Here is a 48,180-nt window from a genome sequence, read left to right as displayed (position 1 = left end):
GGTACTAGGTACTAGGTACTAGGTACTAGGTACTAGGTACTAGGTACTAGGTACTAGGTACTAGGTACTAGGTACTAAAATATTAAATGGCGTACATTAAATGTACGCCATTTTTTTGTTTAAAATAAAGTATTACGCAACCGCTTTATGAATAAGCCCAACTAACGGTTCGGGTAATGTTACATTACCAGCGAGCACAAAGTCGCGTGCCTCTACTGACATTTTTTGCCACGTGCGACGAATAATGCCAAGCCATTTTTGTTCATCATAATCTGGTTTGGTACTGGTAAAGGCCAACATATAATGTTCAATAAACACCAAACTTGCAATATCCTCCACTAACTGACTGTCTGGGTTGCGTTTAATATCTTGCTTAGCTACCGCGGCATAAACCCGTTGTTGCTGTGCTTCGTTAAAGCCAACTTGTTGCATCAACTCAATTACCCTTGAGGCATGAAATATATAAAGTGCACTACGCCACTGATGATACCCCTGCTTATTCATAGCAAAGTTACTGCGCGGCGACTGCCAGCGTTCAATATGCTGGCCGCGTACTGCTATTTGCATAAGCTCATCGGCATTAGGGTTAAAACGCGCTAACATTTCGCTCATACGAGTTGCGTATAAACTTTCTTTTGGCAGGCTCTGAGCATTATATATTTCAGTATTAGGGTCTTGGCTATTTGCTTGATCAATTAAAGTTATTACTTGGTTAAGCATTGTTTTATTAGGTGCGCTATTTAGCATGGTACTTATATTTAACTTGAGTTTACTTTACACCATTCTAAGCCGCTCAAAACGAATAAGCGAGTACTGAACGTTAACCGCACTAACGAAGTGTTATCTATAAACAGCACGTGTTAACCTTGAACGATAAAAATTAACTCGCTAAAACGAGATAAACATGTTCAAAAAAAGTATTTTAGCTATTTGCTTAACCCTAGTTTCGCTGCCAAGTATGGCTGATAACAATGCCGATTTAAAAAATATAATTGATAAACATTGGCAACACGCCCAAGCTGAAAAAATATTTTTTCGTACCGATCCCGACGGCTGGAAACCCAATGGCAAGTTAGCTAATTGGACCGAGCACGCTATTGCTCAGCGTCAACAGTACAATGATGCCGTGCTCGACAATTTAAAAAACATTGATCCTAGCAAGCTCAACGACGCGCAGTTAATGAATTACCGATTATTTAAATATGAACGAGAAACCGAGCAACAAAGCTATCTATTTCAGGATAAGTATTTTCCAGTAAACTTTTTAAGCGGCTGGCATACCTACTTTGCTGAAGCACCGGCCAATATGGCATTTTTAACTGCTAATGATTATGATCACTTTTTAGTCAGCCTTGCCGACTACCCTCGTTTTAATCAAGAAAACATTAACTTGATGAAAGCAGGGATTAAAAATGGTTATACGCACTACTGTAAAACCTTTGAAAATTACAGCAGTAGCATTAGCGCTCATATCGTTAAAAAACCTGAGAACAGCGCCTTATACGAGCCCTTTACCCGTATTCCGAGTACGTTTAGTGCAGAGCAAAAAGCCACATATCAAAACAAAGCAAAAGCTTTAATTAGCTCAAAAGTAGTACCCGCTTATCAGCATTTTTACGACTTTTTTGAAAACGATTACATGCCTAATTGCAGAGCCGAGCCTGGTATTTCAAGTGTTAAAGATGGCCTTGATTACTACAAATATACGGTAAATTATTACACCACCACCAATGCCACGCCAAAACAAATACACGAACTTGGCTTAAAGGAAGTCGCACGTATAAAAACGCAAATGCAAAACATCATTGATAAAGTGGGCTTTGATGGCACTTACGCTGAGTTTTTAGAGTTTTTAGCGAACGACAAGCAATTTTACGCAACAGACGCGCAAGACTTGCTCGAAAAAACCGCTTTTATTACCCAAAAAATGTATGGCAAGTTACCCACCTATTTTGGCCATTTACCGCGCAACACCTTTACCATTAAAGGCTCAGCAAGTCGCGGCGCGTTTTATATGCCACCGCCTGATAACCGCTCACCAGGTACTTATTTTTTAGCTTCAACACCTAAAATACAGCCTTTATATAACCTAGAGGCACTGAGTTTACACGAAGCAATTCCTGGGCATCATTTACAAAATGCCGTTGCCATGGAGTTAAATGTCCCCCAGTTTAGACGCACCTTAAGCCACTCTGCATTTGGCGAAGGCTGGGGCTTGTACAGCGAACGTTTAGGCAAAGAAGCCGGATTTTATCAAGACCCTTACAGCGACTTTGGCCGTTTGGGCTACGAAATGTGGCGCGCAGTGCGTTTAGTGGTTGATACCGGTATTCATGCCTTTGGCTGGAGCCGCCAAAAGGCTATTGACTACTTGGCAGATCACACAGCCTTGCCGCAAAGTGCGGTTGAGGATCAAATAGATCGTTATATTTCTTGGCCAGGCCAAGCACTGTCTTATAAAATGGGCGAGCTAAAAATACGTGAACTGCGCGCAAAAGCCGAAAAAGAGCTAGGTGCTAAGTTTGATATACGCCAGTTTCACGACACTGTAATCGGCCAAGGTTCACTGCCAATGGCGGTGTTAGAAGCGGTAATAAATGAATGGATTGCACAACAAAAGTCCGTTATTTGATGTCTGTGGCGCTGAACATTACTCAGCGCCTTTAACCTGCAAGCCCACTCGATTATTAAGGTAGGTTTTTTGTAAGATCTTGCGCAAGTGTGCCCGCTGGTTTTTCAACCATACGTGTTAGTTCTTTGCCATTTTGGCTAACTATAATAGTAGGTGTGTATTGTAAATTATGAGCCTGTGCTACGCCGCTAGCATCTTGCTTGTTGTATCCTACGGCTACAAATTTAATACTCTCTAATTGTACTTTCGACTGTTCAAGCAGTTTAATTAAACGCGGAACTTCGCGCGCGCTATCATGGCACCAAGTACCAAATAATACGGTTAACTCCTTCCCCTTTAATTTTTGTATTAGCGTAATATCTTGTTTGCTAGGGGTAAAGTTTTTATATTGCTGAGCAAAGTTATCATATTCTGCAAGTAAATCTGCCGCGCTAATCCCCCCAGTATAAGGCGCTGTAGCCCCAAAAGTGGACAGTGGCAAACACAGAAAAAAGAATAAAACTAATTTTTTAAACATTAAGGCGCCTTTTTGTATTAATACTGTGAGTGTTTTATTTACTCGATTTAAGAGTATAAGTTAAGTTGATATATGGCTATTTTACAACCAAAGAAAGTCAATAGCATTACTATAATCAAGCCATTATTTATTGTTATCCATAAAAAAGTTTACTTGCGATAACTGCGTTAAATACTCTCGTCTTGCATCTTTATCTTGCGCTAATTTGTCTAAATCACCAATTAATGTAACTAACTTATTATGTGAATAATGGTTGGTATTTTTAAAATCATCTGGCTCACCAATCTCGTTTATACGTTCTTTTTTATCCATTTTGTGGCTGTTTTCGTTGTTTTCAAGCCAAATATCGTTAATAAGGCGAATGTTACTTTCGTGAGTGGTTTTTTCAGTAAGTGCCATTTTTAGCTCATACTGTGATTTATCTTGGTTGTATTGATAGGTTTTTTTATCAATATCTATTTGCTGATATTGATCAAGTCCAACTAACTCGTTATTTTTAACGGCGGTATTAATATTGTAACTTTCTTCGCTGTCGTAATAATCGGGCCGGGTATTTTGATAGTCAAAATGGCTACTTACGTTTTTACTTTGCGTAACCCCTTTTAGCTCACCTGACTTTTGTTGCTCGGTGGTTTGGCTTAGCGCAACATTACTTTTAGGCTGATAGTCGCCTCTGTCCATAGCAAACTCAAATTTTGCATCAAAATCAGCTAACTTAGAAATTCCCGCCCCTAAAGAATTTTGCGTACTGTTGCCAAGCCCTTGATAGCGAGGATCGTTCGTGATCATGTTATCGACTAAATCGGCAACCATAGCGCGCCCGTCATTAAATTGCTTATCTGCAAGTGACTCTATACTACTATAACGTTCAGCCGCCGACGACATACTTGCAAAAGCCCCTTTAAACAATTCAAAGCCTTGTTGCATTGTCTTGTCGCCCTTACGACCAAATGCCGAGTCTTTACTATCCTCGGTACTGTTTACTCGGCTATCTTCTAAGCTTTGATCGAGCGACGCTAAATACTGCTGCATTTGCTGTGTGTCTTTAGCACCAATGGTCGACATATCGAGTGCAAAGTCTATTTCGTTTTGCCCACTTTCTGATTTAAACACAAGTGCTTGCTGATTCGATGCTTCATCAATTGAGTAACTTAAATCAAGCGTGTTTTCGCCTGTATCAAGCACATCATTTTGCGTTGTTGAAAAAGACACATCAAAACCAGATAACTGCTGATGATTAAAATCAGCTAAAAAGTCTAAGTTCATATCGCCTTGGTTTACCGGCACATAACGGCTGTTAGCATATTGACTGACTTTAAAAAACTCATCAGCCATTTCACCAACACCCGCCATAACCTGCGTTAAAGCCGCATGTTCAGCCTCAGATAAATCGCCATTTACTTCGTAACTTATGCCAAAGCTATCAACGGCTTCACCCGTTTTTTCATCGTAACCTTGCGATGAATTAAAAGTGATATTTATTACATCACCCTCTTTGGTTTTTACCGAAAGTTCAAATAAATAGTTATCGTCATCTTCATACTTAGTGCGGTTAAGGCTTTCCATATAAGGATTAAGCGCACGCTCAACACGCTGCTGACTAGAGGCTAAAAATGATGTTTGTTGATGCCCTAATTGCCCCAGATTAAATAAAATATCACTGGTGTTGGCGTAAGCACCCTGAATATCTGTTACCGATTTATTTAAGCGTTGTATGAGCTTATCGCTATGCTCATTTTTAAGTAGCCCCTCTTGCTGACTCGTTATTACAGTACGTATAGCTAACTCTTCAGCGCTGTAGTGGTAGCTCGATATATTTGCTTTTTTTGCAGGAGTGATCAGCACCGAAAGTTGTTGTTGCAGTAATTGGGCAACTTTTTCGTCGCTAAACTGACTGAGAAAATCGGACGTTATTTTGGGTGATAGCTCTGGTGTTAACTTTGTTGCTAACTCTGGTATTAATTTTGGCGCTATTTCGAGTGGGCTATGTTGCAGTTTGCTGCTAAGGGTATGGTTTGCATTATCAACTGGCAGTACTTGCTTTGTCGCTAAACTAGAGTGGTTATTTAACCCATTGTTAATCATGATCATCCTTAATCGCAAACTGCTATTAAGTATATATCGGTCGGCCAACTAAAAACTTGAGCGATTTATAACCTTGTTACTTAAATTACAAATAAAGTAACAAGGTTATCTAGGGCGTGTTGATCTTTGCGGATTAAAACTCGCTCTATTTAGGGGAGTTTAATCACTAATTTTAGCGATTAATTGTGCCTTAACTTGGCTTATCGGTCACGGCTCCGGTAGAAGCTGAGCTTACTGTTCTGGCATATTTTGCTAGTAATCCGCGGGTGTATTTTGGCGCAGGTTGTTGCCAACGTTGTTTCCTACTGGCCATTTCTTCATCAGTAATATTAAGAGTCATTTCACGGCTTTGCGCGTCAATGGTAATGCTGTCACCATTTTCTACTAGTGCAATGGCGCCGCCTTCGTAAGCTTCTGGTGTAACGTGCCCTACAACAAAACCCCTACTACCACCTGAAAAACGACCATCGGTAATAAGCGCCACATCGTTACCTAAACCTTTACCCATAATAGCTGAAGTGGGGCTTAGCATTTCACGCATACCTGGGCCACCTTTAGGGCCTTCATAGCGAATTACTACAACGTCTCCGGCTACTACTTGCCCATCTATAATAGCGGCAAAACCTTGCTCTTCTGAGTCATATACTTTTGCGTTGCCGGTAAAGCGTAAACCCTCTTTACCCGTAATTTTTGACACTGCTCCTTCTGGCGCTAAGTTGCCAGCTAATATAACTAAATGACTGTCTTTTTTAATTGGCTGATCAAAAGGTAAAATAATATTTTGCCCTGCTGGGTAATCTGCTACATCGGCTAAATTTTCGGCCATGGTTTTGCCTGTCACTGTCATACAGTCACCGTGCAGCATACCGGCATCTAATAAACGCTTCATCAGTGGCTGAATGCCACCAATTTCAATCAACTCCGACATTAAATATTGACCGCTTGGGCGCAAGTCGGCAATTACTGGTGTTTTATCGCCAATACGCACAAAGTCATCCAATGTTACTTCAACGCCTACCGCATCAGCCATAGCAATTAAATGCAGCACCGCATTGGTTGAGCCGCCTAAGGTAATGATCAGCGTAATTGCATTTTCAAACGCTTTTTTGGTCATAATATCGGAAGGTTTAATGTCATGCTCTAGCAAATAAACAATCGCTTTACCCGCATCAATACAGCCTTGTTTTTTGTTTTGTGAAATAGCATTTTGCGCAGAACTATTTGGCATACTCATGCCTAAAGCTTCAATTGCTGAGGCTAACGTATTTGCCGTGTACATACCACCACACGAACCAGCCCCTGGTATGGCTGTTTTTTCAATATGTTCTAATTGCGTAATTGGAATATCGCCTGCCGCGTAGCTGCCCACCGCTTCAAATACCGAGACTATATCGGTATGATTTTCACCGGGTAAAATTGTACCGCCGTACACAAATATAGAGGGGCGGTTTAAACGTGCTAAACCCATTAAACAACCCGGCATATTTTTATCACAACCGCCAATAGCAATAATACCGTCGTGGCCCATACCCGCCGATACCGCTTCTATTGAGTCGCAAATTACTTCGCGTGATACTAAAGAATATTTCATCCCTTCGGTGCCCATAGAAATACCATCGGATACGGTAATGGTATTATATATAACGCTTTTCGCACCGGCGCTATCTACGCCTTTACCTACTTCTTCGGCAAGTGTATTAATGTGCATATTGCACGGCGTTACCATAGACCATGTAGAGGCAATACCAACTTGAGACTTTTTAAAATCGTCATCATTAAAACCTACCGCTCGTAACATAGAACGACTAGGAGCCTGAGCGCTACCATCTACAATTTTTTGTGAATATTTACGTGGTTTTTCAGAAGTCATTTCTTACCTTACCTACTTTTTACAAGGTTTATTAATAGAACAAATTATAAAAACAAGCCCCACCTTGCATAATTAATGCGGTAGGGCTTGCTATAATAGATGGTTTTAACTTTTAAAGCAGTTAAAGTTTACAGACTTGTAATCGCTTTAAGGCAAATAGCTTTTACCCATTAAATAGCTGTCAACCTCACGCGCGCAGCGTCGACCTTCATCTATTGCCCACACAATTAAGCTTTGTCCGCGACGACTATCGCCTGCGGCAAATACGCCAGGCTTGCTTGTAGCAAACTTATCGTACTGTGCTGCAATATTAGAGCGAGCATCCTGCTCTAAACCAAATTGTGCAACAAGGCCACCTTCTGGCCCCATAAAGCCCATAGCAATCAGTACTATATCGGCAGGAATTATCTTTTCACTGCCCGCTACTTCTTGTGGCACCATTTGCCCTTTATCGTTAAGTTGCCAAGTAATATCTACAGTGTGCACAGCTTTAACATTACCTTGCCCGTCACTTTCAATTTTTTTAGTCATCACTAAATATTGACGTGGATCTTGGCCTTGTACTGCAATAGCTTCTTTTTGGCCGTAATCAACCAACAAACGTTTCGGCCATTGTGGCCAAGGATTGCTGCTCTCGTCGCGTTGCTCGGGTGGACGAGGCATAATTTCTAGCTGAATAGCACTTTTACACTGATGGCGAAGCGCAGTACCAATACAATCGGTGCCGGTATCACCGCCACCTATAACCACTACATTTTTGCCTTTCGCATTAATGAACGCTCCGTCTTGATGTTCGCTATCGAGCAAGCTTTTGGTATTGGCTGTTAAAAAGTCCATCGCAAAATGCACACCGTTAAGTTCGCGCCCTGCAACGGGTAAGTCGCGCGGTACTGTGGCACCAATACATAACACGACTGAGTCAAAGTCAGTTTCTAACTGTGCCACACTAATGTCTTTGCCTACTTCAGTATTAGTAACAAAAACAATGCCTTCTTGGGCTAAAATATCAACCCGACGTTGCACTAATTCTTTTTGTAGCTTCATGTTTGGAATACCATACATTAGCAAGCCACCAATGCGGTCGGCGCGCTCATATACAGTAACCATATGGCCAGCTTTATTTAACTGTGCTGCAGCGGCAAGGCCCGCTGGGCCCGAACCAATTACGGCTACATTTTTACCAGTGCGAGATGCAGGTGGCTCAGCAACCACCCAACCTTGCTTAAAGGCATGATCAATAATTTCTTTTTCATGTAACTTAATAGCCACCGGATCGGCGTTAATACCCAGTACACATGCACCCTCACAAGGGGCTGGGCATACACGCCCAGTAAACTCAGGAAAGTTATTGGTTTTATGCAATAGCTCTACTGCATCTTGCCAGCGGCCGCGATAAATTAAGTCATTCCACTCCGGTATTACATTATTTACCGGACACCCAGCTACTGCCGGTGCAAATTCTGATTTTGCCGACTGACAAAACGGCACGCCACAATCCATACAACGCGAAGCTTGCTGCTCTACATCTGCTTGTGGTATTTCTTCATATACTTCCAGCCAGTCAATTAAACGTTCACCTGCGTTACGCTCAGTTGGCAAGGCACGACCTACGTTGATAAACCCTGTTGGATTTCCCATAATATATTCTCCTTGGCAGCTTAAGCTTTAGCGCTAGCTATGTTGTTTAAATGAATGTCGAATGCTTCTACGGCAATGTCATACTCTGAGGTGAATTTTCCGCTACTGCGTACATCATTCATATAACCTTGCATGCGTTTGTAATCAACCGGCATTACTTTAACAAAGCGCTTAACATTGCTGTTCCAATCTTTTAATAAATCACTGGCAACATCTGAACCTGTAGCATCAAAATGTTGGCTAATTAAGACTTTTAATTCGTGGCTTTCAGCGTCGGTATCTACACTTTCAAGTGCGACCATTTCCATGTTGCATTTAGCCGAAAAGTCATTATTTACATCAAGTACGTAAGCAACACCGCCCGACATACCTGCAGCAAAGTTTCGACCAGTTGCGCCCAAAATAACCACTTTACCGCCGGTCATGTATTCACAACCGTGATCCCCCACACCTTCAACAACGGCTGTTGCGCCCGAGTTACGTACACAAAAACGCTCCCCCGCTATACCGCGTATAAAGGCGCTACCAGAAGTTGCTCCAAAAAAGGCCACATTACCAATGAGGATATTTTCACTAGCAGCAAACTTAGCTTGTTTACTAGGGTACACCACTAAATTTGCGCCAGAGAGTCCTTTACCAAAGTAGTCGTTGGCATCGCCTTCAAGTTCAAAACGTAAACCCCTGGTTGAAAAACAACCAAAGCTTTGCCCCGCTGAGCCGTTAAACTTAACCTTAATAGTATCTTGCGGTAAGCCATCTGCATGGTACTTTTTAGAGATTTCGTTAGAGATCATCGCCCCTATGGTTCTGTCGGTGTTAATCACATCGTATTCAAGCGCCACACTTTGCCCAGAATCTAGTGCCGCTTGAGCATCTTTGATCATTTTGCGATCGATAATGTCGTCGATTAAATGCTTTTGCTTTATTGATTGATACAGAGTTTCGTTTTCAGCGCATTCTGCTTTGTGTAATAGTGGAGTTAAGTCAACGCCTTGGTATTTCCAATGGTCAACATCTTTGCGCTGCGTAAGGCACTGAGTTTGGCCTACCATTTCTTCAATACTTCTAAAGCCAAGCTCAGCCATAATTTCGCGTAAACCTTCTGCCATCATGGTAAAAAAGTTAACTAAAATATCGGCACGACCAGTAAACTTGTCGCGCAGGCCTTTATCTTGTGTGGCAATACCAACTGGGCAGGTATTTAAATGACACTTACGCATCATAATACATCCCTCAACCACCAATGCTGTGGTAGCCATGCCGTACTCTTCTGCACCAAGCAGCGTTGCAATAGCTAAGTCGCGTGGCGTTTTAAGTTGCCCATCGGTTTGTACCGTAATACGGCTACGCAGTTTATTACGCACCAAAGTTTGATGCGTTTCAGCCAAACCCAGTTCCCACGGTAAGCCCGTATGTTTAATTGAGCTCAGTGGTGACGCACCGGTGCCGCCATCGTGGCCCGCAATCAGTACCACATCGGCATAGGCTTTTGCCACACCCGATGCAACCGTACCTACACCCGCTTCTGATACTAATTTAACGTTAATGCGCGCGTCGCGGTTGGCGTTTTTAAGATCGAAAATAAGTTGCGATAAATCTTCAATAGAATAAATATCATGGTGTGGCGGCGGCGAAATTAAGCCCACCCCTGGCGTAGAGCCACGAGTTTTACCTATCCATGCATCTACTTTATCGCCGGGTAATTGCCCACCTTCGCCCGGTTTAGCGCCCTGCGCCATTTTTATTTGTAGCTCATCGGCATTCGCTAAATAATGGCTAGTAACACCAAAACGACCCGAAGCCACTTGTTTAATTCGCGAATTCATTGAATCGCCATTTTCAAGCGCAGTATAACGAATTGGGTCTTCGCCGCCCTCACCGCTGTTACTTTTACCGCCAATGCGGTTCATAGCTATAGCTAAAGTAGTGTGTGCTTCCCACGAAATTGAGCCAAACGACATAGCACCCGAGGCAAAGCGTTTAAAAATGTTGGCAACCGGTTCCACTTCGCTCAAGGCAATAGCAGGACGATCGCTATTCAATTGTAATAAACCCCGTAAGGTAAAGGCTTCTTTACTTTGATCGTCCACCGTTTTTGCATACTGCTTAAACTGCTCAACATTATTACTGGCTGTTGAATGCTGCAGTAAGCGAATTACCGTGGGATTAAATAAGTGCCGTTCACCATCATGACGCCACGAGTATTCTCCGCCCGTAGGCAGTAGTTTATCTATAGCAATGCGGTTGGCCTCAGGGAAACCCTCACGGTGGCGTAATAGCGCCTCTTGGGCAATTTGATCTAGGCTTAAGCCTTCAATACGGCTAACCGTACCGGTAAAGTACTGATCAATAACCTCAGAGTTAATGCCCAAGGCTTCAAAAACTTGCGCACCTAAATACGACTGTAGCGTTGAAATACCCATTTTAGAGAAGGTTTTCAACAAGCCGCTGCCGACCGCTTTGGTGTATTTTTGGGTAATTTGTTCATTTGTTAAGTTAGTATCAAGTACGCCTTCATCACGTAAACCATACATGCTCTCTAGGGCTAAATACGGGTTAACTGCCGCAGCGCCATAACCAATAACAGTAGCAAAATGATGCGTTTCGCGTATATCACCCGACTCCAAAATTATATCGGCAGATGAGCGTAGTTTTTCACGAATTAAATAGTGATGCACCGCTGCTGTTGCCAATACCGAAGGTATAGCAACATGGTCGCTGTCTACGCCACGGTCACTTAAAATGAGTATTTCATAATCATCTTCAACGGCATTTTTGGCATATAAACAAATACGATCCAGTGCTCTTTTTAGTGCACCTGGCCCACCGCTGGCTTTAAAAGTAATGTCGATCGTTTTAGCTTGAAGATGATTGTTATCTATATACTGTAGTTTGCGTAATTGCTCATTGGTCAATACAGGCTGTTCTATTTCAACCTTATGGCAATGCCCAGGTGTTTCATCGAGCAAGTTAAGTGAGCGGCCAATATAACCGCGCAACGACATAACCAACTCTTCACGAATAGGGTCGATGGGTGGGTTGGTTACTTGCGCAAATAACTGCTTAAAATAATGTGATAATTGTTGCGGGCGATGCGACAGCACTGCAAGCGGCGTGTCGGTACCCATAGCGCCTAGTGGCTCTTTAGCCGTACCAACCATACCCGCCAGTACTAGGTTAAGATCTTCGCTGGTGTAACCAAATGCTTTTTGTATTTTTCGCAGCTCTGCCAATGGCGGCTGGGCAAAAGACGCGCTAGGAACGGGTAAATTGTCTAATTCAATTTTGTTTTCAGCTAACCAACGAGCATACGGCTGAGCCGAGCTAACGTGTTGTTTTACTTCGTCATCACTAATAATGCGACCTTGCTCTAAGTCAGCAATAAATATTTTACCCGGTTGCAAACGCCCTTTTTCAACAACCGTTGATTGATCAACGCACAATGCACCGGTTTCAGAGCCCATCACTAGCGTGCCATCTTCGGTTAACAAGTAACGCGAAGGGCGCAAACCATTACGGTCAAGTGTTGCACCAATAACGTTGCCATCGGTAAACGATAACGATGCTGGGCCATCCCAAGGCTCCATAATACACGCATAGTATTCATAAAATGCGCGCTTGGTGGCATCCATATTGGTTTGTGTTTGCCATGCTTCTGGCACCATCATCATCATTACTTGCGCCAAAGACCGCCCGCTGAGCACTAATAGCTCAATAGCCATATCAAGATTAGCCGAATCTGAGTTATCGTTATTACACACCGGATTTAACATATTCAATTCAGCATCGCTAAAATTAACCGAGCTAAACAATGCCTCACGAGCATTCATCCAGTTAATATTACCGCGTACCGTATTAATTTCACCATTGTGGGCTATATAACGAAACGGCTGCGCGCGGCGCCAAGCAGGAAAAGTGTTGGTTGAAAAACGAGAATGAAACATCGCCATTCCCGAAATAGTACGCTCGTCTTGCAGATCAAGGTAATACTGGCGCACTTGCTCGGTAGTAAACTGGCCTTTATAAACAATTTTGGTAGATGACATTGAGGTTACATAAAATTCGTCACGTTCGGTGAAATCTAAACCATTAATTTTATGCGATGTGTATTTACGCAGCACAAACAGCTTACGTTCAAATTCTTGTGCGCTTAGCGCTTGCGGCTTAGCAATAAACACTTGCTCAATATTTGGCTCGCTTTCAAATGAAGCCGCGCCTAACATAGAGTTATCGCCCGGAACATCCCGATACCCTATTAAGGTTAAACCCAGTTCGGCAATATTTTGATTTAGTATTTTTTTACACGCGTCGCTAAGTGCTTTATCGCGCGGGAAAAAAATCATCCCCACACCATAGTTTAAGGCGCTTGGCAGCGTCCACCCTAGCTTTGCGGTTTCTTGACGGAAAAACTCATGAGGAATTTGAATAAGAATACCAGCACCATCACCACTTTTAACGTCAAACCCTGTTCCACCACGATGTTCCATGCAGCTGAGCATGGTGAGTGCATTTTCGATAATATCGTGTGACTTTTTACCCTTAAGGTTAGCGACAAAGCCAATGCCGCAACTGTCATGTTCAAATTCAGCGCGATAAAGACCTTGGGATTTTTTGCTCATATCATTCATTACTTATTCCTATTTCATCAGCCTATTGCTATCAGCTAAATTGTGCTTACTAATTAAGTCATATATTTTTATATACTCGAGGTATGCGCTTATCTCATTCAAAAAATCGTTAAAATGCCTAAAACAGCCACTGTAAAATCTTTTTGAATTTGTATAGTGCAGTATTTATTAGTGAAAACTTTAATCAAAGGGGGATAAAAACTAGCCGTAAAATAACGCTGAGTCAACCAAGAAATGAATATACATTCAGATTATATGAATATATATAGTCAAAAATAGTTATTAACAGCCCATTTACACTGCATTTAATAACTATGCCTTATGTTTTAAAAAAGCGCATAGTTGATTTGGATGGGTTTGGTCTTTTTAGTTATAAAAGTGCACCACTAAGGCCTGAGGGGCGAAACTAAGGGAGGATTGGTGCATCTTTAAAAAGTAAATAAGCAATAACATTTTTATAATAATTAAAGCGCAGCTGCAATTAATTACTACAAAACAATATTCACGCTAATGGCAGCGCAAAAAAATAAGCTTACCCTAAAACAGTAAGTCGCAGTTATGCAAAGGCCAAACAGTGAGTTTGGCTAGGTCTCACCTAAAAACTTAAGCTTAGAATATGTGGTTTCAATCTGCAAAACTCACTTTACCCATAGTAACGCCTGCAATTCCTTGAGCTTTATTATCAAGGTGTAGCTGCTCACCGGCTAAGCATTCGTTAGCTAAAATAGCAAAAAGTACCGCTTCTTTCGCGTCGGGATCAACCCCTAATGCGTGAGTATTTTTAAAACCTTTTATGGCCGGACAAAGCGTTACTAAATGTTGCATTAAGAGTAAATTGTGAATGCCGCCGCCACTGGCATACACCACACTATTGGGCGCCATTTTTACACACGTATTTAGCGCATTGGCAATAACCTCTGCGGTAAAGCGGTTTAAGGTGGCCATTACGTCTTGATGACTTAACTTTTGGGTATTTGAAGCCTGTTGCGCAGCCTCTAAATAAGCCAGATTAAACACTTCAGGGCCAGTAGTTTTTGGCATTTTTAGGGTTAAAAAATGATTGTCGCAAAGCGCTGTTAGTAACGCAGTATTAATAACGCCCGCTTTCGCTATCGCAGCGTTTTCATCGTAATGCATGTTATTAAAATAACGCTGCACATAGGCATCCATAATGGTATTACATGGGCCAATGTCAGAGCTAAATACTGCGTTGCTATCGCCATTTTGGGGTAAAAAAGTGAGGTTAGCTATACCGCCCATATTGAGCAAAATACGGTTTTCGTCAGAGCTTGAAAAAAACAAATAATCACCATACACGGCAAGTGGTGCGCCCTCGCCGCCTGCTGCTATATGCTTTTGCCTAAAATCGCCAATGGTAGTAATACCTGTAGTAACGGCTATTTGGTCGCTGTCGCCAATTTGTAAAGTGCCATTGTTAAAATCGTTATACTGATGCTGGCTTTTAGGACAGTGGTAAATAGTTTGTCCGTGGCTGGCTATTACATCTATATTGGCTGGGTTTACCTGCCAGCTGTTTAAACACTGATTAACCATGTCGCCATGTAATTTACCAACCCAAGGGTGCAGTAACGTAAGGTATTCTAAGTTGCATTCACGCTTGGCAAATACCTGCTTTATTTTTGTTTTGTAATCATCGCTATAATCAACCGTAGTAAACTTTAAAACCTCAATTTGGGTATGCACACCCGCGGCAGTTATTTTACATAAGGCAACATCAAGTCCATCTAACGAGGTACCACTCATTAGGCCTATAATTAATCGGCTTGGCTTTAACGCACTGTTATAAAGCTTACTAATGTGTGGGTGCATAATAATTTCGCATCTATTGTTGTTAAGTTAATAGCATTCATTTTAGAGTAGTTTAAATAAAAGTTATAGCGCTATAGAAATCAGTTAATCCACTTATAAACTCACCTTAGAGTAAATACTCACACCTTGGGGTTGATTTTTTAACCGTGTGCCCAAAACTCCTGTATTAAGATATACATACTTAACCTGAGCTCTGGTTAAGAGATTTACTAACGTATTGAATCATCGTTATATTTGATTTTATTTTCTCTAGCCAGAGGTTTTCAGTGAAAACAAGGCGAATTTACGCGTCAATAGCTGGCCTATTGCAAGTAAATTCAACGCAGTTAGCGCTGAAAATAGCTGCTTGAGATAAGTTTATTATCCGGAGCTCAGGTTTCTTACTACTTATCTGCGCATTATTGTTTAGTTTCAACTTTGCTTTAAACACAAACTAAAACATTCAGATCAAAGTAGTTCACTCATCTATTGGAGATTTTATATGTCAGTAACCAGTCGACAACTCACGTTAGCATCACGCCCACACGGTGCTCCTACCGATGAAAACTTTGCATTAAAAACACTAGAGCTGCCGCCATTAAAAAATGGTGAAGTATTACTGCGTACCATTTACTTATCCCTTGACCCTTACATGCGTGGCCGCATGAGCGACGCTAAATCGTATGCCGACCCAGTAAATGTTGGCGACGTGATGGTTGGGGCAACTGTATGCCAAGTTCAAGAGTCTAAAAACGACTCCTTTAGCGAAGGCGAATGGGTATTGGCTTACACTGGTTGGCAAGACTACGCTATTAGCAACGGCGAAGGGTTAATGCAATTAGGCAAAGAGCCTGCTAATCCTTCGTATGCACTAGGTATTATGGGAATGCCGGGCTTTACCGCTTATATGGGATTACTTGATATTGGTGCACCTAAAGCAGGTGAAACCGTGGTCGTTGCTGCAGCAACAGGCCCTGTGGGCGCTACCGTTGGCCAAATTGCAAAAATTAAAGGCTGTAGAGTCGTCGGCGTTGCCGGTGGCAGTGAAAAATGTAAGCACGCAGTAGAAGTATTAGGTTTTGATGCCTGTATTGATCACAAAGCAGATAATTTTGCACAGCAACTTGAACAAGCCTGTGATAACGGTATTGATGTTTATTATGAAAATGTGGGCGGAAAGGTATTCGACGCCGTATTGCCACTTCTCAATACATCAGCACGCGTACCTGTGTGTGGTTTAGTGTCGCAGTATAACACAACTAGCTTACCAGAAGGCCCTGATCGTTTGGGTATGCTAATGGGGCAAATACTCTCTAAGCGTATTAAAATGCAAGGCTTTATTATTTTTGACGATTATGGCCATCGTTATGATGAGTTTGCAACCGCTATGCAGCAATGGCTACAAGATGGAAAAATTCAATACCGCGAACATATGGTAGAAGGCATCGAAAATACCATTACTGCCTTTAACGATATGATCAGCGGAAAAAACTTCGGTAAAACCGTAGTTAAAATTAACAGCCCACTTTAAATTTAATGCGTTGCTGTCTATATAAAGTAGCAACGCAACAAGGATTACTATGATCAAGCTACATCATTTAAATAAATCACGCTCAAAACGTATTATCTGGTTACTAGAAGAATTAGCCGTAGATTATGAAATAGTTGCTTACCAACGTAATAAAGACTCTTTTTTAGCCCCAGATGAACTTAAACATATTCATCAGCTTGGTAAGTCGCCGGTGATAGAAGATGATGGGATTATTGTTGCCGAGTCGGGCGCAATTACCGATTACCTCATTACTAAATACGGTAACGGAAAGTTTGCACCTAAAGCAGGCACTAGCGATTATGTTGATTATCAGCAATGGCTACACTTTGCCGAAAGCTCAGCTATTTTACCGCTGCTGCTTAAAATGTTTGTATTAAAAGATGGCGCTAAAACCCAGTTTTTAGAAGGTTACGCCGACGCCGAAACAGCTAAAGTAATAAGCTACTTTAACGATCGCCTAGCAGGCAAACGTTACTTAGTAGGCGACACCCTAACCGGCGCCGATTTTATGATGTCGTTTATTGTCGAAATTGTTAAAAACTCAGGTCAACTAGCGCACTTTAAAAACCTAGTTAAGTACGATGAGCAATTACAAAGCCATGAAAAATTTCATACCGCACAAGAGCTTGAAGCTAAATACGATTAATAATCGGCTGGTATTAGTTTTATAGTTATACCAATTACATTAAATTAGTACACATTTAAAAAGGGCCTTGGGCCCTTTTTACGTTTGCTGTAATAATTTAAATTCCGCCTAGCTCGCGCTCGGTAATACACTCATCCGACGCCATTTCAAATTCGCGACACACTAACGGGCGGTTTTCGTAAATAGAACACATGAGTGTGTTGCGATCGAGGGCTTGGCACCAGCCATCATCGGCACGTTTCATTACTTCGCTGCCCCATTTATCGTATTCAATATAATGAAATGGCACACCGGTATCTGTCACTATGCGTACTTCTAATTGGCAGCAACAGGCTTGGCAATTAGCACACGTAACAGGCTCTGGGGTGGTGGTGAGGTTTTTAACCGGAATAACAATTTGAGGCATAGTGGCTTAATAAAATAAAGTAAGCCACTAGGATACACCAACTAAGCTCAAATCGGCAGAGTAAATCTATCTCTAGGGGCTATTTTAAAGGCTAACTAGGTTAAATTTAGCTAATATTATGCTAGCTGACGCGCCAGTAATTTCGCTTTAATATCACTGTAGCGCATCGCTTCACACAGCGCAAAACCACTCAATTGGCGCACTTTATTGCGTGCAAATAAAGGCACGCTCATGCCCGCTAAAAAGCGACATTGGGTTTCTATACCTACGTTATTAAAGCCTTTACTGGCTAGGTGCTGTAAAAACTCATCTACTTTTTGATAAATTACACTCTCATCAACAACATCTGCTTGCACTGAATATTCAAGCTTAACACTGTGGCCTCTGCATACTGAGCAATGGCCGCATTGCTGGGGCGCATTTTGATCGTCAAAATAACGGGCAAGGTTGTAGCTTAAACAGCTTTGCAACTCAAAAAAGCGTACCAATGCAGCTATACGTTTTATTTCGGCTTGTTCTTTATCGGTAAAATAATCATGCAGTTGCTGCGCAAGTTCAGGGTTGTTTATCACCTCACTATGCACTTTATACACTTGGGTAATACGTTTGGTTTCTAGGGTAATAAGCTGTTTTTCGGCTAAGTAGTCAAGCGCCGCAACCACTCGTTTTCGATCGACTTGCGCGGCTTGTGTCAGGCTATCAAAATTAAGCGTGCCCCATACTTTTTTAAAATCGGTATGGCTAAATATTTGCGTTAAAAATGCTTGGCGCTGCTCATCAAACTGGCCTAGCAACTCGTTTTTATCAACCAAAAACTTATATTTAAAATCGGCGTAGTAAGCGTATTGCGGCGTAATTGCACCTTGCATTTCTAGCTGTACTAACAAAGTTTTAAGCGCAAGTTGCCTAATATTACTGTCGCTTGAAAGGCTATATTCTTGCATTTCCCATTGCTGCTGCGAGCTGTGGTGCTGGCGAATATCGTTAATTACATGCTCAATACCGCTTAGCTCTGGGGTGTCGCCATACACAAAGTTCTCTACTGTATTTAACCCATCAAGGTTGGCTAAGGTAAAACACTGTGACGGGTTACCATCGCGCCCTGCTCGGCCTATTTCTTGGCTGTAGTTTTCAATCGATTTAGGTAAGTCGTAATGAATAACAAAGCGAATATCGGCTTTATCTACGCCCATTCCAAAAGCAATCGTAGCCACTACTACATTAATTTTACCACCCATAAAGTCATCTTGAATTTGCCATCTAAGTGTATCTTCAAGCCCAGCATGATACGCCACCGCTTGCAGCCCTTGATTGCTTAGCATATTAGCCACTTGTTCGGCACTTTGCTGCAAGGTAACATACACAATACCTGGGCCATTTTGTGCGCTAATAATGTTAGCAAGCTCGGTATTTTTATCCGCCGTTTTTACACTCAGCACACTTAAGTCTAAATTAGCGCGGTAAAAACCGGTTTGTACAATGCACTCTGGGGCAATGGCAAAGCGCTCGGCCATATCGCGCTTTACTTTTTTAGTCGCGGTGGCGGTTAATAATAATACCAGCGGAATATTAAGCTCTTCACGGTAGCGTGGTAGTTTTAAGTAGTCGGGTCTAAAGTTGTGTCCCCACTCAGAAATACAGTGCGCTTCGTCAACAACCAACATAGACACTGCTATTTGGTTAATAAACTCTCTAAAACGCTCGTTCTTAAAGCGTTCAACCGACACCATTAACACTTTAACTTTACCGCTGCGAACATCGTTCATTACTGTGCTGCTTTGCATTTGGTCTTGGCTCGAATCAAGGCTGGCAGCATAAATACCTTTGCTGTTTAAAAAGCTAATTTGATCTTTCATCAATGCCAATAATGGCGACACCACTAAGGTTAAATGTGGTAAATGCAACGCGGTTAATTGATAACACAAAGACTTACCCGAGCCGGTGGGAAATATAGCCAACGACGATTGCCCATTTAACAGCTGCTCTATGGTTTGCTGCTGCCCGCCTCTAAACTGATTAAAGCCAAAGTGTTGCTCAAGTGATTGAATTAATGAAGGGGTCATAAAATATCCTGTTTAAATATTTCCCTCAAAAGGAAAAATATTCCTACACGGTAAAACCTAAGTAAGTATAAAAATACACACTATTTAGCTTTAAAAGTGTGAGTATAACTTATTCATTATTTTTTGCTGACACATCCTTTATTTAGGCGCAGAATATAGCCATATAAATAACGAGTTTAGCCTTTGCCAAAATAACTTGATTCATACCCAAGTAACCTCAAAAAAATAATTCTACATAGATTATTTGGGTATATTATTTTTAAAGGCAGCGTTATGAATATTACCACACCTAAAGTCGTCGTTATTGGCGGTGGGGCTGGCGGATTAGAGCTTGCAACCCAACTAGGACATAAACTAGGAAAGAAAAAACACGCAGACATACTACTCATAGATAAAAACCGCACCCACATATGGAAGCCGTTACTGCACGAAGTAGCGACCGGTTCTATTGACCCAGATTTAGATGGCGTAGTGTACAGCGCTCATGCTGCTAAACATCATTATCGCTTTCAGCTTGGTACATTTTGTAATATTGACCAAAGCAATAAAACCATTACCCTCGCACCACTTTATGACGAATTAGGCCACACTATTTTACCCGAGCGCAACGTGCGCTACGACCATCTTGTTATTGCCATAGGCAGCGTAAGTAACGACTTTAATACCCCTGGTATAAAAGAGCATTGCTATTTTTTAGATTCTAATCAGCAAGCAGAGCGCTTTCAGCACTCGTTACTCGACAGCTTTACCCGCCTGCACCAAGACGACAATCAACAACAATCTTTAAACATTGCCATTGTGGGCGGCGGCGCAACCGGTGTAGAACTCTCGGCTGAGTTGTATCATGTTTCTGAGTTATTAAAGCTATACGGCTTAACTAATATGTCGTCCAAACGTTTACATATTCATTTAATTGAAGCCGGGCCACGCATTTTACCCGCACTTCCCGAGCGCATTGCCGTTAGTGCCAAGCGCGAGCTGCTAAAATTAGGGGTTAATGTACGCGAACAAACGCAAGTAAAAGAGGCCACCGAGCACGGCTTCATTACCAAAGACGATGAGCACATTAATGCCGATATTATGCTTTGGGCTGCAGGAGTAAAAGCTCCTGATTTTATTAAAGACCTAGGTATTTTTGAGCTCACTCGCAGCAATCAAATTCAAGTAAACCAATTTTTACAAAGCACGGTTGATGACAGCATTTTTGTATTGGGCGATTGCTGCGCCTTTACCCAAGCCGACGGCAAACAAGTGCCACCGCGGGCGCAATCGGCGCATCAAATGGCGCAATGTGTTGAAAAAAATCTTATAGCCACATTAAAACAGCAACCATTGAGTGGCTTTAAGTACAGCGATCACGGCTCTTTAGTTAATCTGTCTCGCTACAGTACAGTTGGTAATTTAATGGGTAATCTCACCAGTAATAGCTTTTTTATTGAAGGTAAAATTGCCCGCTTTATGTATATTTCGCTCTATCGCATGCATCAACGCGCCATTCACGGCAGTGCAAAAACCTTTGCCTTGTGGATCAGCGAAAAAATACTGCGCGTGGTACGCCCTAAAATGAAGTTACATTAAAGTTTTGCAGAGTTTAAACACCACAGCGGTGAATTTATTACCGCTGTCATTAATATTTAACACTTTTACGTTATATATCCAAACCATCTCAAAATGCAAAGTTCAGCATTTCAAAGGCTTGCTTTGGGTATAAAGTAAAAAAGCTTAGGAGGTAATATGCAATGACGGCTAAAACACTCATTTTTAACTTTGATGGCACCGGTGCTGAGCCTAGAGACGCCGAGCAGTTTAGTGCTGATCATTTTAAAGAAGACAGCAGTATTTCTAATATTCTTAAACTACACTTACTCGCTGGCGGACAACTTAATAACTCTCCTAATACTAAATTAACCAATCAACTTAGTTTTTATTATCAAGGTATTGGTACTAAAGGCAGCCGCTTAAAACGTTTTTTAAATCAAACACTCGCACCACGTAACGACGATGTAGCTAGCATTTTAAAACAAGCCCTAAGTGATTTTAAAAGCCATTATAAGCTAGGCGACATTGTCTTATTAACTGGTTTTAGCCGAGGCGCTGCACTCGCTAGGCGCTTAGCAAAATTATTAGAACCATTAATAAGTGAGCAAGTATACCTGTGTGTATTTGACACTATTGCCTCTATTGGTTTATCAAAAATAACCAAAGCGACCCGTGGCGCAGAGCATGTAATTTTTGAAAACCACACCATAGCAAGTAATGTTACTCAAGCCTTACATTTTGTAGCCCTGGATGAAAAGCGTCGCGCGTTTGAACCCACACTAATGAACCAACAAAGCAACATTACCGAATTGTGGTTTGCTGGTGCGCATTCTGATATTGGTGGCGGTTACTATCGCGATGGTTTAGCCGATATTTGCTTGCGCTATGCAATAGAGTGGTTAATCTCGCAGCCGTTAAATATCACCTTTTTGACCAGTCACGATATTGACTATGCAGCCTTACTTCCTAACAATAAAGTAATCGCGCAAGACGATATAACAATTACACCCGACCCGTTGGCATTAAGCCATCAGCAAAATTATTTTTGGTTTAACCCATTTTTTAAACTAGTAGATAGAGAATGCTATGTACTGATAGATAACGAACCAAGTCCTCTTGAGCCATTAGTGCACCACAGCGTGGCCGAACGCATTAACAAACTCACCAGTTACCGCCCAGAGTCACTTAAAAACCTGCCTTATAAAATAATCTATAACGATAATACCCAACTTAGTTTTACCGGGTTAAGTGCACATATTATGCTTGCTAACCAAAATATGAGCGTACTGGCAGTAAAGCAAAGCCAAGATGTGGTGGTATTTGCCAGTGAAGCCTACAACGCCACTGGTTTAATGCTAGAGCAAGGCGCAACGTATCGCTTTACCCCTTACCCTGATCAGTATTGGTTTGACGACGGTATAAAATGTACTGCGCTTGGCTGGCATCGCGATGACGTGCAACTTGGCGTAAAAGAAATCTCTATGGCATTGCTCGAGCCATTTAGACGACTGCCAAATGCACAGTGGTTTTCGTTAATTGGCGCTATTAATAAAAGTGACAAGAACTTATTTGCAATAGCCGACGGCGCAGATGTTAAAATGGTGCAATCAGGTGAATTTACTCCATTTGCCAACGACTTAAGCCGATTTTATGGCGCTAACGCCGGTAAAATTAAAGTAAAAGTAACGAGGTTAAAATAAAACAGCGCTCAGGTAAAAATTAAGCAAACCTTGTATTTAGGCTTGCTTAACTGCAATTTTATATCGCGCTATATAAGCTAAAACTGTATGCGTATTAGCATAATACTTGTTTCTTAATAGATGGCTAAATTAACTATGCCACTACACTCCCGAACTTTTAGTACGAGATTCAACAACAAAAATTTAAGGGAAAGTACTGGCTTTAGGTCTCAAGTTTTAGGTAAAGATTAGCCAAGCTCGGTGTTTGGGTTTACTTGTAAGTGCGATTTTTACATCGTGCTTTTTGTTATTAAGCTTTAATTTCATGCTAGCTCTGCCGCGCACCGCCTGCCCGCTCCGCAGTTTGGTGTGCTGGTAACCACAAACACACACCAATAAATTCCTACCTACCATTACCAATATCTTACTTGGCGAGCCTTTGCTGATATTTAATTTATTAGCGTTAACCTATTTATTCCCCCACCTTTAATTTTTCTACATTGTTACTGCTAGGTAAAAGTCATTTGATTTTTATGCCGGTTATCATTTGTGATAAACAATGTAAAGTACGGCTCATGGGTCAAACAGCAGCAATGCACTGACGCTAAGCATTAAAACAAAACACACAATTTATAGATACTGATGTTTCAGTACAGCATATTAGGATCACATTAATGACTCAATCTGTTACCACTAAACTTGCTCAAGAGCCAAGCATTCAATTATTTAAAGCGGGCACTTATAAACTTAACGATCTTGCGGGCTTGCTTGAAGTTAAAGATTTAAAAAGTCAGATGGCTGAGCTGACAGTCACCGATAACTCAAACGGCTTAACGGTTGGTTTTTTTGCTATGCAGCCTGGCGTTGAATTTGAATTTGTTTATGAATTTGTAGAATACAAAGTAATCACTAAAGGCAAAATTGTGATGCGCGATTTACAAGGCAATAAATATGTAGCAGAAGTAGGCGACGTTGTGCTTTTCACGCCTAATGTTACCGTTATATTTGATGCTCAAAGTGATGGTGAAGCCGTATATACCGCACACCGCACTGCAGATAGCATGTTTACACCTAAATAAATTTTATTAAATTTTCGGAGAATCCACTATGAGCATATATACACATACAACAGTAGGCACAAACGATTTAAACAAGGCTCGCGCCTTTTACGACAACGTATTAAGTATTATTGGTCTTAAGCGTATTGCAGATTTAGATGACAATGGTTCAATTTGGGGCGTAGACGCACCGTCTTTCTTTGTACTAAAACCTGCCAACGGCCAGCCTGCAACTGTGGGTAACGGCACTATGGTTAGCTTTGAAGCACCTGATCGTGCATCAATAGATGCTTTCCATGCAGCGGCTTTAGCAGCAGGTTGCCCTGATGAAGGCGCACCGGGTACTCGCGGTTGGGCTCCTAATGCCTACGCTGCTTATACTCGTGATTTAGACGGTAACAAACTTGCAGTATACTGTTTTAAAGCAGCATAACTAGGGTCTTATATTTGATAACAGCGGACTGTCGGCCATTTTGGCTGTCAGTCCGCTTTTTCATTTTGGGGGGCGAGCAGGCTTTAGGTAGTAATTAGCTTTGAAAACTAAAGTATTTGTTTAACCTACCTAACACCTAATTTTTAACTAAAAGCCCTATTTGATCACAGCTATTTAAGCGGCGATTAAATAGGACTCTTGTCCTGCATGTTTGTTGCTGCGCTTGAAAGAGCCTTTACCTTTTTTAGCTTTAACCACTTGTGGTTTAAACACCTTAGAAGTAACCAGTGCAGCCAACGCATTGTGCCTTATAACACCGCGGCCAGTATCTACGGCGCTGTTAGTAGCCGTTTTTGCTTTCGATTTTTTAGTCATCATTTTTCCTATAAACCAACTAATTATAAAATAGATTGTATATTACTCAGATATGGCGATTGTATGCTTAATTTACAAGCTTACAAGTGATTTAAAGCGCCATTTAAAAAATATATCACTCCCCCTTTTCCCCCTATTTCACAGCCCTCATTTGTATAAAATTAAGGCAAAAAAAAGCGCAGTAAATAACTGCGCTTGTTACTGTTTAGCTGCTATTAAATATTAAAAGCTAAAGCTTAATTTTGCATAGTAGCTACGGCCATCAAAACCATAAGGTACGGCACGTAATGGGTATTTAAATCCGCCATTAGAGATAAAGTTAAGTACTTCATCATCACCTAATTCATCTGGCGTTTCGTCAAATACGTTATCAGCACCAACCGATACAGCAAACGTATCGTTAATTTGGTAAGTCACGTTTAAATCAACCAATACTGCTGACTCAACCGTGCTGGTAGGCTTAAACGAACCCGTAGGTGATAAAAACCCAGGTAACGAAATATGGTCGTTAGCAAAGTATTTAACATCGGTTTCGCCAAAGTAGTTAAAGCGTATCATTGAACTATAAGCATCGCGCTCATAATCAAAGGTTAACGTACCACGCTCACCTGGTTGGCCGTCTGTTAAAAAGCTGCTTTGTATATCATCAAGCGCGACATTTTTTGGAATACCAGGTGCTGCATTTACATTATCAATTTTAGTTTCGTTTAGGTTACCCGCAAAAGTAATACCTAAGTTACCACCGTCCAATTCAGTACGGTAAGATGCAATAATATCAACACCTTGCGTAGTTGAATCTAAAGAATTTGAGAAATAGTTTGCTTGCACTGCACCGGTTGCTTGTAATGCAGCAACTGCCTCTGCACTAAATGCCACATCATCTGCTGATAATAAACTACCTAGCGTTATACGGTCTTTAATTTCTACGTGGTAAAAATCAACCGTTAACGAAAGCTCGCTGGTTACATCATAAACAAAGCCTGCGCTTAAGTTTTTAGATGTTTCTAGCTCTAAACTATTAACCCCTAAAGCAGAAGGAAATGCCGAACCTGTGGTTGCTGTAAACGATTGGCTTAACGTGCCGTCTGAGCCTAAGTTAGTGGTAAACGCTGTATAGCCACTTTGTTGTAACGACGGTGCTCTAAAGCCTGTAGATGCAGCAGCGCGCACGGCAAAGTCATCATTAAACTCATAACGCGTTGCTAATTTACCAATTAAATCATCGCCTGCATCCGAGAAATCTTCGTAGCGCAGTGCACCACTTACGTTCCATGCATCGGTGATCATGGTTTCAGCATCTACATAAAATGCATAACTGTCGCGGCTTTGTGAATTTGACGCTTCAGGGCGCAAACCGTTATAAGCTTGAAAACCACACTCTGCAAATTGATTAGGATCGTTAACTGACGGATACGAGGTATCCATATTAGCTAAACCACACGCATAAGAAGCTTCTTCCCCTGGGACTATTTCGTAATTTTCTTTACGGTACTCTGCGCCAAACGACAAATAAAGAGGCTCACTACGACCAATATCTATAATGCCATTAATGTCGGCATTAACTGTAGTTTGATCAAAACGGAAACCACCTGAATACCCACCACTTGGGCCCGCATTAGCCGCTATATCAGCGTCACTCGCATTTGGGTTATTAGCAACATACTCTGCCGCATACGAGGCATTAATGCTGTTACGTGAAGTAAAGTCGTATTGGTTTTCACCATACACCGCCGATACATCGTACCCCCAGTCGGTATTAATTTCGCCTTTAAGTCCAAGTGCAAGTGAAATATCTTGTGCTTCGTTAAAAATCTGCGGTAAAAAACCATCTGCGTATACTTGAGTTACGTTTTTGCCAGCTTCATTAAAGTTTCGGTAAAAACCATTACCTAAAGCGGTACGTTCAGAATAGCCACCAAATGAGTAAAGTTCATTATCGCCACCAACTGGCAGTGCCATATTATAAAATAGTGAGGTAAATTCGCTCTCTGCATTACCTTGGCTCCAGCGTACATCTTTAGAAAGCGTACCAGGTGCTACATCGAGTGAACCGCCAATATCGCGCTCTGCACGGTTCGTACCCTCGGCATCACGGTGCTCAAGTGATAGGTTAATGAACCCACCTTCGCTGCCTAAATCAAAACCGCGGTTTAAGCCAACCGATACTGTTTCGCCATCGCCTTCGCCGGTTTCGCTATATTGTACATAACCTGTAGTAACGCCAGTTGAATTGTTAAGCGATAAGTTAATAACCCCTGCAATAGCATCAGAGCCATACTGTGCTGCAGCACCATCACGCAGTACTTCAACACCTTTTAAAGCAACTAACGGAATCGCATTCATATCGGTGCCTGCTGAACCACCACCAACCGTACTTGTTAAACCAAAAATGGCTTGATTATGACGGCGCTTACCATTTATTAATACTAGTGTTTGATCTGGCTGTAAACCACGTAAAGTGGCAGGTCTAAATAAATCAGAGCCGTCAGATACTTGCGTACGCGAAAAGTTAAATGAAGGTGCGGTTGCTTGTAAGCTTTGCCCAAGTTCGGTAAAGCCACCTTTATTTAGATCGTCCGCGTCAATTAAATCAATAGGAGATGAGGATTCAGTAGAAGTACGATTTGATACGCGTGATCCTAATACTGATATTTGCTCAATATTTTTTACAGCTTTAACCGGTGCTTCTTGTGCGTTAACAATGCTTGGTGCACTAAAAGCAAAAGCAACGGCAACAGCGAGTGTGTTTAAACGATATGTTGACATAGTGACGACCCTGTTTTGTGTGTTCTTATAATTTATGAAAGGTTGTTACATACAAACCTTGCTGCCAACATCCTAGCAACATATATAAATAAAAAGATACTAAAACGCATAAATAATTAGTCTATGTATGCAAATAACTTCTAAAATAGAAAATTAACACCTTTAATAGATTAAAATACCAGCAATTCGGCATTTTATTTTAAATATTAAAAAGTTAACGTATTATTTACACTGGCCTTCAACTCACTGACTGCTCATTTTACAGCCAAACCATGGTTACTTAGCTTTACAGCACTGTAACCTGGTGTTTACAGTGCACTAAAATGGCAGGTTTTTTAGTTTTTATATAAAAAGTAATAACCTCAAAGTATCTAATCGTGCTGATTTTTTAAAATTATAATTAAAACAACTAAATGATTGATCTAAACAGTGCTTTTTTTCGTTACACTATGCCTTAATAGTTATTTCTGAATATTTTGCTTGAAGGAGCATAACGTGTCGCGATTTTCTGCCGTTACCGATAATCCCCATGATGGGCGTTTCAATCAAAAAACAGGCATATTACTCACCAATTTAGGCAGCCCTGATGCGCCAACAGCAAGTGCTTTGCGTACTTATTTACGTGAGTTTTTATCAGATCCACGTATTGTAGAAATACCACGTTTTGTATGGATGATTATTCTCCATGGTATTATTTTACGTATTCGCCCAAAACGCTCTGCCAAGCTTTATGAAAGTATATGGACCGAAAACGGCTCACCACTTACCCATATTACTCGCCAGCAAAGCCTAAAATTAAATGCGCTATTAAAAGAGCATGGCTATACCAATACCGAAGTGGTTATGGCTATGCGTTACGGCAATCCTTCAATTGAAGCTGGGTTGGAACAACTTCGCGATAAAGGCCTTACGCGCATAATTGTATTACCGTTATACCCACAATATTCAAGCCCAACTACAGGCTCAACCTTTGACGCGGTATCAAACGTGCTGCGTAAATGGCGCTGGGTTCCTGAGCTGCATTTTATAAACGGCTATCACAAAAACACGCGTTATATAGAGTCGTTAGCCAACAGTATTAGCGAAGATTTAGCAGCCAATGGTATGCCACAAAAACTCGTTTTTTCGTACCATGGTATGCCTAAACTATTTTTAGAACGAGGCGATCCGTATCACTGTTTATGCCTACAAACCACACGTTTAGTAATCGAAAAGCTTGGCCTTGATAAAGACCAAGTAATAAGTACCTTTCAAAGCCGCTTTGGTAAAGCAGAATGGTTAAAGCCTTACACCGACGCTACCCTTGAAAGCTTTCCTGCACAAGGCATTAAAGATATTGCCATAATTAGCCCCGCGTTTAGTGCTGACTGCTTAGAAACCCTCGAGGAGTTAGAGGGCGAAAACCGTGAAATTTTTGAACATGCCGGCGGTGAAAAATACCGTTACATTGCTGCACTAAACGAGCGAGACGATCACATAGACGCCATGTTTGATATATTAAAACCAATGCTTTAAAGGCAGTAAAAGAGCAGGTTTAGGTATCAGGCTTTAGGTATCAGGCTTTAGGTATTAACTGACTAAGATCGGTTTGCTGTAGCTGTAGCTTAATCGCACCTTTAGTAAAAAACCTTTTGTCTGCTTAGTGCCTTGTGCACGGGTGAAAGTGAAAACTCACCACAAAGGAGTAGCACCCAGTGGTGAGTTTTTTAATTTTTATACGCCTAAAACCTAGCGCCTAATCGCTTCCCTACAACCTACTTTTAACCCTTACGGATAATAAATAACGTTAATACGCCGGCTATAATTCCCCAGCAAGCTGAGCCTACCGACCACAGAGTTAAATCTGACGCGGTGACTAAAAATGTAATTATGGCGGCTTCGCTATATTGTGAGCTATGCAGTGCTTGCTGCAGGCTTGAAGCAATAGTGCCAAATAATGCAATACCCGCTAAGGCTAAAATTAATGCTTGCGGTAAGCTGGCCACTACGGCCACTAATGTTGCTGCGCACAGCGCCATAATAATATAAAAAACGCCACCGGCTATGCTCGCCCAATAACGTTTATCGGGGTTTTTATCTGCATCTTCACTCATACAAATGGCGGCTGTTATGGCAGCTAAATTAATTGAATAGGTGCCAAATGGCGCTGTTACTAAATTAATAAAACCCGTTACATTAAGTGACGCCGAAATTGGCGCTTTATAATTATGGGCTTTTAGTACTGCAATACCGGGTAAGTTTTGTGAGGTCATGGTTACTATATATAAAGGAATACTAATACTAATAAATGCCTGAAAGTTAAAACTTGGGGCTATATAAGCAAAACTACTAGCTTGCCATTGCAAGTTGCTGGTATCAATATGGCCCATATTCCACGCCAGTAATACGCCGGTTATTAGTACGCTTAACATAGTAAAACGTGCAAAGTAACGTTTACCTATGCAGTAAACTAATACCATTAAGCCAATCATTAACGGTAATTCGTTCATAAAGTTAAATACGTCAATGCCAAAAGTAACTAATACGCCCGCAAGCATGGCACAGGCAAGCTCACTGGGAATACGGTTCATAACTTTTTCAAACCAGCCCGTCACTCCCGATAAAAATACCAATAGTGCACAGAGCATAAATGCCCCTACGGCCTCATTTAGGTTATAGCCATCGGCGGTAGAAATTAGCAGTGCAGCCCCTGTAGTCGACCACGCAATTAATATAGGCACTTTATAATAATACGATAAAATAATAGAGGTGCTGCCCATTACTAAGCCCAGCATTAAAATCCAGCTGGCTACTAACTCAGGCGTGCCACCAAGCACAATAACCACCTGGTAAATCAGTGCTACTGAGCTGGTAAAGCCAATAATAACGGCCACCAACCCTGCCATTACACGGCTAACTAACTGATCAATCCCTGCCATAAGTTTCTCTATTTATTATTGTTATATTTTTAACATACGTGGCAGTTAAATACTTTGCAATTAGCAAGAGGTCTAATTTGAGTGAAAAATAGTCATGTCAGTTTACAGGCATAAAAAAGCGGCTAATTAGCCGCTTAGGTATTATGTAGTTTACAGCCTAAGCTGTTATTTTTTAGACTACAGATTAATGCACTATCATTTTTCGCTGCACAGCGGGCATTAAGCTTTTACCGTCGCCGTCGGTTTTACTAAGTAACTTTAGCCCCATTATTTTTGCCAATACCGGATAAATATCTAAGTTATTAACTTGCTCAATACTCATACCCTTTTTAAACGCAGGGCCAACAGCTAAAAAGGTTGCTGCCATATCATCGGTATAAGCATAACCGTGGGTGCCTATAGGGCCTGCTTTTTCTGAACTAGCAAATATTGCTGGTGCCGTTGTTTGCACTACAATATCGCCTACACGGGTGCCTTTATTATAATGATAGCCCGCTAACTGCTCAGCCGTTAATACCGTATAACGCCCTTTAGCTGCTTGTTGTAAACGCGCTTTATAGCCCTCAATATCGGCATTAACTGCCTCAGGTTTTGTATAAATAAGTAACCGCGGGCCGGTATTTTTTACTAAAAAGTTGTCATCTTTAGGTAAACTACTAACTAATATACTTTTAGCTGGATCAAGCTGCGCCATACCATGATCCGACACTATCACTAAGTTTACTTCTTGATCTAATTTGCTTAAACGCGCTTGTAATTGCCCCATTAACTCATCGAGTTGTTTAACTGCATCGCGCGTTTGCATCGCATCGGGCCCATATTTATGCCCCATGCTATCTACCAATGAAAAATAACCTGCAACAAAACGTGGGCGCTGCGCTTTAGGTAAACTTAACCACTGCACTATTTGATCAACCCGGTCTTGATAGTCACTATGCTGCGAGTAATGAAAATAGTAGTCAGGGGCCATGCCGTTAAAACGCGCATCCGACTCAGGCCAAAAATAAACTGCCGATTTAAGTCCCTGCATTTTAGCCAAGTTCCACAACGGCGTACCGCTAACCCAAGTACTATCGGTAAAGCCTTTGCCCATGCTATAGCATTCATTATTACGGGCTTTATCACAAAATCTATTGTCAACAATGCCATGATTAACAGGGAGTAAGCCGGTAATAATTGAAAGATGGTTAGGAAACGTTTTGGTAGGATAAACCGGAATCAACTTTTGCGCTCTTACACCGCGCTCACCCATTGCTTTTAAATTAGGCGCACCATGTTTTTCTATATAATCCCAGCGCATACCATCAATTGATATAAGTACTACCGTTTGCTCTTTTGCGGCAAACGCATTACTCATCCCTAATAAAAGGCAAACCGATATTGCCTTTACAATCCACTGTTTCATTTTAATACCCTGTTTAACATAATGTTTATTTATAAAATATGTGTGCAAATGAGCGCGTTTGGCTCATCTCTACCAAAGCGCTAAAAATTAAAAGCTACGCTTTTCGCGCCAGCAAGCTATGCGCCTACAAAGTAACAGCGCGAGGTAAAATCCCGCCTACCTACAATCACCGCACTTGGCTAACCTTTACCTGACATCTAAAAACCTGCTTTGTAATTCGATCTTAAAGCAATATATTAATTTAAGATACAAACTGATAGATTAAAGCAAATTAATGAAAAACATATGACGATGCGCTAAAACTATGCCTGTCATCAGCTTAAAAAAGGACAAGATGATGATCGATTTTAGTAAAAAAATAACCCCCGCACGTATGTATCGCACTACCGCTAACTTACAAATGGCACTAGAGAGCGATCGGGGCCGAATTATAAACAGCGCCGCTATTCGTCGCCTACAACAAAAAACCCAAGTGTTTCCATTAGAGCGCAACGCCGCGGTACGTTCTCGCCTTACTCACTCGTTAGAAGTACAACAAGTAGGGCGCTTTATAGTACAACGTATTTTTGCATCACTAAGTTATCAGCAACTGCAAGACTACGGACTCACCGAGCTAGAGCGGCCGTTAGAAAGCCTAGTTGAAATGGCCTGCCTAATGCACGATATAGGCAATCCGCCGTTTGGTCACTTTGGTGAAGCCGCCATAAACCATTGGTTTAATAATAATTTAGCAAGTGTAACCCCCGAGCGCTGTAAACAGCCTAACTCTGGTATTGGGGTTGTTTTTAAAAGCCTAGCACACGACATTTGCAGCTTTGAAGGCAATGCCCAAGGCATACGTATTATTCACTCATTACAATTACTTAATTTAACCTACAGCCAAAGTGCCGGTATTTTAAAATATACCCGCCCTGCCGGGCTCGATAAAAAAGAGATACCACAAAACAAAAACTATTTAATGAAAAAGGTCGGTTACTACTACAGCGAAAAAAACTTTGTAGAAGCACTGCAAACTGCGCTTGAAATTCAGCCGTATTGCCGCCACCCTGCAAGTTATATTATGGAAGCCGCCGATGATATTTCCTATTGCCTAGCCGATATAGAAGACGCCGTAGAAAAAGACATAATAAGCACCGAACTATTATGCCAAAAGCTTAAAAGTCATTATACAAAAGTACTTATAAACCTCACTATCGACGACAGCCAACATCAAGACTTTGTAAATAAAGCCGTAGACTACGCACTTGAGCGTGCCAACGCACAACCTTATAATTTTAATAGTGAATTTTTTATATACTTACGCGTAGCGCTGCTGCATCCGTTAGTTAATCATGCGGCTAAACGCTTTATTAAACACATAGAACCCATTTATCATGGCGATTTTAACCAAGCACTACTTGAGGATCGCAGCTATTTACACGCACTCACCATAACCCTTAAACAAGTGGCGCTTGAATATGTACTTTCAAACAAAGAAGTAGAAAAACTCGAACTACAAGGCTACCGCATTATTAACGGCCTGCTCGATTGCTACAAACCACTGCTATTATTAAGCAGTGACGATTTTAAACGAGCGCTCAATGGCGATTCACGCTTATTAATAGAATCGCGACTGGTTAAAAAGCTTTCTAAAAAGCACTTAAACAGCTATCAGCACGCCATAGATGCAATGCAAGAAGAGCCTGATCACTTTACCGCCTATGAGTTTTATTACCGCTGCCGGTTAATTCAAGATTATATAAGCGGCATGACCGATCAATTTGCCTACGACGAATATCGCAGCCTAATGGTAATTGAGTAGCCCACAGTAGATATATTTTAAATTAGCGCTTAAAATCAAACTATTGATGCTTAAGCGCTACTGAACTTTATGATAAAAATACTCACACGCCTGACCCTTTGTGTTGCCCTATTTTATAGCTTTAATAGCGCAGCCTATAACCAAGCTATGTGCATACTTATAAAACAAGAAATGCAGCAGCACAGTAATAACAAAACGGGCCGCAGCTACCGCAATGCCGCGCGCGACTATAATAAAAATTGCAATAAGCCGGTAGTAACACCAACTCAGTCAAAACCTAAGCCACATGCTATTGTTAATGATCCAGAGCCGCAGAAGGCACTGCCCGAGCCTATTACTGAGCCGGTTAAAGCGCCTATTGTTGAGCCTTTAAAAACACACTCTGAGACAGACAATACCGCGAGTATTAATACCGAGTTACAAGCAAGCCCTAGCCAAAAAAGCCAAGTAACAACTGATGAACCCGTTGCTAATGTAAAAAGCTCAGATATAAAAAGTACTGATATAAAAAATCCGGCAGCTAAAAGTACACAGACAAACACGACAGAAATAAGCGCAGAGCCCATCGCAGCAGCACAAAAGCCGGCAAATATAAAACCTACGCCAGTATCAAAACCAAACACCGAAAGCGCCGCCTCACTACTGCTACCTAGCTTATTATTATTGCTAATAGTACTTATTGGCGTAATGGTTTTAGTACGTATGCGCCGCTCTAAACAAAGTAATTCTGAGGTGGCAACAGTACTGCCAACGAGCCCAGCTGTTACCACACCCGCTCCTAAATCAGTAGTTAAATCGGCAGCTAAGCCAAGCCCTAGCGCCGTAAATACGCAAAATACGACAACAGCACAAATTGCGGCAGAATCTGTTTCAATGCAACAAATTGATGCCGCGCTGGCAAAACCACAAGCAAGTACTAGCGAGCCAGAAACCGTAGCTAAAACAACAAATACAACATTTAGTAATGAAAAACCCAAAACAAAAACAAAAGCAGAGCCCAATACCGCAGAGTTTGAAGCCGCGGCTAAAAACACCTTAGAGCGAATAAAAAATGCCAGCGACTTTGCCGAGCCAGAAGTACGCATGTTCGATCCCGATGCACCACTGCCTACTAAAAAGCAGCGCCAGCAACAGGTTACTCAACAAGCGCCAGCTGCAATTAATGATCAAACGCCAGCTCAAAATGCAATTGAGCCCGCCAATATCAGCCCAGAGCCAATTATTGCGCAGCAACCAACAACGAATATACACCCCCCTGTAAACAGCACCACAGAGCAAGCAACTTCATTTAATACCGAGCACGAATTTAAAGAGCCCGAAGTACGTACTTTCGATCCCGATGCACCGCTACCAGGCAGTAAAGCAAAGCCTGTAATAAAAGCAGATACAAACCAACAGCCAGAACCAGTAGCTGAGCCTAAAGAGCAAAATGTGCAAATAGACAACAGCAACCCATTTGCTAACCTATCGCTGGATGATAGCTGGGATCCAAATTCATCGGTAAAACCTAAAATAGCAGAGAAAAAACGTGAACCTAAATCTCAAGCCCTGATCGAAGCCGAGCAGCGTGCTAAAAATATGCAAACTAAAGAATAGAGTTAAAGGTTTTATACATTGGTAAGTTAAGTGTCAATATAAATTTCAAAAAGTGTATTGGCTCATTTGGGGTTTACTTTTATTGTTGTGGTTTATTAATTTCGGCCAGGGGTTGAGGCTTAATCGCACCTACAAGTAAATCCAAGTACCAAGCTTGATAGGGCGTATTGACCTTGATACGACCCTAGTGCGGTTTACTTTATCGGGGTCGTATCATCTATCTAAAAGCTAAAGCCCGACACCTAAAAGCTGCTCTTTTGCTAAACCTTACCTTCTAACTTTTGCTGCTCTGCGTGTGATGAACTTACAAGCTGTTTAAAGTAATCGCTTTGTGCTGCGCTCAGTGGCATTTTTTTCCATTGTGCAGTGAGCTCAGTGGCGCGCTGCCCTACCCAATCACTGTGATCCTGATTATTAGCGACAAGCTGCGTCAACATAAGCCCCGACGGAGTTAGCTCTGGCTGTTGTAATAATGGCTTGTAGTGTTGTATCGCCTCACTATAGCCGCTACCAGCTTGATCAAGTAACTCTGCTATAGCGTCTAGCTCTGCAAATAGCTGTTCGCTCCAAGCACTGCGACTAAGCTCACCATTAGCAGTTTCTAGCAGTAAATCAGGGCATCGCCCCTGCTCGGTCACACGGGTATGATTGCGTGCCAAGCGCTGTTGTTCTTGCTCGCCAATTTCTGGGCTATCTTGTAATAAGCAAAACAGTAAAAATGTATCTAAAAAGCGAATTTGAGTGTCATCAATACCTAGCGCCAACATGGGGTTAATATCGAGATTACGTACTTCTATGTATTCAACCCCGCGATCGTTCATAGCCTGCAGTGGTGTTTCACCCGCGTGAGTAACACGTTTTGGGCGAATATCGCTGTAGTATTCGTTTTCAATTTGTAAAATATTATCGTTTAGCTGACGTTTTTCACCATTTACCTCAACCCCTATACGAGTATAAGGTGCATGTGGCGTGTGAAGCGCTTGTGTTAAATCGCGGCTATATTCAGCTAAGTTATTGGTACTTACATTTAAACTCGCTTGGGCATCGTTTTGATAGCCAAAACCACTCATTCGCAACGAAGTTGCATAAGGCATATAAAGCGTATCGCTGCCCAAACTGGCTAACTGATGCGCGCGGCCATCAACAAACGAGCGGCTTAACGCAGGAGATGCACCAAATAAATAAAGCAATAACCAACCATAGCGACGAAAGTTACGGATCAGCGCAAAATACTGGGCAGAACGAAAATCAGCAAGCGAGTCTTGGTTACCCTGTAGAGTTTGATACCCCTGCCAAAAGCTATCCGGTAATGAAAAATTAAAATGAATACCCGCAATACTTTGCATAATACGCCCGTAGCGCATATCTAGCCCACGACGATAAGTGTGCTTCATTTGTCCTTGCACCGAGCTACCATATTGAGCAATAGGCACACTATCATTACCTTGAAGCGCACACGGCATACTTGCTGGCCATATATTTTGCGCGGTTAGTTCAGTGGCAGTATAACGGTGCAATTGTTGTAAAAAGTCGAGTGTGTCATCAATACTTTCAACTGCTGGGGTAATAAACTCCAATAACGACTCTGAGTAATCTGTAGTGATATGAGGATGAGTTAGCGCCGAGCCTAAATTATAAGGATGAGGGTTTTGTGCCAACAAACCATCTGTAGTTACTCGTAAAGCTTCCTTTTCGATACCCCTTTTAATATGCGCCAATGGTTGGATCAAATCAGCATTGGCTAACTGTGTTAGGCGTGGAGTTAGGGATAACGTCATAAAAACCTCTGTAATAATTCAGTTAATCAGGAAGTTTCCCTGATCCTTTTTACTTGTGCTGCTTTCGCGCCTTAACCTAGGCATACGATTACTGTGCTAGTAAAAATAAGTAGAGCATTATATTTCTTATGCATTAATAAATAATCCCCTCATTGTGTAAATGACTTTTACTAAGTGGTAATAGTGCCAAAGGCAAAGTGCAAATTTAAAAAGCAATCTAAAAGGTTAAAAACTAAAGCGACTAAGTTGAACCAAAACTCTCACTGTAAATATTAAACCTAAAGCGCGAGCTAAAATGACATCTAAAAATGGCCCTTTAACACCGAGCTTGGCAAGTTTTTAGCAGATTACTAATACCTGCTATTTATAACGCTGGCCCTCCCTATTTAATGAGAATAATGCTACAATATCAAAAGCTAAAAACATTTTTGTGTAAACAAACCCATGTTTATTATCGCTTATTATTTTACCTATTAAAAAATGAAAACCAGTTCATACTTAGCAGCAGAGTAACTACTATCCCATGCTCTAGTGCATAATTTACAATAACGACCTAACCCAGCCCTTAGCTATAAATGAGAATAATATATGTTTTTGATTGATCAAATAATATTGTTAGCCGCGGTATTAATTTTACTGGGTATTGTATCCAGTAAATTATCAGCTCGTCTCGGTTTGCCCGTACTGGTAATGTTTTTAATGGTCGGTATGCTCGCTGGTGAAGATGGCCCCGGAGGCATATTTTTTGACAATGCAGCAGCGGCGCACTCTTTAGGTACGCTCGCATTAGCAATGATATTATTTGATGGCGGTTTACAAACGCCCTTAAAAGCGATAAAAAAAGTCTGGAAACCCGCCTCCGTATTGGCCACCCTTGGGGTACTAATTACCAGCGCAGTAACTGGGGTTGCTGCCGCTTACATGCTTGATATTCCTTTACTACAAGGCTTATTGTTTGGCGCTATTGTAGGCTCAACCGATGCCGCGGCGGTATTTGCGCTGCTACGTAATGCCGGTATTCATTTAAACACCAAACTAAAAGCCACCCTCGAAATAGAAAGTGCCTCAAACGACCCCATGGCAATATTTTTAACCGTAGGCTTACTAGAGGTTCTGGTAAACGACATGAAGCTAGGCACAGGCCTGTTACTCATGTTTGTATCACAAATGGGCTTAGGCGCATTAGTCGGCTTAGCCGTGGGTTGGATCTCTGTTAAATTAATTAATAAAATTCAATTAGTTGCTACCGGTTTGTATCCGGTATTGGTTGCTGCGTGTGGTTTACTCTCATTTGGTATTACCGCAAACATTGGTGGTAGCGGGTTTTTAGCGGTATTTATTACCGGTGTGGTTATTGGCAACAGCCGCTTTGTGTTTCAGCGCAGTACGTTTTTATTCCACGACGGGTTAGCTTGGTTAGGTCAAATTACCATGTTCGTGGTGTTGGGCTTATTAATAAACCCAACCTCGTTATTAGATGTGTGGTTTGAGGGACTGATCATTGCATTAGTGCTTATATTTATTGCGCGCCCTTTGGCGGTTATTCCGGTGTTAGCGCTATTTGGTTTTAAAGCGCGTGAAATCACCTTAGTGTCTTGGGTTGGCCTACGCGGCTCAGTCCCTATTATTTTAGCAATATTTCCTCTTATGTTTGGCCTGCCTGGCGCCGAACTCATATTTAACGTGGTATTTTTTGTGGTGTTAATTTCAGCCACACTACAAGGCTCAACGCTTGCTTTAATGGCCCGCAAACTGAAGCTTACTTTACCACCGCCAGTGACTCCCGCAGCCACGTTAGAGATCACTGCTTTAGGCGATGTTGATGCCGATATTGTTGAATACACCATAGGCAAAATGTCACGCGCTGTTGGCCGTCGTTTATCGCAATTAGCACTACCCGATAGCACAGTAATGGCAATGATCAGCCGTAATAATAATATTATTGCCCCGCGCGGCTCTACGTTATTACAGGCAGATGATCAGCTATTTATGGTACTAAAACCGCATACCCGCGAGTTTGTTGACTGTGTTTTTTCAAGCACGATTGATCAAGATATTACCGAGCTTTCGGCAAAAGAGCTAAGAGTTAAAGGCAATACCAGTGTGGCCAGCATAGCCTATTCTTACGATATTCATATTGCTGCTGAACCAAACGATACGCTAGAGCAAGTACTAAAAACCTCGCTAAACAGCTTACCTAAGGTAGATGACTTTATTGAACTTGATGACGTAAAACTCACTATTTGTGAAATGGTTGGCGACCGTATTATTACCGTTGGTATTATAATTACCCTAGATGAGAGCCTAGACGAATAAGGGCTTACCTTAGCTTTTAAGTAGTAAATTACATTTAATACAGCTATTAGCTAACAGCCTTACACGGCTGTTAGCTTTAAAAAACGCAATGTTAAGGTTGTAGTAACAGTGAGGTAAGTCGTTGCAACCCTTTACCTTTATTAGTTATTTTCCAGGCAATAAATAGATCTTGGCAAGGTCGTTGCTCGGTTAGCTTTACCTCCACTAACTGCCCCGACACTATATACTGCTCAATTAAACGCTTGGGTAAATAACCAATACCTATACCTGCAATAATAGCCGCAATTTTTTGCGCAACAGAGCTAACAAAAAAGCGCTGGGTGCCCTCTATTATATTTGCCGACCATGGAATTTCTTGCTCTGCAGAGTCGTGTACTATCACACTGCGGTACTGAGCAAGGCTACTCATATCGAGAGGTTGCTGCTGCGTTGCTAACGGGTGCGTGCTATTTACCACAAGTACACTTTGATACTCATCTATTTTAACCGCGCGAATGCCTTTTTGGTTTGGCACTGGCGACGGTGCGCCAATAACTAAATCAACTTTGTCTTCAATCAGTACTTCCCAGCTGCCGTTCATTACCTGTTCTTGTACATCTATTTCAATATTTTCATGCTCTGCTAAAAACTGCTCTATACTGGTAAATATCGGTTTTATATCAATAATCGAGTCAAAAGCAATACGAATTTTTGGCTCCCAGCCATTCGCAATTGTTTGTGTTTGCTCCGATAATGAATTAATCGCCGTAAGCAACTTACGCCCCTCGGTCAGTAAATGTTTACCCGCAGGAGTCAACACAGCCCGACGACCCTGACGCTGAAACAAAGTAACGTTTAATTGCTCTTCTAGTTTTTGTACTATGTAGGATAGCGCCGAAGGTACTTTATTTAATTGCTCTGCGGCTGCCGCATAACTGCCACGATGCTCAATAGCGTCAAGCACCAGCAACGCTTCAATACTAATAGGAGGTGTATTCATGGTTTTTTCATCCAAATAACAACTGTTCAAATTATTTGAACATATAAAGCAAATAATAGGAGTTATTTAATTACAAAACAACAACTACAATGGCTACATACTCAATTAAACATACTTACTTAACATCAATAAGGGTAATAATTATGACTATTAAAAATATTGCTAACGTTATCACTAAAACTGAACAATCACTGGCTGCAGTACCACTGCGCGTTATTGCTGGTATTATTTTTGCCGCTCACGGTGCACAAAAATTATTTGCATGGTTTGGTGGTTACGGCTTAGAAGGCACAGGACAATGGATGGAATCAATTGGCCTAGCACCAGGGTTTTTAATGGCCTTAATGGCAGGTAGTGCAGAGTTTTTTGGTGGCTTATTTTTAATTGTTGGCCTACTAACAAGACCTGCTAGCTTTGTACTGGCTATCACTATGGTTGTGGCTATATTTACCACTCACATTGATAACGGCTTATTTATGAGCAACAACGGTTACGAATTTGGCCTAGCGCTATTAGCAATCACACTTGCTTTAGTTATCCAAGGTGGCGGTAAATTCTCACTTGATAACGTAATTAACCGTAACTTAAACAAAGCGTAATATTAGTTATTTAAAACACACACCGCATAACTATGCGGTGTGTGTTTATGCATTTACAGCAAATTAAGGAGTTAATAATGGGATTAATCGTAGACGGAAAATGGGTTGACCAATGGTACGACACTAAAAAATCTGGTGGTAAGTTTGAGCGCCAAGCAAGCCGCTTTACCCAACAAATTTCAAACGCCGCCGATAGCCAATTTAAACCCGAAGCGGGACGTTACCATTTATATGTGTCGCTAGCTTGCCCATGGGCACACCGCACCATGATAATGCGTAAATTAAAGCAACTCGAAAACGTAATTACACTTAGCGTAGTAAAGCCCGAAATGCTCGAAAATGGCTGGGAATTTGGTGAGCACGGCGATCCGCTTTATAACCTAGATTACGCCTACCAATTATATTTAAAAGCCGATGCCAATTACGAAGGCCGCGCCACTATTCCTATTTTATGGGATAAAAAAAACCATACTATAGTTAATAACGAATCATCGGACATCATGCGTATTTTAAATACCGCGTTTAACGAGCTAACCGGCAACACCGACGACTACTACCCGCAAGCACTGCGAGCAGAAATAGACAGTGTAAACGAGCGCATTTACAACACGGTAAATAACGGCGTATATAAAGCAGGCTTTGCCACCACGCAAAGTGCTTATAACAGCGCTTACCATGCATTATTCGAAAGCCTAGACTGGTTAGAGCAACGCCTAGCTACACAGCGCTACTTAGTTGGTGAGCAAATTACCGAAGCCGATTGGCGCTTATTTACTACTTTAGTGCGCTTTGACGCTGTGTATCATGGCCACTTTAAGTGTAATCAGCAAAAAATTAGTGAATACCCTAACCTATATAACTATGTCACTGAGCTGTACCAAGTACCGGGCATTAAAGACACCATTGACTTGGAATACACCAAAATACACTACTACGCCAGCCACAAAACTATTAACCCCACCGGCGTAGTACCGCTAGGGCCTAAAACACAATTTGAGCAACCGCACGATCGCGACCGCCGGTATTAATCGGGCTTAGAGCTTCGGCAAAATTATGCCGAAGCTCTAAAGTAAGTAAACAACCAGTAAAAAATTCACAAAGAGGGTATGAGGCGCTGCGCTTTAGAGAAAAAACAATCCACGGTCAGTTTCCAGTTAGTCCTCTGCTCGCTTTAATACTGCACATACAATTACTATTCGCCTCACACAATGAGGCGAATAGTATAGCTAATTGCCTCATTGTGCTAAGCCCGAAACCTTTAAATTGTAGGCGGGGGCTTACCTCGCGCCTAGGCTTTTAATTGCAAATTTGAGATATATGTCGCATTGGCGACGGCAACTAAGCGGCTATTACACAAGTAGTAAACTTTCACTCTTCTTGAATTCAAGTATTAACTAAAATCAACTCAAATAAACGCATCCATATTTGGTAATTGTATTATCTGAGCATTCAGCTCATTTGCTGCTTTATTTATTACTTTTATACATAAATCAATGTGTGCTAACTCTGTAGCAGATAGCTTATTTTTAACAGCAGCAACTTTAGCCGCATCAATAGCCTTTAATACAGACTCAACTGTTTGGCTCATAAGTAGTTGCATGCGGGGTAGCGAAATAGCAAATTCATCAGCAAAATCAGCTAACATATAAGCGGTGATTTCATTAGTAAAGTTGCCTGCGCTTTGTGAATTATACTCACCAACCGACATCGCATAATGCCTTGAAATACTAGTTAGCGGGCTACCCTTATCACGGCCAATATCTGCTTGCTCAATAATAGCCTCTATATTTACCAAGTCGTAAAACGGCGTAAGTTCCAAACCATTTTTACCAACAAAAAAACTGATATTCTTACCGTGAGCATCGTAATTACGCACTAAAATATTAAATGTCATCCAACGAATAAGCTCCGCCTGATACGCCTGCACATTCGTTGTTTTAATATTAAACAGTGTAGGAAAAGAAACACCATCTCGAATATAAATACCATCACCCTCATCGCCATGTTGACGCTCATATTTATACGAAGGAGGTAGATTAGTGGCTTGGCAACCATCAATAACATGACGACGTAATACATAGTTTTGACCCTGTGCAACACGCCTATCAAAGCGATCGATTACAAATACCCGAGTATCGCCATACGTACGCAACTCTACATGGGGAACATTAAGTCCCGACTCCTTTGCCAACAACATAGTAAAGAGTTCATTTACGGCAATGAAAGGAGCTGTGCCTGTTTCAAATTTAAAAATTTTATTGGAACATAACTCCCCTTCACCAAAACCCAATTTACCATCGATTTCGAGTAAATTGAGCTTATCTTGAACGCCAGCAACAGATAGCCGAGTTCGTCCATCCCAAAGGGTGATTGATTCACCAGCCTGTTTAAAGCGTTTAAGCTTTTGACTTAACTCATCTTTAGTTACTTCACGAAAAGATGTTTGTTTTGCAGTACTGTCACTTACTCTAAACGACAAAGCGCCTGACGTTTCCTCGCCAATTACTTTAATTAAGCCAAACGTATTGTTTTTAGAAATAGCCGTACTACTAATAATTTCTTCAAGGCCTTTACCCTCCGGCAATAAGTTTTGTAAGTAATTACGCACAGCACGAGAATCAAAATCACCGTTGAGCGGTAAGTGTGGTGAAATAGCAAAACCCTTATTAATCCACTCAGGCTCATAGCTAAATAAAATTTCATTTTCAGAGCCTATATCAAGGGTTATCGCACCTATCTTCTGTGTATGACCAATAAACACGTCTAATCTATTTTGTTTAATACCACTGCTCATCATTCACCTTTTTATTATTGTGGTGCGACGCGTCATCACTAACAAGGCTAAACGACAATCCCAAGTACTCCATCACTTTAAGCACATTAAAAAACTGCACATTAACATCACCTTTTTCTATTTTTATCAGCGTAGGCTTCGAAATGTTTAGTACTTGCGATACATCAACTAGCGTAAGCTTCATGCCTGTTCGCTTTGAAGTAATCGCTTCAGCGAGTAACACTGACGAAAATGACTTAGATAAATCAGGCATTTCAGTGTGTTTAACCACTCTTCCAAGTGTTTTTTTTTCAGGGGGGTTACTCATTAAAGGTCAACTATAGTTTACTTATATGCTTTATATTAGAATACAGCTATTAAAAGTCAAATTAAATTTACTTTTAGTTGTAATTAATCAGGCAGGAAACCATAAGTAACCTAAAGTTTACTTATGACTCATTTGAATTAGTTTTAGACCCTTAAGTAAAGTATAGATTACCGTAGGCGTTGGCTTGCTGACGCAAAAAGCGCAGCTTTTAAACTGTAGGCGGGGGCTTACCTCGCGCTTAGGCTTTTAATTGCAAATTTGAGTTATATGTCGCGTTGGCGACGGCAGCTAAAGCTTTATGTTATTTAACACTTGATTGCAATATAACTTAAATACATCAAATGCTTGCTGCCAATTAAGGCTATTATTGCCATAAACCATAGGTACTACATATTGGTTAAAGCGTTCTTCATATAATGTATTGGTTTGTAGTAAGCTTAAGCCAAACTTCAGTTCAGCAATCGGACTTTTCATAAATTCAGCGTGTTGGTTTGAGTAACGCGTTAAGTCTTCCGCAATAACTTTACTTACCAAAGACATTACGTCAGAAGCACTCGCAAGCCCAGCTTGTTGAATATAATACGTATCATAAATATGGCGTATTAATGCAGGATCATCATCTCTTATATTATCGCGCGCAAAACTTGCTGTTCGCCTCAACATAGAGACTAGCTTTTCCGCTTGTGTACTCTTAATACTCGAAAACCCCATTAGCGCAACTTCAGGAGGCTTTTGAGTGACCTCATTCATTAAAGAACATATATCTCTACTCACTACTTGATCATAAAGCAAGGTCTCTATCAGCTCTAACTTAATAAACGGCCTTAGGCATGGAACTTTTGAATGTGCTTGAGGATAACGTATATCAATTTGTTGATAACGATATTCATCATAAATAGTAGGGCGGTTTTCTACCGAAAAAGAGTTGTGCAGACTAATGGCATTAAGTAATTGAAGATGTAACTCTTTCCTAGCCTTTCTTTTTTGTGTTTTTGAAATATTAGCAAACACATCTGTAGGTATGATTTTAATATCAATGTCTTCAGACATTCGATGAGTTTTAATGCCCGACTTTGTTAATGCGGTACCACCAGAAAAAACCAATAAGTGCGTATCAAAAGACAATTCAGAAAGTAGTTTTAGTAATGCAACAACATAATAATCTTTTTCAACAATAGCAGGGTTACCCATACCAAGAGCATCGGCAACATCTAAAAACAGGTCACTATCAATTAGCATTAATAGCACTATTATTTACGACAATTTTGCGTTTAAAGCGATTATTTGTAATTATTTTCAGAGACGCTGGAATTTGCAAGCTTTCACCATTGATACTACGTTGTGAAAACTCATCAAATTTGTAGTCAACACCTAGCTTTTCAATCGCTTCTAATATAACACCATCAGCTCCCGCAGGAGATGCCGGCATTAACTTACCCGTAATGCGATTTTCTCTCGCTTTAGTGTAAAGCCCATAACCAATACGCAATAAATGACCATTATCAACCAGCTTTTTTAATACCCGGCCAACTTGGTCGTAACCAGCAATATCTGCAAAATCAGCACGATCAAAAACATAACGCTTTGAGCGGTTTATTCTTGTTGTTACTTTACTTGCTATTGTCATAATAAATACCCTCGTTTCTTGTATTAAATATAGCAAATATACGACACCTTAACAACGCAAACATACGACATTTAATAATAGATTGGGTAAGGTAGCTATCAACACTTAATTTGCTGACGCGAAAAGCCTAGCTTTTAAATTGTAGGCAAGAGTTTACCTCGCGTTTAGGCTTTTAATTGCAAGTATTAGTTATATGTCGCGTTGTCGATGACTTTAAAGCTTCCTAATCAACATTAAAGCCTTAATCGTATTGCTATTAGGTACATCAGTGATATCCTATCCACACGCATGATTGAATGGAAGCCTCATGATTTTAAAAGATAAAATACTCACCACCAGTAACTCTGCAAAAATACAAGCAGGCCAAAAACAAGAGCTCGACGTGGCATTTTATTTACGCCGTGCATTTAAAGATCACCCTCAAGTTTTTGTATTTAACGACCTCAAATTTAAACACAACGACGAAACAGCTCAAATAGACCACCTTATTGTATATACCTACGGCTTTATTCTCATCGAATCTAAAAGCATTACAGGGGAAGTAACGATTAATGAACATCAAGAATGGAGCCGAAGTTACCGTGGTAACTGGCAAGGTATGCCCTCACCAATAAAGCAAGTTGAGCTACAACTAGCAGTACTAAAAAGCCTATTACGAGCCAATGCCCCATTATTACTGCCAAAAATATTTGGTAAGCTACAACAAGGCTTTGGTGGCCGAGAATGGCAAAGTGTTTGTGCAATATCGAGCAATGCAATTATCAACAGGGATCACACCCCAAAAGCAACAGAAGAGCGGTTAGTTAAATCAGAATTCATAGCTGATAAACTACTACAAATGATGAAACTACCCGCATCGGCACCTAATGCTTTACATTTTTTATCCACTAACGTTAGACCATGGTTTAACGAAGAAAGTCTGGGCAAAATTTGCCAATTTATTTTAGAGAAAAACATATCACTTAGTTCACAAAATCATTCAAATACCACGACACAAATAAATGAACTTAAACCGCCCTATCAACAAATAGTAACGCATATTGAACCTGTTATTGAGGCACAGACCGAGCCTGAAGTAGCACTAAGCAAAGAGATAGTTTTAACGTGTAAACAGTGTAATAGCTCAGCCAGTTTACAACCACGTTCGGGGCGCTATGGTTACTTTGTAAAATGCGGTAATTGCAGTGCAAATACACCAATGAAAGCTCCTTGCCCGCAATGTTCTAACGCCCATACTAAAACAAGTAAGCGTAAGGATAGTTACTCATTAGTGTGTGGTAATTGTGATGAGACTGTGCCAATTCGGTTTTAGTTATAAAATTTATAATATAACTTAGCCATTTGAAAGTATTGATCTTATTTTCATAAAAATTTGTGTATCATAGCGCTTAATCAAAGCTTTTAGGTTTGCACTTGGTAAAAGTGCGATATTTACCCTTATATGGAAATAAATATATGTTAAAGAAACTCACTATAACTGCCGCTTTCTTATCCATTTTATCTGGTTGTACTATACAAAACTCATTCCCTGTGGAATACCATAAAAAAACAATTGAAAATGTTGAGGTTAAAAATATCGACTCTATTGGTGTAACCCAATGGAGAGATAAAAGAAACCTTGCCACTGTTAAAGATGAATTAGCAGAAAAAGCAGTTATGCGGATGGGCCCTGCAACAATCGGCATGACAAGTGATGGACAGGAATTTGTAAGAGTTGCTGACTTTATAAGAAATGCCTTTATTAATGAGCTTCAATCTTTAGGTGTAAATGCAAAAAAGATTGACATAATACCTGCATCTAGTGATGCGAAGCTATTAAGTAATATTGCAATAAATAATCAAGTAGAAATGTTAATTTCTGCAGACCTTATGAGTTTTGATGTTAACTGTCATGGTGCATGGACTTTAGACTGCAATAGAAATGTTTCTTTTTCACTTTCATTAGTAAATAAGCTAGGGGAAGAATTAATTACACGTGAATTATTTGATGCAACTATGGCCAATAATGAAGGTATGGGAGTTCTCCATAAAACATTATTAGATCAATTAACTAACGAAGTTATGCGCAGCGCTTTAAAAAAAGCTGTAATTAGAACTGTTGAAGAAATTAATAAACAATCTAAATAACTAAAGAAAAAGTCGCGTTGGTGACGGCAACCAAGGGGCGCTCTTTACCAAATTAAAGCGCCGGCCGCCCCTTGGAACCCCACAGCGCCCCGAGAATCACACAATCTCCTCAATTGTAATTAATGATATGAACGTAAACGCCGTGTATTCGCCGTCCATAGCAAAGTCACGGCTATCGCGCATTGCCTAAAGGGATTTAGGTACTTGGAATTTGTCGGGAACAAAATTCCGCCATGC

Annotated in this window: 34 protein-coding genes; 15 read left to right on the top strand and 19 right to left on the bottom strand. The window is 41.0% G+C overall.

Going from position 1 to position 48,180, the window contains the following annotated elements; all coding sequences use genetic code 11:
- Positions 1 to 132: 132 nt before the first annotated feature.
- Positions 133 to 720, bottom strand: a complete 588-nt coding sequence (locus tag I6F41_RS04635) for a DUF4202 domain-containing protein (protein WP_011329771.1) — start codon at positions 718 to 720, stop codon at positions 133 to 135.
- A 184-nt stretch (positions 721 to 904) separates the two neighbouring features.
- Between I6F41_RS04635 and I6F41_RS04630 the strand changes: the two genes are divergently transcribed.
- Positions 905 to 2,632 carry a DUF885 domain-containing protein gene (locus I6F41_RS04630; protein WP_011329770.1) on the top strand — a complete coding sequence of 576 codons (1,728 nt, stop codon included), beginning with the start codon at positions 905 to 907 and terminating at the stop codon, positions 2,630 to 2,632.
- Between the two features lie 55 nt (positions 2,633 to 2,687).
- Here I6F41_RS04630 and I6F41_RS04625 read toward each other — a convergent pair whose 3' ends face one another.
- The 6 genes from I6F41_RS04625 to I6F41_RS04600 all read right to left on the bottom strand — a co-directional run bounded on the left by I6F41_RS04625 (position 2,688) and on the right by I6F41_RS04600 (position 15,200).
- Positions 2,688 to 3,149, bottom strand: coding sequence for a TlpA family protein disulfide reductase (locus tag I6F41_RS04625; RefSeq protein WP_179807756.1), 462 nt, complete (start codon positions 3,147 to 3,149; stop codon positions 2,688 to 2,690).
- A gap of 123 nt (positions 3,150 to 3,272) precedes the next feature.
- On the bottom strand, positions 3,273 to 5,234 hold the full coding sequence (locus tag I6F41_RS04620) for a hypothetical protein (RefSeq protein WP_197107784.1): 1,962 nt from the start codon (positions 5,232 to 5,234) through the stop codon (positions 3,273 to 3,275).
- Between the two features lie 190 nt (positions 5,235 to 5,424).
- Positions 5,425 to 7,104, bottom strand: a complete 1,680-nt coding sequence (gene ilvD / locus I6F41_RS04615) for a dihydroxy-acid dehydratase (RefSeq protein WP_197107782.1) — start codon at positions 7,102 to 7,104, stop codon at positions 5,425 to 5,427.
- 147 nt (positions 7,105 to 7,251) lie between these two features.
- Positions 7,252 to 8,742 carry a glutamate synthase subunit beta gene (locus tag I6F41_RS04610; RefSeq protein WP_089369085.1) on the bottom strand — a complete coding sequence of 497 codons (1,491 nt, stop codon included), beginning with the start codon at positions 8,740 to 8,742 and terminating at the stop codon, positions 7,252 to 7,254.
- A 20-nt stretch (positions 8,743 to 8,762) separates the two neighbouring features.
- The gene (gene gltB, locus I6F41_RS04605; protein WP_197107780.1) at positions 8,763 to 13,370 is read right to left on the bottom strand and encodes a glutamate synthase large subunit; all 4,608 of its coding nucleotides are present in this window, start codon (positions 13,368 to 13,370) and stop codon (positions 8,763 to 8,765) included.
- Between the two features lie 624 nt (positions 13,371 to 13,994).
- A complete protein-coding gene (locus I6F41_RS04600; RefSeq protein WP_182683765.1) occupies positions 13,995 to 15,200 on the bottom strand; it encodes an anhydro-N-acetylmuramic acid kinase in 1,206 nt (401 codons plus the stop codon).
- Between the two features lie 481 nt (positions 15,201 to 15,681).
- Between I6F41_RS04600 and I6F41_RS04595 the strand changes: the two genes are divergently transcribed.
- Both I6F41_RS04595 and I6F41_RS04590 read left to right on the top strand, forming a co-directional pair.
- A complete protein-coding gene (locus I6F41_RS04595; protein WP_197107778.1) occupies positions 15,682 to 16,710 on the top strand; it encodes an NADP-dependent oxidoreductase in 1,029 nt (342 codons plus the stop codon).
- 49 nt (positions 16,711 to 16,759) lie between these two features.
- The gene (locus I6F41_RS04590; RefSeq protein ID WP_197107776.1) at positions 16,760 to 17,377 is read left to right on the top strand and encodes a glutathione S-transferase family protein; all 618 of its coding nucleotides are present in this window, start codon (positions 16,760 to 16,762) and stop codon (positions 17,375 to 17,377) included.
- 97 nt (positions 17,378 to 17,474) lie between these two features.
- Here I6F41_RS04590 and I6F41_RS04585 read toward each other — a convergent pair whose 3' ends face one another.
- Both I6F41_RS04585 and I6F41_RS04580 read right to left on the bottom strand, forming a co-directional pair.
- Entirely contained in the window at positions 17,475 to 17,783 is a 309-nt protein-coding gene (locus I6F41_RS04585) for a YkgJ family cysteine cluster protein (RefSeq protein ID WP_176359701.1), read from the bottom strand.
- Positions 17,784 to 17,899: 116 nt separating this feature from the next.
- Entirely contained in the window at positions 17,900 to 19,846 is a 1,947-nt protein-coding gene (locus I6F41_RS04580; protein WP_197107774.1) for a RecQ family ATP-dependent DNA helicase, read from the bottom strand.
- Between the two features lie 273 nt (positions 19,847 to 20,119).
- On the opposite strand from I6F41_RS04580, the gene I6F41_RS04575 reads away from it, so the two are divergent.
- From I6F41_RS04575 to I6F41_RS04560, 4 genes are all read left to right on the top strand, one after another.
- Positions 20,120 to 21,424 (top strand): NAD(P)/FAD-dependent oxidoreductase, encoded by a 1,305-nt coding sequence (locus I6F41_RS04575; protein ID WP_182684229.1) that lies wholly within the window; start codon positions 20,120 to 20,122, stop codon positions 21,422 to 21,424.
- Between the two features lie 161 nt (positions 21,425 to 21,585).
- Positions 21,586 to 23,085 carry a phospholipase effector Tle1 domain-containing protein gene (locus I6F41_RS04570; protein WP_182684228.1) on the top strand — a complete coding sequence of 500 codons (1,500 nt, stop codon included), beginning with the start codon at positions 21,586 to 21,588 and terminating at the stop codon, positions 23,083 to 23,085.
- A 653-nt stretch (positions 23,086 to 23,738) separates the two neighbouring features.
- On the top strand, positions 23,739 to 24,143 hold the full coding sequence (locus I6F41_RS04565; protein ID WP_011329756.1) for a hypothetical protein: 405 nt from the start codon (positions 23,739 to 23,741) through the stop codon (positions 24,141 to 24,143).
- A gap of 28 nt (positions 24,144 to 24,171) precedes the next feature.
- Positions 24,172 to 24,555, top strand: a complete 384-nt coding sequence (locus I6F41_RS04560; RefSeq protein WP_011329755.1) for a VOC family protein — start codon at positions 24,172 to 24,174, stop codon at positions 24,553 to 24,555.
- Positions 24,556 to 24,729: 174 nt separating this feature from the next.
- On the opposite strand, the gene arfA is transcribed toward I6F41_RS04560, so the two are convergent.
- Both arfA and I6F41_RS04550 read right to left on the bottom strand, forming a co-directional pair.
- Complete coding sequence (gene arfA, locus I6F41_RS04555) at positions 24,730 to 24,930, bottom strand: ribosome alternative rescue factor ArfA (protein WP_011329754.1); 201 nt, start codon at positions 24,928 to 24,930, stop codon at positions 24,730 to 24,732.
- A 222-nt stretch (positions 24,931 to 25,152) separates the two neighbouring features.
- On the bottom strand, positions 25,153 to 27,696 hold the full coding sequence (locus I6F41_RS04550; RefSeq protein ID WP_011329753.1) for a TonB-dependent receptor plug domain-containing protein: 2,544 nt from the start codon (positions 27,694 to 27,696) through the stop codon (positions 25,153 to 25,155).
- A 495-nt stretch (positions 27,697 to 28,191) separates the two neighbouring features.
- Between I6F41_RS04550 and hemH the strand changes: the two genes are divergently transcribed.
- The gene (gene hemH, locus I6F41_RS04545) at positions 28,192 to 29,211 is read left to right on the top strand and encodes a ferrochelatase (RefSeq protein ID WP_011329752.1); all 1,020 of its coding nucleotides are present in this window, start codon (positions 28,192 to 28,194) and stop codon (positions 29,209 to 29,211) included.
- 245 nt (positions 29,212 to 29,456) lie between these two features.
- Here the strand turns inward: hemH and I6F41_RS04540 are convergent, their stop codons facing one another.
- Entirely contained in the window at positions 29,457 to 30,614 is a 1,158-nt protein-coding gene (locus tag I6F41_RS04540) for a benzoate/H(+) symporter BenE family transporter (RefSeq protein ID WP_089369059.1), read from the bottom strand.
- Between the two features lie 184 nt (positions 30,615 to 30,798).
- Entirely contained in the window at positions 30,799 to 32,019 is a 1,221-nt protein-coding gene (locus tag I6F41_RS04535; RefSeq protein WP_182684225.1) for an alkaline phosphatase family protein, read from the bottom strand.
- Positions 32,020 to 32,353: 334 nt separating this feature from the next.
- On the opposite strand from I6F41_RS04535, the gene dgt reads away from it, so the two are divergent.
- Positions 32,354 to 33,820, top strand: coding sequence for a dGTPase (gene dgt / locus I6F41_RS04530; protein ID WP_197107772.1), 1,467 nt, complete (start codon positions 32,354 to 32,356; stop codon positions 33,818 to 33,820).
- 69 nt (positions 33,821 to 33,889) lie between these two features.
- A complete protein-coding gene (locus tag I6F41_RS04525; RefSeq protein ID WP_197107770.1) occupies positions 33,890 to 35,416 on the top strand; it encodes a cell surface protein in 1,527 nt (508 codons plus the stop codon).
- Positions 35,417 to 35,676: 260 nt separating this feature from the next.
- On the opposite strand, the gene gshA is transcribed toward I6F41_RS04525, so the two are convergent.
- Positions 35,677 to 37,194, bottom strand: coding sequence for a glutamate--cysteine ligase (gshA, locus tag I6F41_RS04520; protein WP_011329747.1), 1,518 nt, complete (start codon positions 37,192 to 37,194; stop codon positions 35,677 to 35,679).
- A 588-nt stretch (positions 37,195 to 37,782) separates the two neighbouring features.
- On the opposite strand from gshA, the gene I6F41_RS04515 reads away from it, so the two are divergent.
- On the top strand, positions 37,783 to 39,510 hold the full coding sequence (locus tag I6F41_RS04515; protein ID WP_182684222.1) for a potassium/proton antiporter: 1,728 nt from the start codon (positions 37,783 to 37,785) through the stop codon (positions 39,508 to 39,510).
- A 91-nt stretch (positions 39,511 to 39,601) separates the two neighbouring features.
- Here I6F41_RS04515 and I6F41_RS04510 read toward each other — a convergent pair whose 3' ends face one another.
- Positions 39,602 to 40,489: a LysR substrate-binding domain-containing protein gene (locus I6F41_RS04510; RefSeq protein ID WP_197107768.1), complete on the bottom strand. Its 888-nt coding sequence runs from the start codon at positions 40,487 to 40,489 to the stop codon at positions 39,602 to 39,604.
- 143 nt (positions 40,490 to 40,632) lie between these two features.
- Between I6F41_RS04510 and I6F41_RS04505 the strand changes: the two genes are divergently transcribed.
- Positions 40,633 to 41,088: a DoxX family protein gene (locus tag I6F41_RS04505; RefSeq protein ID WP_058374694.1), complete on the top strand. Its 456-nt coding sequence runs from the start codon at positions 40,633 to 40,635 to the stop codon at positions 41,086 to 41,088.
- Positions 41,089 to 41,165: 77 nt separating this feature from the next.
- Entirely contained in the window at positions 41,166 to 42,116 is a 951-nt protein-coding gene (locus tag I6F41_RS04500) for a glutathione S-transferase family protein (protein WP_197107766.1), read from the top strand.
- Between the two features lie 377 nt (positions 42,117 to 42,493).
- Here I6F41_RS04500 and I6F41_RS04495 read toward each other — a convergent pair whose 3' ends face one another.
- The 4 genes from I6F41_RS04495 to I6F41_RS04480 all read right to left on the bottom strand — a co-directional run bounded on the left by I6F41_RS04495 (position 42,494) and on the right by I6F41_RS04480 (position 45,816).
- Entirely contained in the window at positions 42,494 to 43,882 is a 1,389-nt protein-coding gene (locus I6F41_RS04495) for a HipA domain-containing protein (protein WP_197107886.1), read from the bottom strand.
- Positions 43,866 to 44,189, bottom strand: coding sequence for a helix-turn-helix domain-containing protein (locus I6F41_RS04490; RefSeq protein WP_231613379.1), 324 nt, complete (start codon positions 44,187 to 44,189; stop codon positions 43,866 to 43,868). The genes I6F41_RS04495 and I6F41_RS04490 overlap by 17 nt, the downstream gene beginning before the upstream one ends.
- Before the next feature lie 288 nt (positions 44,190 to 44,477).
- On the bottom strand, positions 44,478 to 45,428 hold the full coding sequence (locus I6F41_RS04485) for a nucleotidyl transferase AbiEii/AbiGii toxin family protein (RefSeq protein WP_041454885.1): 951 nt from the start codon (positions 45,426 to 45,428) through the stop codon (positions 44,478 to 44,480).
- Complete coding sequence (locus tag I6F41_RS04480; RefSeq protein ID WP_011329741.1) at positions 45,418 to 45,816, bottom strand: DUF6088 family protein; 399 nt, start codon at positions 45,814 to 45,816, stop codon at positions 45,418 to 45,420. Before I6F41_RS04480 ends, I6F41_RS04485 begins: the two co-directional genes overlap by 11 nt.
- Before the next feature lie 307 nt (positions 45,817 to 46,123).
- Between I6F41_RS04480 and I6F41_RS04475 the strand changes: the two genes are divergently transcribed.
- Positions 46,124 to 47,128, top strand: coding sequence for a nuclease-related domain-containing protein (locus I6F41_RS04475; RefSeq protein WP_197107764.1), 1,005 nt, complete (start codon positions 46,124 to 46,126; stop codon positions 47,126 to 47,128).
- Positions 47,129 to 47,271: 143 nt separating this feature from the next.
- Complete coding sequence (locus I6F41_RS04470; protein ID WP_089369052.1) at positions 47,272 to 47,943, top strand: hypothetical protein; 672 nt, start codon at positions 47,272 to 47,274, stop codon at positions 47,941 to 47,943.
- Positions 47,944 to 48,180: the final 237 nt, after the last annotated feature.

The organism is Pseudoalteromonas sp. SCQQ13, from assembly GCF_015864415.1.
Classification (GTDB): domain Bacteria; phylum Pseudomonadota; class Gammaproteobacteria; order Enterobacterales; family Alteromonadaceae; genus Pseudoalteromonas; species Pseudoalteromonas nigrifaciens.
Note: the sequence above shows the minus strand (reverse complement) of the source record. Positions and strands in the feature narration are given on the sequence as shown.

Bases quoted from the DNA above. Each gene is read 5' to 3' on its own strand.
- I6F41_RS04635 (WP_011329771.1), bottom strand. From the start codon at position 720: ATGCTTAACCAAGTAATAACTTTAATTGATCAAGCAAATAGCCAAGAC.
- I6F41_RS04630 (WP_011329770.1), top strand. From the start codon at position 905: ATGTTCAAAAAAAGTATTTTAGCTATTTGCTTAACCCTAGTTTCGCTG.
- I6F41_RS04625 (WP_179807756.1), bottom strand. From the start codon at position 3,149: ATGTTTAAAAAATTAGTTTTATTCTTTTTTCTGTGTTTGCCACTGTCC.
- I6F41_RS04620 (WP_197107784.1), bottom strand. From the start codon at position 5,234: ATGATTAACAATGGGTTAAATAACCACTCTAGTTTAGCGACAAAGCAA.
- ilvD (WP_197107782.1), bottom strand. From the start codon at position 7,104: ATGACTTCTGAAAAACCACGTAAATATTCACAAAAAATTGTAGATGGT.
- I6F41_RS04610 (WP_089369085.1), bottom strand. From the start codon at position 8,742: ATGGGAAATCCAACAGGGTTTATCAACGTAGGTCGTGCCTTGCCAACT.
- gltB (WP_197107780.1), bottom strand. From the start codon at position 13,370: ATGAATGATATGAGCAAAAAATCCCAAGGTCTTTATCGCGCTGAATTT.
- I6F41_RS04600 (WP_182683765.1), bottom strand. From the start codon at position 15,200: ATGCACCCACACATTAGTAAGCTTTATAACAGTGCGTTAAAGCCAAGC.
- I6F41_RS04595 (WP_197107778.1), top strand. From the start codon at position 15,682: ATGTCAGTAACCAGTCGACAACTCACGTTAGCATCACGCCCACACGGT.
- I6F41_RS04590 (WP_197107776.1), top strand. From the start codon at position 16,760: ATGATCAAGCTACATCATTTAAATAAATCACGCTCAAAACGTATTATC.
- I6F41_RS04585 (WP_176359701.1), bottom strand. From the start codon at position 17,783: ATGCCTCAAATTGTTATTCCGGTTAAAAACCTCACCACCACCCCAGAG.
- I6F41_RS04580 (WP_197107774.1), bottom strand. From the start codon at position 19,846: ATGACCCCTTCATTAATTCAATCACTTGAGCAACACTTTGGCTTTAAT.
- I6F41_RS04575 (WP_182684229.1), top strand. From the start codon at position 20,120: ATGAATATTACCACACCTAAAGTCGTCGTTATTGGCGGTGGGGCTGGC.
- I6F41_RS04570 (WP_182684228.1), top strand. From the start codon at position 21,586: ATGACGGCTAAAACACTCATTTTTAACTTTGATGGCACCGGTGCTGAG.
- I6F41_RS04565 (WP_011329756.1), top strand. From the start codon at position 23,739: ATGACTCAATCTGTTACCACTAAACTTGCTCAAGAGCCAAGCATTCAA.
- I6F41_RS04560 (WP_011329755.1), top strand. From the start codon at position 24,172: ATGAGCATATATACACATACAACAGTAGGCACAAACGATTTAAACAAG.
- arfA (WP_011329754.1), bottom strand. From the start codon at position 24,930: ATGACTAAAAAATCGAAAGCAAAAACGGCTACTAACAGCGCCGTAGAT.
- I6F41_RS04550 (WP_011329753.1), bottom strand. From the start codon at position 27,696: ATGTCAACATATCGTTTAAACACACTCGCTGTTGCCGTTGCTTTTGCT.
- I6F41_RS04540 (WP_089369059.1), bottom strand. From the start codon at position 30,614: ATGGCAGGGATTGATCAGTTAGTTAGCCGTGTAATGGCAGGGTTGGTG.
- I6F41_RS04535 (WP_182684225.1), bottom strand. From the start codon at position 32,019: ATGAAACAGTGGATTGTAAAGGCAATATCGGTTTGCCTTTTATTAGGG.
- dgt (WP_197107772.1), top strand. From the start codon at position 32,354: ATGATGATCGATTTTAGTAAAAAAATAACCCCCGCACGTATGTATCGC.
- I6F41_RS04525 (WP_197107770.1), top strand. From the start codon at position 33,890: ATGATAAAAATACTCACACGCCTGACCCTTTGTGTTGCCCTATTTTAT.
- gshA (WP_011329747.1), bottom strand. From the start codon at position 37,194: ATGACGTTATCCCTAACTCCACGCCTAACACAGTTAGCCAATGCTGAT.
- I6F41_RS04515 (WP_182684222.1), top strand. From the start codon at position 37,783: ATGTTTTTGATTGATCAAATAATATTGTTAGCCGCGGTATTAATTTTA.
- I6F41_RS04510 (WP_197107768.1), bottom strand. From the start codon at position 40,489: ATGAATACACCTCCTATTAGTATTGAAGCGTTGCTGGTGCTTGACGCT.
- I6F41_RS04505 (WP_058374694.1), top strand. From the start codon at position 40,633: ATGACTATTAAAAATATTGCTAACGTTATCACTAAAACTGAACAATCA.
- I6F41_RS04500 (WP_197107766.1), top strand. From the start codon at position 41,166: ATGGGATTAATCGTAGACGGAAAATGGGTTGACCAATGGTACGACACT.
- I6F41_RS04495 (WP_197107886.1), bottom strand. From the start codon at position 43,882: ATGAGCAGTGGTATTAAACAAAATAGATTAGACGTGTTTATTGGTCAT.
- I6F41_RS04490 (WP_231613379.1), bottom strand. From the start codon at position 44,189: ATGAGTAACCCCCCTGAAAAAAAAACACTTGGAAGAGTGGTTAAACAC.
- I6F41_RS04485 (WP_041454885.1), bottom strand. From the start codon at position 45,428: ATGCTAATTGATAGTGACCTGTTTTTAGATGTTGCCGATGCTCTTGGT.
- I6F41_RS04480 (WP_011329741.1), bottom strand. From the start codon at position 45,816: ATGACAATAGCAAGTAAAGTAACAACAAGAATAAACCGCTCAAAGCGT.
- I6F41_RS04475 (WP_197107764.1), top strand. From the start codon at position 46,124: ATGATTTTAAAAGATAAAATACTCACCACCAGTAACTCTGCAAAAATA.
- I6F41_RS04470 (WP_089369052.1), top strand. From the start codon at position 47,272: ATGTTAAAGAAACTCACTATAACTGCCGCTTTCTTATCCATTTTATCT.